Here is a 55,469-nt window from a genome sequence, read left to right on the forward strand (position 1 = left end):
CACGGACTCGGAGACCTCGACGCCCCGCGCCTCGAGAACCCGAAGCACGGCCTTCGCCTCGCCCCTGGCCTCGCCCCTCGCCTCGCCCCTGGCCTCACCCTTCGCCTCGCCGTCGGCGTGGACCTTGCGCCACGCCTCCTCCATCACCGTGCCGCTGCCGGGGAAGACCGGGGTGTACACGTCCATCAGCTTCCTCCAGTGATCACGGGCCGGGCCCTCGCCCAGACCAACCTCGATGATTTCCGCCCAGTCCTTGTGGGGCCCCACCACCGGCCCAACCTCATCCAGTATGGCAAGCAGAGCCGGATCCTTGGCGTGGGCGAGCACGGAGAACGCCGTGGCGGGAACGTCCCTCGCCGCCTCCTCGGGGTCGTTGATCACCGGAAGGTTCTTCGGCCCCAGGACGAGCGGGAACACCTCCATGCTGGTGTGGAAACGACTGCCGATGCGGATGGGTTTGGCCGCCCACGCCGCTGTCACCTTGTCCTGGCAGACCACCAGCAGGATCGGCGGTAGGCGGTATTTGGCGTACATATAGGCCAAGTAGTACGTCCAACTGTTGTGCTTGTCCGGGTCCGGCCTTCCCTGCGACTCGACCGCGAGCAGAAAACCTCCCTCCTCGCCGGCCGTGCGAACCCGGAAGAAGCTGTCCACCCGCCGCTCCAACGGCCTGATCTCGGTGAGGTCGGTGTCCAGGAGCTCGATCGAGGTGTACTCGGGGAACGTGATGCCCACCCGGGGCAGGAGGCGGGCGAACAGATCCGGTTCCTTGCGGAAGATCTGATGCATCGTGTCTTGGGGCGAACTGACCATACGGCGAAACTTAGTTGGACCTCCCGGACCTCTGCGGCGCTACGGCGGCGAGCCAGCCGAACGAGTGAATATGCCGCTGAAATATGACTTGAGCGGTCTACGCGAACCGCTGAAGAAAGGCGCGAACGGCTGGCCGAGTTCGCGCCCCGGACCGTCGCCGGGGCGCGGCGCGCACCGAACCGGGCGCGCCCTGAACTCCGCTGCCCACTCGGCGCGTCCCCGGCGGCCGCCGGGAGCCTGGAGATCGGCGCTCCGTGTGCCCTCGACGTCTCGTGACCCCGGCGGGATCGGACCATCGGCGGACGACTACCCGCCGTCCTCACCTCGCCTTCGCGCGCCTCCCACCTCAGGGCCCGCGTTGCCACCGAGGAGCCCTGTCATGCCGGCCGCGCTCGCCCGCGCCGTCGCTCCGCCCTCATCCCCGTCGGCGTCGGCGGCTCAGGCCGAAGAGGGCGAGCGCGCCGAGGGCGACGACCGCCGCGCCGATCTTGACGCCCGTGCCACCGGAGCCGCCCCCGGAGAGGCCCGAACCGCCGCTGGAGGAGGGCGACTTGGCCGCCGGCTGGTCCGGGGCGTCCTTTGCCTGGACCGAGCTGCCCGCGCCCTCGCTGCCGTACATCAGTTTCGTGCCGTCGATCGAGTAGCTGACGGACTCTCCCTGACCCTGTAACGGCACGTCCAGCGTGCCCTTGCGCCGGATCCGGCCGCCGTTGAAGTCGTAGTAGATCCCGCCGAAGTAGCCGCGCACCGCGAGCTGTCGGCCGCTCGGGGAGAACGCGGCGTCCGTGGCCCACAGGTCGACCGCGGCGATCGGCTTGAAGATGTTCGTGCCGGACGTGGAGAGGGTGGCCGGACCCTCGAACAGGTGCCCGCCCTCCTCCTTCTTGTCGATGATGTAGACGCGCCCGGTCTTGGGGTGGACGAGCAGCGACTCGGCGTTCCGCGGCCCGTTCTCGTACTTCACCACGTACTGGGTGGCCGTCACCGTCTGGTCCCTCAGCACCTTCGGCTCGGGCAGCCGGTAGATCCACACGTACGGCCACTTGCCGCCGAGGTTGTCGCCGATGTCACCGAGGTAGATCTCGTTGTGCGGGCCGATCGAGACGGCCTCGACATCGCGTGGCGCGCCGATGCCGCGCAGGGTGACCCGGGCCACGGTCTTCCCGGTGCGGCTGTCCACGGCGTACACGTACGGCCCGTCGTCGCTGTCGTTGTGCGTCCAGTAGACGCCCGGGTGGAGATGTGAGGCGGCCAGTCCGCTGGACTCGGTGATCCGGGGATCCTTGATGGTGAACCCCTGGTCGCCGGCACCGTCGGCGGCGGAGGCGGGAAGCGCGCAGGCACCGGCGAGCAGCACCCCGGCGAGAACGGCGGACGATCGACGCATAGCCCAAGACTGCCATCCCGCTCGGGCGTTCGGACGACGTGGCGGGCCTCACACCCCATCGGGTCCCGCGGTCGTCCATCATGTGCGGATGCTCAGGATGATGTTCGTAGGTGACTCCATGACGATCGGGAGCGCGGGCGAACACACCTGGCGTCACCGGCTGTGGCGAACCCTGTGCGAGACGTACGGCGGCCCCTTCACCTTCGTCGGCCCGCGCGAGGAGCTGTACGACAAGTCGGCCGAGGCCCCGACCTCCCTCGACTACGCCGAACCCGACTTCCCGCGCGCCCATCTGGCGGGCTGGGGTGAGGGCTGGCTGCACATGGCTCCCCTGATCGGCGACGCCGTACGGGCCCACCGCCCCGACATCCTCCTCGTCTCGCTGGGCCTGATCGACCTGGGCTTCTACACCAACGCCGAGCAGACGGCGGAGAACGTACGGTCCTTCGTCGCCGCCGCCCGTGCGGCGAGCCCCCGCGTCCGCATGGTGCTGCTGCCGGTGATCCCGAACATCCGGGCCACGGGGGACGAGGCGTTCGCCGCCCAGGTGGACCACTTCAACGTCCTGCTCGCCAAGGCCGTCGCCGACCTGGACGAGCCCCGCTCCCCGATCCTGCTCGCCTCGCCGCCGGAGTCGTACGACATCCACACCGACACCTACGACGGCACGCACCCCAACTCCCGCGGCGAACACCTGATCGCGCGGGCGTTCGCCGGGGCCATGCGGGAGGCCTGGGGCATCGGGGAGGCGTAGCGGGGCCCCGACAGGGTGCGGGGTGCGCGCGAGACGGCGTCCGCTCAGCCGCCTTCGGGGCGGGCCAGGGCCTGGAAGTCGTCCCATCGCACCCGCGGGCGGCGCAGCTCGTGCTCGCGCAGATAGCGGGCGGTGGAACGGCGGGCGGTGCGCAGGGTGCGCAGCGCGTCACGCCGTCGGCCCGACCCCGTCGGCTCGACCACACGGCGTGGCACCAGCGTCCACCCGTCACCGTCCGACACGAGGTCCCCGCGGATCAGCGCGTTGTGCATGCCGCCCAGCAGTTCGTCGTGCCGGTGCACGAGGAGACTGGCCCGGCCCGGTGCTGCCCCCTCCAGCGCCGACGCGGGTATGGCGAAGCCGTCGGCGGTGACGCGGGGCCGCACACGCGCCAGCAGCGGTGAGCGGTAGGCGTCGCCGGCGCCGAGGACGGCGGTGGGATAGCGGGCGATGAGCCGCGCACCGGGCAGCTCCGGGACCACCGCCGGTGCCTCCTCGCGGGAAGGCTGGTTCGCCGTACGGGCCAGGGGCGGGCGTACCTCCAGGTGGTCCGGTCTGACGGTGATGAACAGGCGCAGGTAGTACCACTCCATGAACCACCGGCCCGGCGCGTTCACGAACGCCCGGGAGTGCGGCTGGCGCCGGAACAGCGTGCGCCAGTACTCGGCCGCCTCGTCGGGTCCGGTGTGGATCTCCTCGGGGCATTCGGCGGTGCCGCTGACGAAGACCTGGGGCGCCTCGGGGTCGCCGCTGCCGGTGGGGTCCGAGAAGAGCAGCGCCACGCGCCCGTCACGGCGCACGTTGAGCGCCTTCTGCGCGAAGGCGAGGCTGGTGGTGATCAGGAAGGTCCCGTCCGGCCTGCGCCAGGCGGCGGTGGGCCAGGTGAGCGGGGTGCCACCGGCGCCGAGCGTAGTGAACTCGCAGGTGCGGTAGGCGTCGATGGTGGCGCCCAGGCCGGCGCTGATCGGATGCATCGACGGCGGGGACGGCTTCGGCTGGTCGGACTGTGTGGGGTGCATCGGTCGGGAGGCCTCGGGCGGAAGGAAGAGGGCGGGGGGAGGGGCAGGGGCGGGGACGGAGGCGGAGGCGGAGGCGGAGGCGGAGGGCATGGTCAGTCGGACTTCAGCGGAGCGCGCAGGGCGTGACAGCGGGCCGCGTACCGGCGTCGGCCCACCAGGCGCCAGAGCAGTCGGCCGGCCAGTGGCGCACGGCCCAGGAACCAGGCCCGCTCCTCGGGCGTGGCGTCCTCCAGAATGGCGCCCAGCGCCAGCAGCACCTTGTTCTTCGGCAGCGTCTCCAGCCCCCGCCGTCCCACCGCGTCCCACTCGGCGACGGTGAGGTGCTCGGCCACCAACGGCAGGACCAGGCGCTCCTCGTCGTCCAGGTGCTCGCTCAGCGCGTCCCGGTGCGCGTCGAGGACGTCGGCCAGCGCGAGGCCCGTCACCCGGTCGGCGCCGGTCCGCCAGTCGGCGAGCATGGCCGGTATGTGCTCCAACGACGCGTCCAGAGCGAGGTGCTGACGTTCCATCCGGTCCACCAGCTCCTCGCGCGCATCGGCACGCACGCGCAGCAGCGGCCAGATCAGCTCGTCCTCCAGGTGGTGATGGTGAACGAGACCGTGGACGTACTCCCGCGCGTAGTCGGCGACCAGCCGGGCCCGCGCCGCGTCACCGGGCGCCACCGCCCGCACGAGCCGGGGCAGGAGTGTGGCCTCGCGCCGGAACACCCGGTGCACGATGACCATTTCGTGCGTGTACGGCCGGCCGGGGACGACGGCGGGCAGGGCGGAGGTGGCGGGTTCGGTGCTGGGCGGCAAGGTCTTCTCCAAGCGGGATGAACTGTTCCCGCGCAGCGTCACAGGGCGGCTTCTACCGCCGTTCGACGACCGGTCGACGCTCCCCTCGGCCGCCGTGGATCCCCCGTCGATCACCCGTAGACCGGGTGCCGGGACAATGTTGCCGTTCACACCGACCAGCGCACCGGTGCCCGACCGCACCGGAACGCCGCACAGCAAGGGGGACCGGGCCGCCGATGTCCAGACGCAGCATTTTCCGGATCCGCAGGATCCACATGTTCCTCGGGGCGGCGCTGCTGGGCGCCACCGTCCTACTCGTCGCGGCCGGTGCCCTCGCGCAGCCGCACACCTTGACCCGCGCCAACAGCTGGTGGCAGTGGAACAGCATGGGCACGGACCACGACCCCTCGTGAGCGCCCCACGGGCGCCGTTCCGGCCGCCGGCCCAGGTCAGCCGGCCGGTACGGCGTCCAGCAGGGCGCTGATCTCGGCGACCTCGGGCAGACCCAGCCGGGCGCAGCCGTCCCGGGCCCGCTCCAGACAGTCCCGGGCCGCGGCGAAGTCACCGAGGTCCGTCCTTATCCTGCCGAGGACCACCAGGCAGTGCGCCGCGTCCCGGACGGCGCCCGCCTCCTCCAGCGCGGCCAGCGCCCGCCGGGCGTGCTCCAGCGCCGGCCGTGGCGCGCCGAGGGCCCGCAGACTGTCGGCCATCCGGAAGCGTGCCTGCGTCCCGTGCCCGCGCAGCCCCGCCTCCTCGGAGACGGTGAGGCAGGCGGTGAAGCGGGTCACGGCCTCCTCGTAGCGGTGCAGCGCGTGCAGAGCCAGCCCCAGGACGTACAGCGTGAAGGCCCGTACGACGTCGTCGGGGCGGGTGCGCAGCCGCCACAGCACCGACTCGCAGGCGGTGACGGCCTCGTCGGCGCGACCGCTGCGCGCTCGGGCCAGCGCGGCGTTGACCTTGGTCACCAGCTCGCCCGAGCGGTGGCCGAGCCGGCGGGCGAGCGCGAGTGCCTCGTCGTAGTGGCCGACGGCCTCACCGTGCCGGCCCAGATACGAGGTGATGAGCCCCAGGTCGTTGTGGGCCTGGCGCAGGACCACCAGGTCCCCGGTCTCCCGGCAGGCGTCGGCCGCCGCGCGGGTCGGGGCCTCGGCCCGCGCCGGCTGTCCGGCCGCCAGCCCATAGGTGCCGAGCAGGAAGCGCGCCCGGCCCTCGGTACGGCGGTCCTGGAGCCGTACGGCCGCCTCCGCCAGCCGGTGCACGGTGGGCAGCACCTGCCCGAGCCGTGGGTCGGGGCCGAACGGCGACAGCGCGATGAGCAGGTCCACGGCCCGCCGCAGAGCCGTCCCGCCACCGGGCTCGGCGCCGGTGATCTCGGGGTGGCCGGTGCGCAGGACGTCGTCGGCGATCCGGCCGGCGAGCGAGAGCGCCGCCTCGCACTCCTCGACCGCCCACCGCTGGGCCGCCTGGAGACCGGTGAAGGTCAGCCCCGGTACGGCGGTCTCCGCGAGCGCCCCGGTGACCGGGTCGTCGGGCACCGCGTGCCGGAACGCCTCACGGGCCGTGGCCAGCAGGAAGTCGAGCTGGCGGTCCGCCACCAGCGCGGCCTCGCGGGGGTCCTCGGTCTGCGACTTGTGCCGGGCGAACAGCTTGAGCAGGTCGTGGAAACGGTAGCGGTCGGGGCGCGGCGCCTGGAGTACGGCGAGGTCGACGAGGCTCTCCAGCAGGTCTCCGGTCTCGGGCTCCGCCGTGGCGAGCACCGCGGCCGCCGTCGGGACCGTGACGTGGGCGCCCTCCAGGAGAGCCGTCCGCCGGAAGGCCCGCGCCTGGTCGGGCGTCAGCTGCCGGTAGCCCAGCTCGAAGGTGGCCCGCACCGCGAGGTCGCCGGTGCGCAGCTCGTCGATGCGCCGGTGCTCGACCTGGAGCCGTTCGCCGAGGGTGCCGATGCTCCAGCCGGGACGGGCCGACAGCCGGGCGGCCACGATCCGCACGGCCAGCGGGAGGTGTCCGCACGCGTCGAGGACCTCCCGGGCGGCGACGGGCTCGGCGTCCACGCGTCGCGGATCCGTGGTGCGGGCCAGCATCCGCAGCGCCTCGACCGGGGTCAGCACGTCCAGGTCCTGCTGGAGGCAGGCCGACAGCGAGGTGAGCCGGGTCCGGCTGGTGACGAGCACCGCGCAGTCCGGTGTGCCCGGCAGCAGCGGCCGGACCTGGGCGGCGTCCCGCGCGTCGTCCAGGACGAGCAGCAGGCGTCTGCCGTCCACGGCGGAGCGGAAGAGGGCCGAGCGGGCCGCGAGTTCCTCGGGCAGGGCACGCGGGTCGATGCCGAGCGCCGTGAGGAAGTCGGCGAGCACCGCTTCGGGCGCGGCGGGGCGGGTGCCGTTGCCGCGCAGGTCGGCGTGGAGCTGGCCGTCGGGGAAGGCGTGCCGCGCCAAGTGGGCGGTCTGCACGGCGAGCGAGGTCTTGCCCACACCCCCCATCCCGGACAACGCGACGACGGCCGGCGCGGACCGGTCCCGCTCGACAAGCACCGAGGTGAGCCGCGCGAGCAGTTCCTCCCGCCCGGTGAAGTCGTGCAACGCCGGCGGCAGTTGGGCGGGGTCCGGGGGCGGGGGAAGTTGCGCGGACGCGGAGGCAGTCCCTGCGGGGGCGGGCAACGGGTGGGCGGGCGCGGACGGAGACTGCACCGGAGCCGGGGGAAGTTGCGCGGGCGCGGAGGAAGACACCGCCGGGGCGGCCAACGGGTCGAGGGGCACGGACGGAGACCCCGCGGGCTCGGGCAACGACCCGGCGGACACCGACGAGGGCCGCCCGGACACGGACAACGACTCTGCGGGCGCGGACCGAGACTGCACCGGAGCCGGGGGAAGTTGCGCGGACGCGGAGGAAGACACCGCCGGGACGGCCAACGGGACGGCGGGCACGGACGGAGACCCCGCGGGCTCGGGCAACGACCCGGCGGACACCGACGAGGGCCGCCCGGACACGGACAACAACTCGGCGGACGCGGGGAGAGACTCCCCGGACGCGGACAACGACTTTGCGGGCGCGGACGGAGACTGCGCAGGAGTCGGGGGAAGTTGCGCGGACGCGGAGGAAGACACCGCGGGGGCGGGCAACGGGTCGAGGGGCACGGACGGAGACCCCGCGGGCTCGGGCAACGACTCGGCGGACACCGACGAGGGCCGCCCGGACACGGACAACGACTCTGCGGGCGCGGACGGAGACCCCGCGGGCTCGGGCAACGACTCGGCGGACGCCGAAGGACACCCCGCAGACGCAGACAACGACTCGGCGGACGCCGAGGGAGACTGCGCGAGCGCGGACAACGACTCGGCGGACGCGGGGACAGGCCCCCCGGACTCGGGCAACGACCCGGCGGACGCGGAAGGAGACCCCGCGGACGCGGAAGATGCCTGCCCGGCCAGGGACCGAGGCTGCGCGGCAGGAGGCAATGACTCGACGTCGGCCGACGAAGAGCGCCCGGGCGCGGGCGACGGCCGCCCCGGCCCGGAGGAGAGCGACGCGGGCGCGGACGACGGGTGCCCCGCCGCCGAGGCAGCCCGTGCCGGTGTGCCGGGAAGCGGTGCCGGTGGCCGAGGGTCCGGCCCCCGGTCGTCCTCGGTGCGCCCCGGGCCGCCCGCGGTGACGTCCACGGCACCGCGCGCAGAGCCCACGCCCCCACCAGCCGCACGCGCCGCAGGCCTTCCCTCACCGCCGCTCGACGCGACCTGCGCGCCGCCCACCGACCCCACGCCCCCGCCCGCCGAACCGGCACCGGGCGGAGCGGCCGGACCGGGTGCAGCGGAGGTGGTCGCATCGGCCGTGTGGCCGTCGGCCAGGGCGATGCGCAGGGCGCTGCCGACCGGGGCCGCTCGGAGGATGCTCTCGTGCAGTGACGTCAGGGCGGGGCCGGGCTCGATTCCGAGTTCGTCGGCCAGGACCCGGTGCGCCCGGCGGAACGCGGCGAGCGCCTCCGCCCGCTTGCCCGCCTGGTACAGCGCCCCCATCAGCAGGGCGTGCGGGCGCTCGCGCAGCGGATCGGCGGCGATCAGCTCGATCAGCTCGCCGACACAGCCGTCGCCGCGCCCGCCGCGCAGGTCCAGGGCGATGCGCTGCTCCAGGACGTCCAGCCGGAGCGCGCGCAGGCGCCGCCGGTGCCGTTCGGCGAAGGGGCCGGGCATGCCGAGCAGCGGGTCGCCTCGCCAGAGACCCATGGCCCGGCTCAGCAGCGCTCGGGCCCGGTCCGCCTCGGCGGCGCGCAGGGCGGTAGCGGCCTCGGCCGCCAGCCGCTCGGCCGTCGGCGCGTCCACGGCCTCGTCCGCGACGGCCAGCTGGTAGCCGTCGCCGCGCGAGAGCAGTACGGAAGGGGACGCCGGGTCCGCTTCCAGCAGCCGGCGCCAGCGCCAGGCGTAGGTGCGGACGGTGTTCATGGGGCGCCCCGGCGGGCGGTCGCCCCACAGCGCCGCCAGCAGGTCGGTCGCGGACGCCGTCCTGTCCCGGCTCAGCAGGAGCACCGCCAGCATGGCCTGCTGCTGCGGCGGCCCGGGGGCCAGCTCGTCCGTTCCGCGACGCACGCTCAAGGGTCCGAGCAACGAGAACCGATGTATCCCCACGCACGCCTCCGCAAGGCCTCCCGGGCCCTGGACACGGCCCCCCGATCGCGCTGAGCCTACCGATGGCCGGAAACAGCCCCCAAGGCGTCGCGCTCACCGGCGAGTCGGGGCCTCGGCGTCACCGGCGGGGCGTTGGGCGCGCCGGACTCCCGCGCTCCGGACGGCGCTTGCCTAGAGCGCACTCCAAGCCGTTGGCTAGAGGACCATGAAGTACACGCAGCTTGGACGCACGGGACTCAAGGTCGGCAGGCTCGTCCTCGGGACGATGAACTTCGGGCCGGAGACGGACGAGGCCGACAGTCACGCGATCATGGACGCGGCGCTCGACGCCGGCATCAACCTCTTCGACACCGCCAACGTCTACGGCTGGGGCGAGAACAAGGGCCGCACCGAGTCGATCATCGGGAACTGGTTCGCCAAGGGCGGCGAGCGCCGCGACAAGGTCGTGCTGGCCACCAAGGTCTACGGCAACATGGCCGCCGGGGGCGAGGCCTGGCCGAACCACGACAAGCTCTCCGCGCTGAACATCCGACGGGCCGTGGACGCCAGCCTGAAGCGGCTGCGCACCGATCACATCGACCTCTACCAGTTCCACCACGTCGACCGGGACACCCCCTTCGAGGAGATCTGGCAGGCGGTCGACACCCTCGTACAGCAGGGGAAGATCCTGTATGTCGGGTCCTCCAACTTCCCCGGCTACAAGATCGCCCAGGCCAACGAGATCGCGGCCCGCCGCGGCGGCACCATCGGCCTGGTCAGCGAGCAGTGCCTGTACAACCTCGCCGAGCGGCGCGCCGAGATGGAGATCATCCCGGCCGCGCGGGAGTACGGCCTCGGGGTCATCCCGTGGTCGCCGCTGAACGGCGGTGTGCTCGGCGGTGTGATCAGGAAGCAGGTGGAGGGCGGTCGCCGCGCCTCCGGGCGGGCCGCCGACGCCCTCGCCGACGCCGCCACCCGGGCGCGGATCCAGTCGTACGAGGACCTGCTGGACAAGCACGGCCTGGAGCCCGGCGAGGTCGCCCTGGCCTGGCTGCTGACCCGGCCCGGCGTGACCGGTCCGATCGTCGGCCCGCGCACCGCCGGGCAGCTGGAGTCGGCGCTGCGGGCGGTGGAGCTGGAGCTGGGCGAGGAGCTGCTGGCCGAGCTGGACGAGATCTTCCCGGGTCCGGGCCCCTCGCCGGAGGCCTTCGCCTGGTGACACCGGAAGGGACGGCACTGCCCCGGTAGGGGGCGGGGGGGGGGGGGGGGGGGGGGGGGGGGGGGCGCCCCCGCCCCCCCCCCCCCCCCACGGGTCTCGCCGGTCAGGCCGTCGCGTGTGCCGCGGCCCGTCCCGCCGCCCGTCCGGAGAACAGGCAGCCGCCGAGGAAGGTGCCCTCCAAAGCGTTGTAGCCGTGCACTCCGCCACCGCCGAAGCCGGCCACCTCGCCCGCCGCGTAGAGCCCGTCGACCGGCGAGCCGTCCGTGCCGAGGGCGCGGGAGTCGAGGTCGGTCTGGATGCCGCCGAGGGTCTTACGGGTCAGCACGTGCAGCCGGACCCCGATCAGCGGGCCCGCGGCCGGGTCCAGGAGGCGGTGCGGGGCGGCCACCCGGCCGAGCCGGTCGCCGATGTAGCGGCGGGCGTTGCGCATGCCCTGGATCTGGGAGTCCTTGCTGTAGGGGTTGGCGATCTGCAGGTCCCGGGCCTCGATCTGCCGGCGTACCTCGGCCGCGTCCAGCAGCGGCTTGTCGGTCAGCCCGTTCATCTTCGCGACCAGCTCCTCCAGGGTGGTCGCGGTGACGAAGTCCGCTCCGTGGTCCAGGAAGGCCTGCACCGGGGCGGGGGCGCCCTTGCCGAGCAGCCGGTCGCGCAGGACGGCCTTGCGGTCCCTGGCGGTGATGTCGGGGTTCTGCTCGGAGCCGGAGAGCGCGAACTCCTTCTCGATGATCTTCCGGGTGAGGACGAACCAGGAGTGGTCGTACCCGGCGATGTCCTCCGTGGTCCGCAGATACCTGAGCGTGCCGAGGGTGTCGTAGCCGGGCAGGCAGGGGTCGGGCAGCCGGCGGCCGAGCGCGTCGAGCCAGAGGGAGGACGGGCCGGGCAGGATCCGGATGCCGTGGCCGGGCCACACGGGGTTCCAGTTGCCCAGCCCCTCGGTGTAGTGCCACATGCGGTCGCGGTTGACCAGACGTACGCCGGCCTCGGCGCTGATGTCGAGCATGCGGCCGTCGACGTAGGCCGGCACCCCGGTCACCATCCGGGCGGGGGGCGTACCGAGCCGCTCGGGCCAGTGGCGGCGCACGATGTCGTGGTCGGCGCCGATGCCGCCGGTCGTGACGATCACGCACTGGGCGGTGAGTTCGAAGTCGCCGATCCGATCGCGGCCGGAGGCGACACCGCGTGGTGAGTCGTCGGCGGCGAGGACGGTGCCGCGCACCCCGCGTGCCGTGCCGTCCTCGACGACCAGTTCGTCCACCCGGTGACGGTGGTGGAAGGTGAGCAGACCGTCCCGGGCGGCCTGGCGGGCGTAGGCCACGAAGGGTTCGACGACTCCGGTGCCGGTCCCCCAGGCGACGTGGAAGCGGGGCACGGAGTTGCCGTGCCCGTCCGCGCGCAGGTCTCCGCGCTCGGCCCAGCCGACGGTGGGCAGCAGCTCGATGCCGTGCCCCTGGAGCCAGGCCCTCTTCTCCCCGGCCGCGAACTCCACGTAGGCGCGGGCCCAGCGCACCGCCCAGGAGTCCTCGTCCTGGAGCCGGTCGAACCGGGCGCTGCCGCACCAGTCGTTCCAGGCGAGGTCGAAGGAGTCCTTGATGCCGAGGCGGCGCTGTTCCGGGGAGTCGACGAGGAAGAGGCCGCCGAAGGACCAGAACGCCTGGCCGCCCAGGTTGGCGGCGTTCTCCTGGTCGACCAGGGCCACCCGGCGGCCCCGGCTGGTGAGTTCGTGTGCCGCGGTCAGGCCGGCGAGGCCGGCTCCGACGACTATGACGTCCGCGTCCATGGCGGCTGTGTCCTTCCCTGAGGCTGCTCGTGGCCGGACCGCCCCGGTGCCGGCGCGGGGACGGCGCCGTCCGTGAGCAGGGCGGTGAGCAGCTGCTTGAGCCACACCCGGGCGGCTTCCACGTCCCGGTCGAGCAGCAGTTGGGTGGTGACCCCGTCGTACGCGGCGACCACGGCGTGCGCGGCACCCTCGGCGTCGGCGAGCACGGCGGGCAGTTCGGTATGGCCCCGGGCCCGGGAGAGCCGGTCGGCGATGGCCTCCCGGAGCCGGGCGCGATGGTCGAGGAGGGCGCCGGCGACGCCCGGGTCCCGGGCGGCGTGCACCAGGAAGTCGGTCTTGACCAGCAGCCAGTCCACATCGAGCAGGAGCACCTCGGTGACGCGGTCCACCGAGGCGGGCACGTCGAGGTCGGGGCCCTCGCGGGCGAGCGCGTCGGCCACCTGGGAGGCGATGAGGTCGGCGCGTTCCCGGTAGAGCGCGAAGAACAGCTCGTCGAGGGTGGCGAAGTTCGAGTAGAAGGCGCCCCGGCTGAACCCGGCCGCCTCACAGATCTCCTCGATCGAGACCCGGCCGAAGCCCTTGGCGGCGAACACCTCGAACGCGGCGTCCAGCAGTCTGGCCCGGGTGCGGACCCGGCGCCGGGTGACGCGCCCCGGTGACTCCTGCATGGTGGTGCCCCCTCACGTTTGATACGCGAATGTATCCGATACACCGATGTATCGAAAGAGCCGGGCGCACGGCCGGACGGCCCCGGGCGGGCGCCGGTGATCGAATGCGAACGCATTTTCGATTAAGGAGTACGCTGGGCCCATGTCCATGCACCTCCAGGGCTCCCTGTTCGACCAGACCGACGAGCTGCGGCCGGCGCCCCTCGACCGGCTGCAGCGGACCCAGCTGGGCTCCGGCGCCTGGATCGACGTCCTGCCCGGCTGGCTGAGCGGCGCCGACGCGCTGTTCGAACGGCTGGTGGCGGACGTCCCGTGGCGGGCGGAGCGCCGGAAGATGTACGACAACGTGGTGGCCGTACCCCGGCTGCTCGCGTTCTACAAGGCGGACGACCCGCTGCCCCACCCGGTCCTGGACGAGGCGCGCGACGCGCTGTCCCGGCACTACGCCGCCGAGCTGGGCGAGCCGTTCACCACCGCGGGCCTGTGCCTCTACCGCGACGGCCGGGACAGCGTGGCCTGGCACGGGGACCGCATCGGGCGCGGCGCCCGGGTGGACACCATGGTCGCGATCCTCTCGGTCGGCGCACCCCGCGACCTGCTGCTGCGCCCGGCGGGCGGAGGCGGCGCGACGGTACGGCGCTCCCTCGGCCACGGCGACCTCATCGTCATGGGCGGCTCCTGCCAGCGCACCTGGGAACACTGCGTCCCCAAGACCACCCGGGCGACGGGCCCGCGCATCAGCGTCCAGTTCCGGCCTCGCGGAGTGCACTGAGGAGGCCGCGCCCGGGGCGTCGACGGGGCACGGGGTACGGTCCGCCCGCACGCACCGGCGGCGCGTCTGGTTGGCTGTCCGTGACGATCAGCTGTTCCATGACCCGGGGAGATCATGACCGTGGACGTACGCCAAGTGGCCGACGACACCTATCTGGTGCACGGCCACCACACCAACTGGGTCATCCTGAAGGACGGTGACGCCGTCACGCTGGTCGACACCGGCTACCCCGGAGACCGCAAGGGGTTGCTGGAGTCCCTCGCGGCGGTGGGCAGTTCACCCGAGGCGGTCACCGCCGTGCTGATCACCCACGCGCACAACGACCACCTGGGATCGGCCGAGTATCTGCGCGCCGCCCATGGCACCCCGGTCTATCTGCATCCGGCCGAAGTCCCGCACGCCCGCCGCGAGTTCCTCCAGCAGGCCACCATCGGCGACGTGCTGCGCAACGTCTGGCGGCCGGGCGTGCTCCCGTGGGCGGTGCACGCGATCCGCGTGGGCGGCATCGAGAACCACCCCGTGACCGCGCCCGAGCCGTTCCCCGGCGAGGGCCCGCTCGACCTGCCGGGCCGGCCGGTCCCGGTGCACACTCCGGGCCACACGGACGGGCACTGCGTCTACCACCTGCCCGCCGCCGGCATCGTGATCTCCGGGGACGCGCTGGTCAGCGGGCACGCGACCTCGCGGACCCAGGGTCCGCAGCTGCTGCCCGACTTCTTCCACCACGACCGCGCGCGGGCGCTGGCCTCCCTGGACCCGATCGCCGCGCTGGACGGCGACACCCTGCTGCCCGGACACGGGCCGGTCCACCACGGGTCCGTGCGCGCGGCGGCCGAGCAGGCCCGGGAAAGAGCCTCGTAGAACACCGGCGCGGGGCCTTAGGGTGCATGCCATGGCCTTGCGGATCAACGCCACGAACCCGGAGCATCCCGCCCTTCTGCTCGCCCTGCCCTGGCATCTGCCCCTGGAGGAGTGGCCCGAGGAACACCTCGTGCCACTCCCCCGCGGGATCTCCCGGCACGTGGTGCGCTACGCGCGCGCCGGCGACGAGGTGATCGCCGTCAAGGAACTGGCCGAACGGCCCGCGCTGCGCGAGTACCAGCTGCTGCGGGACCTGGACCGGCTCGGCATCCCCGCCGTCGACCCCCTCGCCGTGCTCACCGGCCGCGTCGACGGCCGCGGCGCCCCGCTGGAGCCGGCCCTGGTGACCCGGCATCTGGGCGGTTCGATGCCGTACCGGTCGATGTTCGAGACCACCATGCGCCCGGCCACCATGCACCGCCTGATGGACGCGCTCGCCGTCCTGCTCGTCCGGCTGCATCTGACCGGGTTCGCCTGGGGCGACTGCTCACTGTCCAACACCCTGTTCCGGCGCGACGCCGGCGCGTACGCGGCGTACCTGGTCGACGCCGAGACGGGGGAGCTGCATCCTCGGCTGAGCCCCGGCCAGCGGGAGTACGACCTGGACCTTGCCCGGGTGAACATCAGCGGCGAGCTGCTGGACCTGGAGGCGTCGGGGGCCCTGCACCCGTCCGTCGACCCCGTCGAGTTCGGCCATGAGATCTGCACCCGCTACACCGGGCTGTGGCAGGAGCTGACCCGCACGTCGGTGTACCCGGCGGGCAAGTACCACTACATCGAACGCCGGATCCGCCGGCTCAACGCGCTCGGCTTCGACGTGGCCGAGATGCGGATCGAGCAGTCCGGCGACGGCGACACCGTCACCTTCGTACCGAAGGTCGTGGACGCCGGGCACCACCAGCGCCAGTTGCTGCGGCTGACGGGCCTGGACGCCGAGGAGAACCAGGCGCGGCGGCTGCTGAACGACCTGGAGAGCTGGATGGCCACCCAGGACGACCACGCGCCCGGCGATCCGCTCGCCGCCCGCCCCGAGGTGCTGGCCCACCGCTGGGTGCGGGACGTCTTCCGGCCCGCCGTGCGCTCGGTACCGCCGCGGTTGCGCGGTTCCATGGACCCGGCCGAGATCTACCACGAACTGCTCGAACACCGCTGGTACCTGTCCGAACAGGCGCGGCGTGACATCGGCCTCGACACCGCCGCCGAGGACTACGTCCGCAACGTGCTGCCCCGCGCCCGGGAGACCCTGGAGCCCACGCCACCCGCGTGACCGGCTCCGGGCGCGGCCGCCACGGCTCGCCCGGCCCGGACGCCCGGCCCGCGTGGCGCGGTCAGTCGTGCGGGATCACCGCCACCGGGCAGTCGGCGTGGTGCAGGACGCCGTGCGCGACCGAGCCGATCCTGGCGCCCACGGCCGTACGGTGCGCCCGGCGTCCGACGACCATCAGCTGGGCCCGGCCGGCCAGCGACAACAGCACCTGACCGGCGCTGCCCATCTCGATGTGCTCCGCCACGGGCACGCCGGGGAACCGTTCCCGCCAGGGCTGGAGCGCCTCGGCCAGCGCCTGTCTCTCGTACGGCTCCAGACCGCCCGCGTCGTCCAGCAGCTTGAGCGAGCCGGGGCTGTAGGCGAAGACCGGAGGGAGGGTCCACGCGCGCACCGCCCGGACGACCGCGCCACGGGCCGCCGCCGTCTCGAACGCGAACCGCAGGGCCGCCGCGCTGTCCTCGGGGGCGCCGTGCTGGCCGACCACGACGTCCCGGCCGGCGGCCTCCGCCGCCGCCTGGTCGCCGGCGCGCACCAGGACCACGGGCCGCGACGCCTCAGCGATCACCTGCTGGCCGACCGAGCCCAGCAGGAACCCGACGACCGGGCCGTGCCCACGGGAGCCCAGCACCAGCATCTCGGCCTCCGCCGCCGCCCGGGCCAGCAGGTGCGCGGCACCCCCCTCGACCACGTCGACGCTCACCTCGATACCCGGGTGCCGTTCGGAGACGGTGCGCACGGCCTCGGCCACGCCCTGCGCCACCCAACCGCGCTGGGTGTCCCGGTCGGCCGTGGCGAGCATCTCGGCGTACCGCCACACATGCAGCACGCGAAGGGTCACGCCCCGGCGCACGGCCTCCCGGGCCGCCCAGTCCAGCGCGGCCAGGCTCTCCTCGGTACCGTCCACCCCTGCCGTGATCGGGCGTGCCATGCGCGGGCCTCCTCGTCGTCGCGATCTCCCGGTGCTGGTGCCCACTATCGGGCACCGGCGCGCGGCGGCACGACGACCTCGCCGCTGCGGTGGGTACGGGCCGCCACGCGAGCCCGGGGGCGGCAGGCTCCGGGTGGGCGCGGAGCGTCGGGGCAGGTCACGGCTCCCCGCCGGATGCCGGGGCGAACCCGGTCGATCGAACATACGATGGGGTCGAGCCGGTGCGGTGGTCCTCGCACCACCGACCCGTGCGAACCGACGCTCGGGGTGGGAGACGTATGGCACAGGCCGCCGACGCAGCGCGGACCGTCATCCTGACCGTGGACGACGACCCGGGGGTCTCCCGTGCCGTCGCCCGCGATCTGCGGCGGCGCTACGGCGAGTCGTACCGGATCGTGCGCGCGGAGTCCGGCGAGTCCGCCCTGGAGGCGCTGCGCGAGCTGAAGCTGCGCGGCGATCTGGTGGCGGTGATCCTGGCCGACTACCGCATGCCGCAGATGAACGGCATCGAGTTCCTGGAGCAGGCGCTCGACGTGTACCCGGGGGCGCGGCGGGTGCTGCTGACCGCGTACGCGGACACCAACGCGGCGATCGACGCGATCAACGTCGTCGACCTCGACCACTATCTGCTCAAGCCCTGGGACCCGCCGGAGGAGAAGCTCTATCCGGTGCTGGACGACCTGCTGGACGCGTGGCGCGGCAGCGCCTACAAGCCGGTGCCCAGCACCAAGGTCGTCGGGCACCGCTGGTCGGCGCGCTCCTCCGACGTGCGCGAGTTCCTCGCCCGCAACCAGGTGCCCTACCGCTGGTACTCGGTGGAGGAGCCGGAGGGCGGACGGCTGCTGGCGGCCGCCGGACAGGACGGGCAGCGGCTGCCGCTGGTGATCACCCCGGACGGCACCGTCCTGGTCGAGCCGGAGGCGCCGGAGCTGGCGGCGCGGGTGGGCCTGGCGACGATGCCGACCTCCGACTTCTACGACCTCGTCGTGATCGGCGGTGGACCGGCCGGGCTCGGGGCGGCCGTGTACGGCGCGTCGGAGGGGCTGCGGACCGTGCTGGTGGAGCGGTCGGCGACCGGCGGGCAGGCCGGGCAGAGTTCGCGGATCGAGAACTACCTCGGCTTCCCCGACGGTGTCTCCGGCGCCCAGCTCACCGACCGCGCGCGGCGGCAGGCGACCAAGTTCGGCGCAGAGATCCTCACCGCGCGCGAGGTCTCGGGTCTGGCGGTCAACGGCGCCGCGCGCGTCGTGCGGTTCGCCGACGGCTCGGCCATCGCCGCGCACAGCGTCATCCTCGCGACCGGCGTGCAGTACCGGCAGTTGGAGGCGGACGGCTGCACCGGACTCACCGGCTGCGGCGTGTTCTACGGCTCGGCGCTGACGGAGGCGAGCGCCTGCCAGGGGCAGGACATCTACATCGTCGGCGGCGCCAACTCGGCGGGCCAGGCGGCGATGTACCTGTCGCGGGGCGCGAAGTCGGTGACGCTGCTGGTACGCGGCCCGGACCTGACGGCCTCCATGTCCTACTACCTGGTCCAGCAGATCAACGAGGCGCCGAACATCTCGGTGCGCTCCCACACGGTGGTGGACGCGGCCCACGGCTCGGACCACCTGGAGCAGTTGACGCTGCGTCACACGGTGACCGGGGAGAGCGAACGGGTCGACGCCCAGTGGCTGTTCGTGTTCATCGGGGCCGCCCCGCTCACGGACTGGCTGGGTGAGACGGTGCTGCGCGACGGGCGCGGGTTCATTCTGGCCGGGCCCGATCTGACCGCCGACGGGCGCCCGCCGGACGGCTGGGAGCTGGACCGGCCGCCGTACCACCTGGAGACCAGCATTCCCGGCGTGTTCGTGGCGGGCGACGCGCGCGCGGAGTCCGCCAAGCGGGTCGCGTCCGCCGTCGGAGAGGGAGCCATGGCCGTGATGCTCGTCCACCGGTATCTGGAGCAGTCATGAGCGGGCAGCCGATGCCGTGCAGTCCACACGAGGTCAGCGCGCTGTTCCTCTTCGAGAAGCTGAGCCCCGAGCAGCTCGGGCGGCTGTGCCGCGAGGGGCGGGTGGAGCTGTTCCAGCCCGGGCCGGTGTACACCGAGGGTGACCCGGCCACCTGCTTCTTCGTGATGATCGAGGGGACGGTCGTGCTCTCCCGCCGGGTCGGCGGTGACGACGTCGAGGTCTCGCGCACCTCCCAGCGCGGGGTGTACGCGGGCGCGATGCAGGCCTACCTCGGCGACCGGGTGCGCCAGGTCTACAACAACTCCATGCGGGTCACCGAGCCGACGCGGTTCTTCGTGCTGCCGGCGGACATCTTCGCGGACGTCATGCGCGAGTGGTTCCCGATGGCCGTGCACCTGCTGGAGGGCCTGTTCTTCGGGGCGAAGAGCACCCAGGCCGCGGTCGGCCAGCGGGAACGGCTGCTCGCGCTCGGTTCGTTGTCGGCCGGGCTCACCCATGAACTCAACAACCCGGCGGCCGCGGCGGTCCGGGCCACCGCCACGCTGCGGGAGCGCGTGGCGAAGATGCGGCGCAAGCTCGCCCTGATCGCGGAGGGCCCCTTCTCCCGGGACTCGCTGGCGGGCCTGATGGAGATCCAGGAGCGCACCGCCGACCGGGTCGCGAAGGCTCCCGCGCTCAGCCCGCTGGAGGCCTCCGACCGGGAGGACACGCTCAGCGACTGGCTGGAGGAACACGGGATCGACAACGGCTGGCAGCTCTCCCCCACCTTCGTGCAGGCCGGACTCGACGTCGACTGGCTGGAGCAGGTCGCGGCGGGGGTGGACGAGGAAATCCTGCCCGGTGCGATCGGCTGGCTCAACTACACGGTCGAGACCGAGCTGTTGATGAACGAGATCGAGGACTCCACCACCCGGATCTCCCATCTCGTCGACGCGGCCAAGCAGTACTCGCAGCTGGACCGGGCGCCGTTTCGCGAGGTGGACGTGCACGAACTCCTCGACAGCACGCTGTTGATGCTGTCCGGCAAGCGGGGACCCGGCATCCGGCTGGTCAAGGAGTACGACCGTACGATCCCGCCGGTGCCCGCCTATCCGGCGGAGCTGAACCAGGTGTGGACCAACCTCATCGACAACGCGGTCTCCGCCATCGACAGCGCGGGCGGCGAGGGCACCCTGACCGTGCGGACGGCGCTCGACCACGACCTGGTGCTGGTGGAGTTCCGGGACACCGGCCCCGGTGTACCGCCGGAGATCAAGGGCCGGATCTTCGATCCGTTCTTCACCACCAAGCCGGTCGGCGAGGGCACCGGGCTGGGCCTGGACATCTCCTGGCGCATCGTCGTCAACAAGCACCATGGCACGCTGCGGGTCGAGTCGGTCCCCGGCGACACCCGCTTCCAGGTGCTGCTGCCCCTGACCGCCGAGACGCCGGCGGAGGAAACGGAGGAACCGGTATGAGCACCGTCAGCGGAATCGACCCGAGCGTCCCGCCGAGCGGCACGGGCTGCGTGGAGTGCGAGGAGGCGGGCGGCTGGTGGTTCCATCTGCGCCGCTGCGCGCAGTGCGGGCACATCGGCTGTTGCGACGACTCCCTCGCCAAACACGCCACCGCCCACTACCGCGCGACGGGGCATCCGGTCATCCGCAGCTTCGAGCCGGGCGAGGGCTGGTACTGGGACTACGCCCGCGACGAACTGTACGAGTCCGGCCCCCCACTCGCCCCGCCCACTGCCCATCCCGAGGACCAGCCGGTGCCGGGTCCGGCGGGCCGGGTACCGGCGAACTGGCCGGAGATACTGCGCTGAGGCGGCCGCTTTTCCACGCGGGACCGCGGCGGTCCGGCGGATCGGCCGGCAGCGCCTGTCGGCCGGCGCGGCTTCAGCGCCGGCAGCTCAGGGTGGCCGGGTCGACGGCGTCGGCCATGGCCCGCATGCCCCGGTCGCCGGGGTGGATGTGGTCGCCGCTGTCGAAGGAGGGCCGCAGTCGCGCGTGGTCACGGGGGTCGCGCAGGATGCGGTCGAAGTCGGCGACGGCGTCGAAGTCGCGGCCGGCACGCAGGAACCGGTTGACCTCCCGGCGTACGGCCTCGGCGGCCGGCTGCCATTCGTACCAGCCCTTGAAGGGGCCGACGGTGGCGACGGTCACGCACTTGCCCGCCGCGTGCGCCCGTCGTGCGATGTCCCGGTAGCCGGCGATCAGTTCGGCCGCCGTGGTGCCGGTGTGCGCCTTGATGTCGTTGACGCCCTCGAACACGAGGACCGTGCGTACTCCCGGCTGGGAGAGGACGTCCCGGTCGAGCCGGTGCAGGGCGCTCGGCCCGTAGCCGTCCGCGAGGAGCATGTTGCCGGAGATGCCCTCGTTGGCGACGCCCGCGACCGGCGTCCGGGCGGCGTGCAGGCGCCGGGCGAGGTAGTCGGGCCAGCGGCGGTTCCGGCCGGTGGCGGACTCCAGGCCGTCGGTGATGGAGTCGCCGAGTACGGCCACCGCACCGGTGGTCCGGGGGGCGGGCCGCACGGCGACGGCGTCCAGGTACCACCAGGACCGGGTGGTCCCCGTCCAGTCCGTGCCGCTCTCCCGGGCGGTGCGGTCGCCGGGGCCGAGATAGGAGGTCTGCAACGCCGTCCGGTGGCCCGAGGCCGGTCCGGCCGCGTCCGGGGTGCGCAGGCTGACGACGAGGTCGGCGCCGGCGGGCACCGTGCCGGGCAGCGGATCGCTCCAGGCGACGGCGCCGGCCGGGACGGTGACCGCGGACGCTCCGCCGAAGGTCAGCCGCCGGTTGCTGCCCGGCCGCAGTGCCGCTCCCTGGCCGCGCAGCCCGGCGTAGACACCGTCCAGGGTCAGCGGGTGGTCGCCGAAGGCGTTCGTGAAGCGGACCCGCAGGGCGCTGCCGCCGATGCTGGTGTGGACGACCAGCCGGTAGCCCCGGCCCGTCGCGCCCTCGCCCAGGCGGTCGGCGCCGGCCGCCCAGGTGACCACGCCGGTGGCCCGGGTGGCGGGACTTGGGAGCGCGTCGGCCGCCCGCGCGGGCCCGGCCTGGCAGGCGAGGGCCGTCAGCAGTGCGGCGGCGACGCGGCAGCCGGGGCCGTACCGGGCGCTCACCGGGCGGGGCTCCGGTCCGTGACGGACGCGCCGGGCGGCATCCGGACCGTCCGGGACGTGCCTGCGTATCCCACGGACGACATGGTCCCGCCGATGCCGCGGGGCCGCACCTCGATGGGCTCCGCGCCCGGCCGGCGGGGCCCACGCCGGACAGGCGGATGCCCCGCGCGGGGGCGGGGCATCCGGTGGTGCGGTGTGCGCTGGTCGTCCGTCAGTGACGGGCGGCCGGCGTGTTGGCGGCGGTGACGTTGACCGCCGACCACGCCCTGTCCACCGTCTTGTACACGGTGCTGTTCGCGCCGTACAGGTCCTTGGCCGCCTTCAGGGTCGCGATGCGCGCCCCGTGGAAGTCGGTGGTGGAGACCATGTAGCGGGTGAGCGCGCGGTAGAAGATGGCGGTGGCCTTGGTACGGCCGATGCCCTTCACCGCGATGTTGTGGTACGTCGGCGAGTTGTAGCTGACGCCGTTGATCTTCTTCTTGCCGCTGCCCTCCGCGAGGAGGTAGTAGGCGTGCGAGGAGACGCCGGAACCGGCGTGCACCTCGGTGTAGTACGCGTCCGGCGACCAGTAGTCGATGGTGCCCTCGAGCTTGTCCAGCGACGGGTGGTCCAGGCGGCGCAGGAACTTCTGCGCGAGGCCCAGCTTCTCGCCGATGAGGTAGTCCGGGGTGTCCTTGGCGTTCTTGGCGTAGAACTCGACGTTCGAGCCGAAGACGTCGGCGAGCGACTCGTTCAGCGCGCCGGGCTCGCCGTACTGGTTGCCGTCGGAGTCGACGAAGGTCGGCTGCAGGTTGGCGGTCGCCTCCACCACGCCGTGGGTCAGCTCGTGACCGGTGACGTCGAGGACGACGAGCGGCTTCTTGAACGTCTGGCCGTCACCGTCGCCGTAGAGCATGCAGTTGCAGGTCGGGTCCCAGAAGGCGTTGGCCACCTTCTTGCCCCAGTGCACCATGCCCTGGGCGGCCTTGCTGTTGTTCGCGATGCCCTTGCGCTTGAAGGTGTTCTTGTAGAAGTCGAGCGTCTTGGTGATGCCGTACTGCGCGTCGGCGGCGGCGCTGGCCCGGCTGGTGGTCTTGCCGTTGCCCCACACGTTGCTCGTGCCGGTGAACTTCGTGCCGGCGCTGAACTTCTCCGTGTACGAGCCCTTGGCGTCCCGCGTCTCGGTGCCGTACCGGTTCGGGTCCTTGAGCTGGTAGTGGCCGCGCGAGGTCTGCGTCGTGGTGAGGCCCACGTTGCCGACGAAGAGCGTCTTGCCGGTGCCCTTGGCGGGCGACGGGTAGCGCGTGGCGCCGGAGACACCCGAGCCCAGCAGGCCCGCCGGGCCGGGAGCGGTGGCGGCACCGGTCTGCGGGTCGGCGGACTCGCCGCGCTCGCGCAGGGTGTCGAGCACCTTCGGCGACAGGAACTGGTCGCTGTCGGGGGTGTTGCTGCGCACCTTGCCGGTGACGGCGTCGACGACGACGGTGTGGGAGCCGTCCTGGCCGGTCACGGTCACCTGGTAGGCGAGGGCGGAGGCTCCGCCGCGGGCGTCGACGACCAGCTGGGCGCCGCTCGCGTCGCCCTGGGCGGCCTTGGCGGCCTTGGCGGCGGCCTGGTCGGCGGTCAGCTTGGCCTGCGACGAGGCCGGCTTGACGGCGTGGTCGGCCGCGCGGGTCACGCCCGTGTAGGCCAGCTTGTGGTCCAGGTGGACGATGAGGTCACCGCCGAGCACCGGAAGGTCGCCGTGCGTCCGGACGAAACGGACGTGACGGGCGCCCTCGGGGTCGATCAGAACGTCCTGGGCCTGGAGTTCGTCGCCCTGGGAGACGCCGGTCGCCGTGCCGTGGGCGAAGGCCGCGGCACGTGCCGCCGCCACCACCGCCTCGGAGTTCGTGGTGGCGGAGGACGCGGTGGTGCGCTCCGCTCCTGTCGTTGAGGTACCCGCGAAGGCCGTGCCGGCCAGGCCTGTGGCAGCCGTCGTCACCGCGACGGCGACCGCCACGGAACGTATGTGCGGTCTACGCAATCTGATCAGGGTTCCTTCGTACGAAGGCGGCCGGAATCACCAACCGCCTTGAGACATGGCGCGGTTGACGCGCCACGGAGGCTGGTAGGGCCCCGCCGATCACCCTTTCGGATGAGTCATGTCCGCGTAAAGCCGGAATGATCCATTTCGCGAACTCCTAGAGGAATTCTTTACGAAAGGGCGCCACCGGGTGATCGCTCACGAGGCCACTGTGTGTCGCCTGTGGAGACGCTGCCCTGATCCCTTAGGTTCCGAGGCCGGATTGTGATCGATATCGCATCGGCACGGGTGCGGGCGGGAGTGGATGCCGGATGGTCTCAGCAACGGCGGCGACGGTCGGACGGGGCGCGGTCCTCGCGGTGATGACGCTGTCGCTCCTCGCGGTCCCGGCGCGAGCGGCGACCGGGGTGCCCGACTCCCCTTCCACGGTGGGGCTTCCGGCTCCCGACACCACGGGTCTGGCGGCGGTGCTGCACAGGGCCGTCAGCCAGGGCGCGCCGGGAGCGCTGGCCCGCATCGACGACGGCGCCGCCACCTACCGGGTCACGGACGGCGTCGCCGACCGCGTCACCCGGCGGTCCATGGCCACCGACGACCGGTTCCGCGTCGGCAGTGTCACCAAGACCTTCTCGGCCGTGGTCCTGCTCCAGCTCGTCGACGAACACCTGCTGACGCTCGACGCGCCGGTCAACCGCTATCTGCCGGGGCTGCTGCCCGACGACCGGATCACGGTCCGTCAGGTACTGGGCCACCGCAGCGGCCTGTACGACTACACCAACGACATGTTCGCCAGGACCGTGCCCGGCTTCGAGGCGGTGCGCGACAAGGTCTTCACCTACCGGCAGCTGATCGCGCTGTCCCTGGACAAGCCCCGCACCAACGCGCCCGGCGCCGCCTACTCCTACTCCAACACCAACTTCGTCGTCGCCGGCCTGCTCATCGAGAAGCTCACCGGCCAGTCGGTGCGGACCGCCTACGAGCGGCGCATCTTCGAGCCGCTGAAGCTGCGTGACACGTTCTACGTCCATCCGGACACGGCGATCCCCGGCCGGTACGCCCGCGGCTATCTCACCCCGGACGCAGCGGGCGACGAACTGGTCGACGCCACCGCCCAGACGGTGTCCTGGGCCCAGAGCGCGGGTGCCGTCATCTCCAGCGCCGAGGACCTGAACACCTTCTACTCCGCGCTCCTGGGCGGCCGGCTGCTCTCCCCGGCGGCGCTCGCCGAGATGGAGCGCTTCCAGCGGGTGGACGGCACGACGGCCTACGGACTCGGCCTGCGCCGCCGCGACCTGTCCTGCGGGGTCTCGGTCTACGGCCACACGGGCACGGTGCAGGGCTACTACACGTACGCCTTCGCGACGAAGGACGGCAAGCGCGCGCTCACGGCGGTCGCCACCACCTCCAACAACGCCAAGGTGCTCGGCACCCTGGCCGGGGCCCTGGACTCGGCGTTCTGCGGCAAGCCGAGGCCACCGCGCGGCACGCGGCCCGCGGGTGACTGAACGAGTACGTGCCGTGATCTTGGCGGAATGACATCCTCCGGGACACCATGCCCGCATGAAGGGTGATCTTTTTTCCAGTCAGCACGTGGTGCAGCCGGCCGTGGCGCCGGGCATGTCCGTGGAGAACGCCAAGTGCCTCAAGTACGCGGTCGACGGCGAGATGTACGCCCGGCAGGGCGCGATGGTCGCCTATCGGGGCGGTCTGAAGTTCGAGCGCAAGGGCCAGGGCGTCGGCGGCATGCTCAAGCGCGCGGTCACCGGTGAGGGCCTGCCCCTCATGACGGTGAGCGGGCGGGGCGAGGCCTGGTTCGCGCACGAGGCCCAGAACTGTTTCATCGTCGAGGTCGAGGCCGGTGACCAGTTCACCGTCAACGGCCGCAACGTGCTGTGCTTCGACGCCTCGCTGGCGTACGAGATCAAGACCGTGAAGGGGTCGGGCATCGCCGGCGGCGGCCTGTTCAACAGCGTCTTCAGCGGACAGGGCCGGCTCGGTCTGGTCTGCGAGGGCAACCCGCTGGTGATCCCGGTCTCGGCGCAGGCGCCGGTGTACGTCGACACCGACGCGGTGGTGGGCTGGACCGCGCATCTGCAGACCTCGCTGCACCGCTCGCAGTCCATCGGCTCGATGCTGCGCGGTGGTTCCGGTGAGGCCGTGCAGCTGATGCTCCAGGGCGAGGGGTACGTCGTGGTCCGGCCGAGCGAGCAGACGCCGCAGAAGGCGCAGCAGCACTGATCCCGGCGGTAGGCGCGAACCCCGTCGCCGCGCCGGCGTCCGACGCGTCACCGGCCGATCGGAAACGGCGTTGACCTCGACCGTCCCGGCGGGACAAGGTGCGTCCGGCGCGGTTTCGACCCCCGCGCCGGGAAGGGTGAACCTCCTTGATCGGCATCTCGGACATCGAAGCCGCCGCCCACCGGATCGCCGGGCACATCGTGCGCACGCCGACCGTGGCGAGTCCCGGTCTGACCGCGCTGCTCGGTGTCCCGGTCACCGCCAAACTCGAACTCTTCCAGCACACCGGCTCGTTCAAGGCGCGCGGAGCCCTCGCGAAGCTGCTGTCGCTCAGCGAGGCGGAGCGGGCGGCGGGCGTGGTCGCGGTCAGCGGCGGCAACCACGGCATCGCCCTCGCGACGACGGCGGCGGCGCTGGATGTGAAGGCCACCGTGGTGATGCCCCGGACGGCGCCCGCGCGTTCGCTGGAGATCGTGGCGCAGGCGGGGGCGTCGGTGCGGCTGACCGACGACATGGACGGCGCGTTCCGTCTGGTGACCCGGCTGCGGGACGAGGGACTGACCCTGGTCCACCCGTTCGACGACCCGGTGGTGATCGCCGGACAGGGCACGGTGGGGCTGGAGTTGGCCGAGGACGCCGGGGAACTGACCGACGTCGTGGTCAGCGTCGGTGGCGGCGGACTGATCGCCGGGATCGCGACGGCCCTGCGCGCCCGGCGGCCGGGGTTGCGCGTGTGGGGGGTGGAGACCGAGGGCGCTGAGTCGATGTCCGCCGCGCTCCGGGCGGGCGGCCCGGTGCCGGTGCCCCTGTCGTCGCTGGTCACCACGCTCAGCCCGCCGGCGGTGACGCGGCTGACGTACGACCATGTGGCCGCCCTGGTGGAGGAGGTCCTGGTGGTCCCGGACCGCGACGCCGTCCAGGGCTGCCTGGATCTCGCGAACCACGCCAAGGTGTGGGCCGAGCCGGCCGCCGGCTGTCTGCTGCCCGCGGCCCGGCAGGTGATCGCACGCGTGGGAGGGGGCGCCCGGTTGGGACTCGTGGTATGCGGGGGCAACACGACACCCGGCGAACTCACCGGATGGGCGGACCGGTTCTCCCTGCTGCGGGACTGACGGCCGCTTCGCGCGAGGCTAGCGTGAGCCGTCTGCGCACCCACCGCTTTACCCTCGGTTACCCCCAGGTGGAGGGCTTTCCAGGACCAGACTTCCGCAACCCGTGGGACGCACGCGGCGATGGAATGGAAGGCGGCAAGCCGCTCGGGGCGAGGATCCTTTGAACGCATCCCCCCACGCGCCGCGTACCTCTGGGAAACACCGGGCCGGGGTTGCAGCGAGGATGATCATGGGCAAGGGGCACGTCTCCGCGGACGATTGGGTCGCCGGGCGGTACCGGCTCCGGGAGGTGTTCGCCCGGGAGACGAACCGCCTGTGGTGGTACGCCGAGGAGGTGGCGGCCCGGCGGCCCCTGCTGGTGACGCAGACCGCCCTGCCCCACCCGGGCTCCGACGACGACGCCCGCCGCGTCACCGCCCGGATCATCCGGACCGCGGAGACCATGGGGCTGCTGAGCCCCGGCCGGGTCGGCACCGTCGTCGACGCCGTGGTGGAGGCCGGCACCCTGTGGACGGTCACCGAGTGGATCGACGGCACCCCACTGAGCGAACTCCTCGCCCGCGAGGGCTCGTTCGACACCTCGCGGGCGGCGCGGATCGGTCTCGAACTGCTCGACGTGCTGCGGGCCGCGCACGACGAGGGCATCACCCACGGCGAGCTGAGCCCCGCCCAGCTCTTCGTGCCGGAGGACGGCCCCGTCGTCGTCACCGGGTTCGGGCTGGCGGGGGCCACCTTGGTCCCGCGGCTCACGGCGCCGTCGTACGCCTCGCCGGAGCAGGCCCGCGACGAGCGCATCGGCCCGGCCGCCGACCTGTGGGCGCTGGGCGCGCTGCTCTACACGATGGTCGAGGGCCGGCCGCCCTTCCGCGACCGGGGCCGGCCGGACGCCACGCTCCGGGCCGTGGACCGGCTGCCGTTGCGCAGCCCGCTGCGGGCGGGTCCGCTGACCCTGACCATCCAGGGGCTGCTACGCAAGAACACCCTGGAGCGGCTGCCCCGGCCGGTGGTCCACGAGTCCCTGGTCCGGGCCCTGGCAGAGGGGCCGGACACGAACGAGGTGGCCGCCGCCGCGCCCCCCGAGCGCGGGGCGTCCCGACCCCCGCGTCCCGGCACGCGGCGGCGCGGCACCCGGGTTCTGGCGGTGGGCGCCGTCCTGGCCGCGGTCGCCGTCGCGGCCGTGGTCCTCGCGGTGACGCGGCACCCGCCCGGCACGGACACGGCGGGCGCGCCCCCGAAACCGGCCGCCCCGGCCACCCGGTCCCCCGGTGGCACCCACCCCGCCACCCCCGGCACGACCGCCGCTCCCACGGCTCCTCCCGCCGCCCCGTCGCCCTCCTCCGGTCTGCCGGACGGCTACCGGAACCAGACCGCCCCGGAGGGCTTCTCGGTGGCGCTGCCGGACGGCTGGAAGCGCCTGACCACCTCGCGCGCGCCCGACGACGCCTACCGGGTCACCTTCGGCAGGGGCGGCGCCTCCCCGACGCTCGCCGTCACCTACAGCGAACGCGTCGGCGCGGACCCGGTCGCCGTCTGGCGGCAGGACGTCGAGCCGGAGTTGGCGAAGCTGCCCGGCTACCGCCGTGTCGGAGCGATCCGGGCCACCACCTACCGGGGCCACGCGGCCGCCGACATCGAGTGGCTGGCGGGGACCGGGGCCGCGCGCACGCACACGTTCGGGCGGGGCTTCCTGCTCGGCGGCCGGCGCGGCTTCTCCCTGCGCTTCACCACCCCGGCGGCGACCTGGGACGATTCGGGCAACCGGGTGGCGTTGAGCACGTTCCTTCGGACGTTCCGCGAGCCGGGCGGCTGACTCCGCTCGGGTGGGCCGTTTTCCCGCGGCTTACCAGGGGACTCGCTGGTTATGGTGCAAATCGGATACACGATGATGACCGAGCAGGCCGGCCCCCGGGACCTGGTGGATCACCTGGTACGCGCCGAGGACGCCGGCTTCGACTTCTCGGTGACCTCGGACCACTACTTCCCGTGGCTGCGCTCCCAGGGGCACTCCTCGTACGCCTGGAGCGTGCTGGGAGCCGCCGCCCAGGCCACCTCGCGGATCCCCCTGATGACGTATGTCACCTGTCCCATCCTGCGCTACCACCCGGCGATCGTGGCGCAGAAGGCGGCGACGGTGCAGTTGCTCTCGGAGGGCAGGTTCCGGCTCGGCCTCGGGGCCGGGGAGAACCTGAACGAGCATGTCGTGGGCGGCGGCTGGCCGCCGGCGGACGTCCGGCACGAGATGCTGGAAGAGGCGGTGGGCATCATCCGGGCGCTGTTCGAGGGCGGCCATGTCACCCACCACGGACAGCACTACGACGTGGAGTCGGCCCGGCTGTGGGACCTCCCGGACGAGGCCCCGCCGATCGGTATCGCCGTCTCGGGCGAGCAGTCCTGCGAACTCGCCGGGCACCTCGCCGACCTGGTGATCGCGACCGAGCCCAAGGCGGGTCTGCTGGAGGCCTTCGACCGGCACGGCGGCACGGGCAAGCCCCGGGTCGGCCAGCTGCCGGTGTGCTACGACCGCGACCGGGACGCGGCGATCAAGCGGGCCCACTCCCAGTTCCGGTGGTTCGGGCTCGGCTGGAAGGTGAACGCCGAACTGCCGCACCCGGACTCCTTCGAGGCCGCGACCCAGTTCGTGACGGAGGACGACGTCGCCTCCGCCATCCCCTGCGGCGACGACCCGGACGCCTTCGTGGAGGCCGTACGGCCCTACGCCGAGGCCGGGTTCGGTGAGATCGCCCTCGTGCAGATCGGCGGCGAGTCGCAGCCGGAGTACCTGGACTGGTCGGCGAAGACCCTTTTGCCCGCGCTGCGCGAGGCGTTCGGCTGACCGGATCGTCCCCCGGCGGCCCGTACGGGGACGGCCCTCGCCGCCCCCGTACGGGGAAGCCGCCGCGGAAACAATCGACCAGGTGAGCATTGCGGGCGGGACGGGGGTACTAGAAGGCTCTACGCCGACTGCTCCCGGAGGCCCCCGATTGAACTCGTCCGTGCAAAAGACGCTGGTCGTACAGCTCCGTGCCGGAGGCACCGAACGGTGTCCCGTGCTCGCCCACCTGAGCTACGACGCGCGGGACCCGTTCGCCGTGACCGCCGTGTTCGGCCACGACGGCCACGTCCTGGCCCGCTGGCGGCTGGACCGCGAGATGCTCTCCGAGGGCCTGCGCGGGCCGGTCGGGATCGGGGACGTGCGACTGCGGCCGGCCGCCACCGGGATGTGGCACGAACTGCGTCTGGAGTTCCTCGGCGACCACCGGCCCGACGGCAGCCGGCATCACGCGGTGGTGTTCGCCTGGGCCCCCGCGATCGAGGCGTTCCTGCGCGAGACCCACCGGATCGTCCCGCCCGGGCGGGAGAGCGTACCGGTCGACGAGTTCCTCGCGGAGATCCTCTCCGGGGCCGAATAGCCGTACCGCTGCCCGCTCCACGGCGGGCTGCACGCGGCGCGCACCGTCGCGTGCAGCCCGCCGCCGTCTCGTCTTCGCCGGGTCGGGTGGTCGCGGTCGGCCTCGCTGTGTGGGCGTGGCGGTGCGGGTCCGGACGACCCGGTGGTCCCCGGTTCCGCCGGATCCCGCCTCGCTAGGACCGGTGGCCGTCGTCGGAGCGGGTGGTGTGCCGGCGCCGGGCCCACAGGGGCAGCCCGAACCAGCAGACGAGGTACCAGGCGACGACGGCCGCGACCAGGAAGGGCACATAGCTGTCGTGCGTGGCCACCCGCAGGATCAGCAGCAGGGCCGACGTCATCGTGGCGAGCAGCAGGACCAGTCCGACGAAGGTCAGCCGCGACGCCAACCGCACCGCCTGCGGCTTGACCCGGCGGCCGGAGACCAGCCGGTGCAGGGACACCGGGCCGATGAGAGCGCCGGTCGCGCACGCGCCGAGGACGACGGTCACGATGTAGATGACCTGGTCGACGGTGGCGAGCTGGACGTACTTGGGCTGGAAGACGACCGTCAGCAGGAAGCCGAACAGGATCTGCACGCCCGTCTGGGCCACGCGGACCTCCTGGATGAGTTCACCCCACATCCGGTCGGCCCGCTCCTCCTCGGTCTCGTCGCGCCCCCGGCGCGTTGCTCCCTGCGTCATGCGGTTGCGTGTAACCGTCGGGTGCTTTGTTCAAACGGCAAGCGACAGCGAGCCACCGGCGGTGTCTACCAGCGGTTCTCGACCTGGTCCTTGATCCGGCGGTCGTACAACTCGCGGATCGCCGCGGACGTCTGCGGGGGCAGCGGCGGCAGCTTGGCCGCGGCCGCGTTGGCCCGGGCCTGCCCGGTGTGCCGCGCGCCGGGGATCACCGTGGTCACACCGTCCTGGTCGATGATCCAACGCAGCGCCAGCTGGGCGGGCGTCCAGCCCTCCGGGGCGAGCGCGGCGAACTCGGCGGCCGCCTCGACTCCGGTCGCGAAGTCGACGCCGGAGAAGGTCTCACCCTGGTCGAAGGCCTCGCCGTGCCGGTTGTAGGTGCGGTGGTCGTCCGCCGCGAACACCGTGTCCTTCGTGTACTTGCCGGACAGCAGGCCGGAGGCGAGCGGCACGCGCGCGATGATGCCGACGCCGGCCTCGCGGGCCGCGGGCAGCACCTCGCGCAGCGGCTTCATCCGGAACGGGTTGAGGATGATCTGGACGCTCGCCACGTTCGGCCGGGCGATCGCCGTCAGCGCCTCGGCGCAGGTCTCCACGCTCACCCCGTACGCCGCGACGCGCTCCTCGGCCACCAGGGTGTCCAGGGCGTCGAAGACCTCGTCCGAGGAGTAGACCGCGGTGGGCGGACAGTGCAGCTGCACCAGGTCGATGCGGTCGACGCCGAGATTGCGGCGCGAACGGTCGTTCCAGGCACGGAAGTTGTCCAGGACGTAGTTCTCCGGGAGCTGCTCGGCCCGGCGGCCCATCTTGGTGGCCACCAGCACGTGCAGATCGGGCCGACCGCGCAGGAAGGACGCGATGGTCTCCTCGCTGCGTCCGTCGCCGTACACGTCGGCCGTGTCGAAGAAGGTGACTCCGGCCTCGGCCGCCGACTCGAGGACGGACAGGGCCTCCTTGTCGTCCACGTCGCCCCAGTCGGCACCCAGCTGCCATGTGCCGAGGCCGACCACCGATGCCCACTGACCCGACCTGCCGATTACGCGTTCGTCCATGGCGTCAGTGTGCCATCCGGCGCACGAACACCGGAACGGACCGCTCCGCTGGGCGAACCGCGTGTGGTTCATCCCGCGCGGGCGACAAGCGGCGTCCGAAGGGAAGGCCCCTAGTCCTCGAAGTAGTGCCCCTCGTCGAGGTCCGCGAGGAGTCCGGGTTCGCGCGGCTCCCAACCGAGCAGCTCACGGGTGAGGGCGCTCGATGTCGGGTTGTCGATCCCGGCGAACCGGCCGAGGAAGCCGAAGTGCTCCTCGGCGCGTTGGGCGGGCACACTCGAGACGGGCACGCCCAGGTGCCGGCCGATGACCCCGGCGATGTCCCGGAAGGGCACTCCCTCCTCGTCGGTGCCGTGCAGCCGGGAGCCGGCCGGCGCGCTCTCCAGGGCCAGCCGGTACAGGCGGGCCGCGTCGAACCGGTGGACGCCGGGCCAGCGGTTGGCGCCGTCGCCGATGTGAGCCGCCACGCCCTTCTCCCGGGCGATCCGGATCAACAGGGGGACGAAGCCGTGGTCGCCACGGCCGTGCACGGACGGGGCGAGCCGGACCAGGCTGGTGCGCACGCCGCGCTCGGCCAGCGCGAGCGTGGCCTCCTCGGACGCGGTGCGGTGGGTTCCGGCTGCGGCCGCGTCCTCCTCGGTGGCGAGGCGGCCCACGGGGGCGATCGCGCTCCCGGAGGTGACCACGAAGGGCCGGCCGGACCCGGCCAGCGCGGCGCCGATCGCCTCGACGACCCGCAGGTCGGTGGCGCCGGCCGCGTCGAAGTCGGTGAAGTCGTGCCGGAAGGCCAGATGGACGACCCCGTCGGCGGCGTCCGCCGCGCGCGCCAGGTCGCCCGGGTCGTCGAGGCCGCCGCGGTGCACCTTCGCCCCGGCGGCTCGCAAAGCGGCGGCGCCGTCGTCCGAGCGGGCGAGGCCGACGACCTCGTGTCCCGCGCCGATGAGTTCGGGAACGACGGCCGATCCGATGAAACCGGTGGCACCGGTGACGAACACACGCATGATGAAGGGCTCCTCGGCCGTTGGGTGGTGGTGATCCCATCGTTCGCCCCGAGGTGCGCCGCGGTCCAAGGCCTCTTCCGCATGGCGCAATGCGTTTCGGGCATCACCGCTGTTCGGCGGCGCCCTGCGCGGGGAGGGGGCGGCCGGGCGGCGGTACGCTCGGGACATGAGCGAACCGGTCACCGTCGCGGATCTCGACCTGAGGCTGGTGCGGTACTTCACCGTCGTCGCCGAGCACCAGCACTTCGGGCGGGCCGCCGTCGCCCTGCACATCGCCCAGCCGTCCCTGAGCCGTCAGGTGCGGCGGCTGGAGCAGCAGTTGGGCGCCCGGCTGCTGGACCGCACCCCGCGAGGCACCCGGCTCACCGAGGCGGGCGAGGCCTTCCTGCCGCGGGCCGGGGCCCTGCTGCGCGCCGCGGCGCGGGCCGCGGCCGTCACCCGGGCCGCGGCCGAACCCGGCCGGATCACCGTCGGGTACACCACCGGCGTCTTCGTCACCCCCGCCGTGCGCGAGATGCGGCGCAGGTTCCCGGACGCCGACGTGCGGACCGCGCACCTGCGCTGGCACGAGACGCGGGCGGCGCTGCTCGACCACCGCGTGGACGCGCTGGTGGCCCGGCTGCCGTTCTCCATGGAGGGCCTGCGGGTGACGGTCCTCTACGACGAACCACGCGTCCTGATCGTGCCGCTCGACCACCGGCTGGCCGGGAAGGAGTCGGTCACGCTGGACGACATCGCCGACGAGCCCCTCCCCCGCGTCCCCGACCCGCTGTGGGACGCGTTCTGGCGCGTCGACCCGCGTCCCGACGGCCGCCCGGCGCCCGACGGACCGTATGTGGACGACATGGAGGACAAGTTCGAACTCGTCGCCTCCGGGCAGGCCTTGGCGATCGCGGCGGGTACCGTCGGCACCCGGGTCCGCCCCGACCTCACCGCGATCCCGCTGCACGGCGTCGAGCCCAGCCATGTCGGGCTGGCGACCCGCGCCGGCGACAACGGCCGCCTGCTCACGGCCTTCCGCAAGTGCGCCGAGGCGCTGCTGACCGGCCCCGACGGCGGCTGACTCAGCCGGCGGGCGTCAACTGCGCCTGTACGAGCGGGCCGTAGCGGTCGGTGATGCCATCGAGGTCGGTCGCGCGCAGGTGGGGGCCGCGGGCGATGCCGTACATCACTCCGAGGCCGACGAGTGCGGCGACGGCGAGTTCGGCGCGCAGCCCCGCGTCGGCACCGGTCAGCCGGGCGGCGAGGCGCTCGGTCACCTGGGCGCGGAAGTTGGTGCGCAGGATGTCGCCGTGGTCGCCGTGCAGCGGGGCGAACGCGATCCGCAGCAGCGGGTCGGCGCCGCGCCGCCGCTGGCTGGAGAGGACGTGGCCGACCATGTGCCGGCCGAGTTCGGGCAGCGGGGCGTCGAGCAGGGCGTCCGCGTCGGTGTCGAAGGACATCACCCGGGCGAACAGGGCGTCCTTGTTGCCGAAGTACTTCAGGATCAACGGCGCGCTGACGCCGGCCCGTTCGGCGACGGCCTTGAGCGTGATGTCGGCGTGCGCGTGCCGGGCCAGGAGGTGGCGGGCCGCCCTGAGGATGCCGGCCTTGGTGGCCTCGGCGTCCCGGCGCGCGGGGGCGGGGGGCGACGGCGGGGAGGGCGTCGCCGCGGCGGTGTCTTCGGGGCCGGATGCGGTGTTCATGATGTTCAGGCTCCCTCCATCGCCTCGTCGCGGGCACCCGGGGTGGCGCCCCGGGTCCGCCGGGTGGCGCCGGAGGGGGCGTCGCTCGGGATGGACAGCGCCGCCGCGCACGCCGCGAGGGCGATCGCGCCGGCCATCGCGAAGGCCAGCAGATAGCCGTGCAGGGTGGGTACGGGGATCCCGTCCAGCGGGCCGGCGTGGTGGACCAGGACGGCGGCGACGGCGGCGCTGGAGACGGCCTGGCCGATGGTGCGCATGAGGACGTTGACGCCGTTGGCGGAGGCGGTCTGGGCGGCCGGGACGGCGCGCAGGATCAGGGTCGGCAGCGCGGAGTAGGCCAGCGTGGTGCCGGTGGCGACGACGGTGGCGCCCAGGATGATCATCCACAGGTCGCGGCTGTCGGCGATGCGGACGGCGTAGCCGCAGGCGATGACGGCGGCGCCGAGGGCGAGGGTGATCCGGGGGCCGCGGGCGGCGGAGATACGGGCCGAAAGAGGGGAGAACAGCAGCATGGTGACGCCGCCGGGGAGCAGACACAGACCGGTGGCGACGATGGACAGTCCGAGGCCGTAGCCGGTGGCCTTCGGAGCCTGCACCAGCTGGGCGGTGACCAGGGAGTTGGCGTAGAAGGCGAAACCGGTCAGCAGGGCCGCGACATGGGACAGCCCGACGCGCGGCCGGGAGACCAGCCGCAGATCGACCAGGGGCCGTTCGGCGTGCAGTTGCTGGAGGCACCACAGGGTGAGGACCACGACGGCCGCGCCGAACAGCCCGAGCACCCGTGCGCTGTCCCAGCCCCAGGTGCCGCCCTGGGAGACGCCCAGCAGCAGGCACACCAGCCCGGCGGCAATCCCCAGTGAGCCGAGCGTGTCGAACCGGCCGGGCTCCCGTACCGGCGACTCCTTGACCGCCCACCAGGTGGCCGCGACGCCCAGCGCGCCCAGGGCGCTGGTCAGCCAGAACATGGTGTGCCAGTCGGCGTACTGCACGACCAGCGCGGCGAGCGGCAGTCCGAGGGCGGCGCCGATGCCCACGGTGGAGCTCATCAGCGCCACCGCCGATCCCCGCCGCTGCGGCGGGAGTTCGTCGCGCAGGATGCTGATGGACAGCGGGACGACGGAGGCGGCCGCGCCCTGCAGCGCGCGGGCGGCGATGAGCACGCGGATGTCGGACGACAGGGCGCACAGCACCGAGCCGACGGTCATGAGGACGAGTGCGGCGACGAGGACCCGGCGCTTGCCGTACATGTCGCCGGCCCGGCCGAGCACGGGCGTGAGGACGGCGCCGGCGAGCAGGGTCGCGGTGACCATCCACGAGACGGTGGCGGCGGAGGCGCCGGTGAGCCTGGGCAGGTCCGGCAGGAGGGGGACGACCACGGTCTGCATGACCGCCATGAGGATGCCGCCCGACGCCAGCACCGGGATGGTGAGCCGGTCCCGCAGCGGGCGGGCGGCGTCCGGGGCGCCGGGCGGCGGGGATATCGGGGTGGCGGGGTCCATCGGGGCTCCTGCGGACGACATGACGGCGAGGTGAATAAGAATTCACCCTATCGAGTGAATGGCTGTTCACCAACGCCGTCGACGGCGGCCACCCGCCCCCCTGCCGGCCGGGGCCGACCCGCCTGGGCCGGCCCGGGCGGGCACGGGGTGGGCGCGGGGCTGGCCCGGGGGGGTGGGTCCGGGCAGGTCAGTTCCGGCGGGCGGCCGAGCGGGCGTGCAGGGCCCGTGCGGCCCTCGGCCCGAGCCAGCGCTTGAACCTGCGCAGCGGCTCCAGTTGCCCGGCCGCCTTGTCCAGGCCGTAGTACAGCTGGGGCGGGACGTACGGCAGCAGCGGGGAGTGGCGCTGGCCGAGCAGGGCGAACATCCGGTGCGGGGGCAGCTGGATGTAGCGGGGCAGGTTCTCGTACCACTGGGCGCTGTAGCGGGCCGCGCTCTGCACGGACAGCAGCTCGGTCTTGCGCCGGCGTTCGTAGGCGGCGAGGGCGTCGGGCAGGGCGGCGTGCTCGCGCAGGGCGCCGGCGAGGCACAGGGCGTCCTCCAGGGCGAGGGTGGTGCCGGCGCCGACGGAGTAGTGGGTGGTGTGGGCCGCGTCACCGAGCAGCACCAGATTGCCGTGGTGCCAGGAGCGGTTGGTGAGGGTGCGGAAGTTGAGCCAGGCGGCGCCGTCGCGGCCGACGAGGGGATGGCCGTCGAGGACGTCCGCGAAGAGCTTCTCCAGCAGGGCGAGCCCCTCGCCCTCGTCCGTCCGGTCCAGGCCGAGGCCGGCGAAGGTCTCCGGGGAGCACTCGACGACGCAGGTGCTGTGGCCGTCGTCGTAGCCGTAGCCGTAGGCCCAGATCCAGCCGTGCCGGGTCTCGGTGAAGGCGAAGGTGAAGGCGTCGAAGACCTTCGTCGTGCCGAGCCAGATGTAGTGGTTGCGGCCGGTGGTGACGTGGGGGCCGAAGTGCTCGGGGTGCCGGCCGCGCAGGGCGCTGTGCACGCCGTCGGCCGCGACGACGAGGTCGGCGCCGGCGGGCGGTTCGGCGACCTCGCTCTCGTACTCCAGGCGTACACCGAGGGCGCGGGCGCGGTCGGCGAGCAGCTCCAGCAGCCGGTGACGGCCGATACCGAAGCCCTCGTCGCCGTGATGACGGGTCGTCAGTCCCCCTACGTGCGCGACACCTTCGCTCCAGCGTACGGAATGCTCCTCGATCGCCCGCGCCGAGACGGGGTCGTGCTCCCCGAGCTTGTCGAGGAGGCCGCGCCAGTACGTCACGCCCCAGCCGTAGGTCGAGCCCCGCGGATTGCGCTCGTGGACGGTGATGTCGTGGGCGGGGTCCTGCCGCTTGAGCAGGATGGCGAGATACAGGCCCGCGGGCCCTCCACCGACACAGACGACCTTCACCGCACGCACCCCTGACAGTCACCGGACGTGATCGAACGGGACCGCAGGGTAGCAGGCCGCCAACACCCGATCACGTCAGTCTGCCGGGGTGAGCCGCGCCACTCGGATGGGTGGCCGTCGAGAAAGATCACCGCGATCGCGGGTCGCGCGGCAAGGAATTCCCCCTTCCGGAGCGTATGGACCCGGCGCCACGACAAGATCATCCTGGTTCAACTCTGCACGACATGTTGTCAATTGTCCGGATCACGGCCAACCGGTCCGGGGGGATTCCCTCCTTTTCCCGACTGCCCGATAGGCATATGCCGTCACCACCGGACCACCCTCCAGGAGGACCCTCATGCCCGACATCTCCCGGCGCCGCGCGCTGACCGCGGGGGCCGCGCTCGCCGCCGCGGGCGCGGCCGCCGCACTCGTCGCACCCGCCGCCTCGGCCGCCGGTCACGACCACGGCGGCGACCCGTCCACGCAGGACACCTTCGACGAGGTCTACAAGGGCCGCCGGATACAGGGCCGTCCGTCGAGCGGCAGCGGCCACCACCATGAACACGGCGGTGGCTACGCGGTGTTCGTGGACGGCGTCCAGCTGCACCTGATGCGCAACGCCGACGGCAGCTGGATCAGCGTCGTCAGCCACTACGCCCCGGTACCCACCCCGCGCGCCGCGGCCCGGGCCGCGGTGGACGAGCTGCAGGGCGCAGCACTGCTGCCGTTCCCGGCCAACTGACCGCCCCCCGCGAGGATTTACGGAGCACCACGCACCATGACCGTACGCAAGAACCAGGCCACCCTGACCGCCGACGAGAAGAAGCGGTTCACCGGCGCCGTCATCGAGCTCAAGCGCAGCGGACGCTACGACGACTTCGTCCGCACGCACAACGCCTTCATCATGTCCGACACCGACAGCGGCGAACGCACCGGCCACCGCTCCCCCTCCTTCCTGCCGTGGCACCGCAGATTCCTCCTCGACTTCGAGGCGGCCCTGCAGTCGGTGGACTCCTCGGTGGCGCTGCCGTACTGGGACTGGAGCGGCGACCGCACGGTCCGCGCCGCGCTGTGGGCGGCGGACTTCCTCGGCGGCACCGGGCGCGGCACGGACGGCCGGGTGATGGACGGCCCGTTCGCCGCGTCCACCGGCGACTGGCCGATCGACGTACGGGTGGACGGCCGTACCTTCCTGCGCCGCTCGCTGGGCACGGGCGTGCGCGAACTGCCGACGCGGGCCGAGGTGGAGTCGGTGCTGGCGATGGCCGTGTACGACATGGCGCCGTACAACAGCGCCTCGGACGGCTTCCGCAACCACTTGGAGGGCTGGCGCGGGGTCAATCTGCACAACCGGGTCCATGTGTGGGTCGGCGGCCAGATGGCCACCGGTGTCTCCCCCAACGACCCGGTGTTCTGGCTGCACCACGCCTACGTCGACAAGCTGTGGGCCGAGTGGCAGCGCAGGCACCCGGACGCCGGGTATGTGCCGACGGCCGGCACACCGAACGTCGTCGACCTGGACGAGACGATGAAGCCGTGGAACGACGTGCGCCCGGCGGACCTGCTGGACCACACCAAGCACTACACCTTCGACGTCTGATCAGGCGTCGGCGGTACGGCACTCCGGGTGGCCCCAGCCCTGCGCGTTCTTGGCGATGGACTCACCGGCCGCGTAGGAGCGGCCGCACGGGCAGCGGCCGGGGAACTTCGCCTTGATGGTGCGCGAGGACGCTCCGCCGCCGGTGCGGCGGGGCGTCTTGCCCCGCGCGGGGCGCGAGGCACCGGCCGCCGGGACGTCGGGCGACGGCGGCGGCTCGGCGGAACCGAGGGTGGTGCCGGCCGCCTCCTGGGCGGAGGCCGCCTGGCTGGCGGCGCGGTCGGCGAAGTCGTTCAGCGGGTCGCCGTCGACCTGGTGGGCCGGGACATAGCGGAACTCCACGCTGCGGCCGGTGAGCAGTTCGTCGATGCGGACGACCAGGTCCTGGTTGGCGACCGGCTTGCCGGCGGACGTCTTCCAGCCGTTGCGCTTCCAGCCGGGCAGCCAGGTGGTGACGGCCTTCATCGCGTACTGGGAGTCCATCCGGATCTCCAGTGGCACGTCCGGGTCGACGGACGCCAGCAGCCGTTCCAGCGCGGTCAGTTCGGCGACGTTATTGGTGGCCCGGCCCAGCGGGCCCGCCTCCCAGCGGGCGGGGGTCCGCTCGTCGTCGCCGGAGACCACCCATGCCCATCCGGCCGGCCCGGGGTTTCCCTTCGAAGCCCCGTCGCACGCGGCCACCACACGTTCACGCATGCGCACGATCATGCCATGGCCGCGTCGGCCGGTGTCCCGGGCCCGGTCAGACCTCCTTGACCGGGGGCATCTCGCCCTCGGTCGTGGTGACGTCGAGCACCGAGAGGTTGGCGCCCTGCGGGTCGCTCAGCGCCGCGAACCGGCCGAAGGGGCTGCTCATCGGGCCGAAGCGGAGGATGCCGCCGAGTTCGACGGCCCGCTCGACGGCCGCGTCGCAGTCGTCCACCGTGAAGTAGACGTTGACGTAGGAAGGCACCTCGGGCGGGAAGTCGTCCGTCATCCGCATCCGGCCGAGCACCGCGTCCCCACCGACGTCGAACACGCGGAAGTCGATCGCGTGGTCCTCGATCTGCTTCATCCGGTACGGGAAGACGGCGGTGAGGAAGGCGTCGGTCTGCTCCGGCTCGCGGGTGAAGACCTCGGCCCAGCAGTAGGCGCCCGGGGTCCCCGTCGCGCCGAAGCCCTCGTGGGTGCCGGCCTGCCACACCCCGAACACCGCTCCACTGGGCTCACGGGCCAGACACATGGTGCCGAACTCGCCGACCCGCATCGGCTCCATCAGCACCTCGCCGCCGTTGTCCCGGATCTTGGCGGCGCTGGCGGCGGCGTCCGGCGAGGCGAGGTACAGACACCACTGCGACTGGCCCTCCTGGCCGGGCATGGGCGGGACGACGGCGGCCACCGCCTTGTCGTTCACGAAGGCCTGCGTGTAGTTGCCGTACTCCGACGACGTCTCACCGAAGGTCCAGCCGAGGACCTCACCGTAGAACCTCTTCGCTCCCTCCAGGTCGGTGAACATCGCGTCGGCCCAGCAGGGCGTTCCCTCGGGTTGCACAGCCATGGTGGGCCCTCTCGGTCGGCCGGTCTGCCCCGGTTCCTCACGCTAGCCACCCCCCGGTCGGCCCGCTCGCCGAGCGGTACGGACCGAGATCGAAACCCCGGGCCCCCAGGGTGCGGGGGCGGAGGGCGGGCGCGCGATCACCCCAACCGTCACAGAACGCTCTCGAAGCGGGGTTTACACCACGCAATGATCACAACCGCCCCTTTCACGCGGTACCCGCGCGACACGGCTCCTGTTTGGCTGGAGCGCAGCCCCGGCGCACCGGCGTCCGGCGCGCCGCCCCGCCCCGATCCGCCTTCGCCTCCCGCTTCCACCCGTCCGCCCCACCCGTGTCCGCCTCTCCGCAGGAGGGAATGTGTCCACTCCGGACATCGCCACCGGCCCCGCAGTCGACGAACCAGAGCCGGTGAACCCGGCCGACGGGCAGCTCACCGCCCTCGGCACGCATGCGGCCCGCCGGCTCACCACCACCACCAAGTCCGAACCGCAGATGCAGGCCATCACCTCGCGATGGCTGCTGAAGACGCTGCCGTGGGTGGACGTCAAGGGCGGCACCTACCGCGTCAACCGCCGCCTGCAACTGCGTACCGGCCGCGGGCGCGTGTACTTCGAGCAGAACGGCGCCGACGACATCCGGGTCATCCCCGAGTCGCTCACCGAGCTGACGGTCCTGCGCGGCTACGACGACGCGGACGTGCTGCGGGAGATCGCGGGCCGCTTCCGGCCCCGGGAGGTGCGCGCCGGCCAGGTGCTGTTCGAGGCCGGGCAGCCGGTCACCGAGACCTATCTCGTCGTCCACGGCCGGTTCACCCGCTACACCGCGGGCAAGTACGGCGACGAGGAGATCATCGGCGTCGTCACCGGTGGCGACCAGATGGGTGACGAGGTGGTCGGCCGGTCCGATCCGCTGTGGCCGGTCTCGGTACGCGCCGAGACCGCCGGTGTGGTGCTGGCGCTGCCCTGGGCCGTCGTGCGCGAGATCACCGAGCGGGCGCCGTCCCTCGCCGCCCACCTCCAGGCCTACGCCGAGCGGCAGCGCAAGCCGGTGAACCGCAAGGGCGAGGCGGAGGTCCCCGTCCAGGCCGGCCATGTGGGCGAGCCGACGCTGCCGGGCGGGTACGTCGACTACGACCTCTCGCCGCGCGAGTACGAGCTGTCCCTCACCCAGACCGTGGTGCGGGTGCACACCCGGGTCGCCGACCTCTACAACGACCCGATGGACCAGACCGCCCAGCAGCTCCGGCTCACGGTGGAGGAGATCCGCGAGCGGCAGGAGTGGGAGCTGGTCAACAACCGCGAGTTCGGGCTGCTGCACAACGTCGACTACGGCCAGCGGATCAGCACCTTCACGGGGCCGCCGACGCCGGACGACATGGACGAGCTGCTGGCGATGCGGCGCAAGACCAAGGTGTTCCTCGCCCATCCGAAGGCGATCGCGGCGTTCTTCCGGCAGTGCAACAAGCGGGGCCTGGTGCCGGGGACCGCGAGCGTCGACGGGCACGAGGTGCCGGCCTGGCGGGGTGTGCCGATCTTCCCGTGCGGCAAGATCCCGGTCAGCGGCCACAACACCAGCAGCATCATCGCGCTGCGCACCGGCGAGGCCGACCAGGGCGTCGTCGGCCTGTACCAGACCGGCATCCCGGAGGAGTACCAGCCGGGGCTGAACGTCCGTTTCATGGGCATCGACCGCGCCGCCATCGTCAACTACCTCGTCACGGCCTACTACTCGCTGGCGATCCTGGTCCCCGACGCGGCGGGGATCCTGGAGAACGTCCAGGTCGGCCGGACCGCCGAGTGAGGGCCCGGAGCACATCATGAGCACACCCACCGCCTCCTACACCCTGCCCGGTCCGCCGAACATCGCCCGCACCCTGCGCGGCGGCCGGCGCACCGGGGCGATCCCCGGACTGCACTACCGGCCGGCCGCACCCGCCGACCCGGAGAAGGCCGCCGAGGTCGACCGGCGGCTGGAGGTCTGGGCCCGCGGCCTGGACCTGTTCCCCGAGGCGTGGAAGGGGGACTTCGCCGGCTTCCAGTTCGGCCGGGCCGTCGCCCTGCAGCATCCCGGCGCCCTCGACCTGGACCGGCTGACGGTCGCCGGCCAGCTGCTCCTCGCCGAGAACGTCGTCGACTCCTGCTACTGCGAGGAGGACGAGGGCCGGGGCGCGGCACGCCGGGGCCTCGGCGGCCGGCTGGTCCTCGCCCAGTCGGCGATCGACCCCTACCACGGCATCCCGGAGCTGGAGGAGGAGTGGCGGCAGGGCATGCGGGCCGACGGTCCGCTGCGCTCGTACCACTTCGCTCTCACCGACTACGCCGCGTTCGCCACCCCCGGTCAGACCAACCGGTTCGTGCACGACATCGCCCGGCTCCACCTCGGCTATCTGGCGGAGGCCGCCTGGGCCGAGACCCGGTACGCGCCGCGGGTGTGGGAGTACCTGGTGATGCGGCAGTTCAACAACTTCCGGCCCTGTCTGTCGATCGTCGACGCGGTGGACGGATACGAGCTGCCCGAGCAGGTCTACGCACGCCCGGAGATCCAGCGCATCACCGCTCTGGCCTGCAACGCGACCACCATCGTCAACGACCTGTACTCCTTCACCAAGGAGCTGGCCGGGGACCCGACGCATCTGAACCTGCCGCAGGTCGTCGCGGCCAACGAGCGCAACGGGCTGAAGTCCGCCTATCTGAAGTCCGTCGAGATCCACAACAGGATCATGGAGGCCTTCGAGGAGGAGTCGGCGCTGCTGTCGGCCACCTCGCCCCTCGTGGAGCGCTACGCCCGGGGGCTCGCCGCCTGGGTGTCCGGCAACCACGAGTGGCACGCCACCAACACCCACCGCTACCACCTGCCCGACTACTGGTGAGAAGCCACGTGTCAGCCGAACACCGTCAGCACCACGAGGAGACACCTTTGACCAGCGCCCCCGTCGCCCCGGCCACGACCGCGTCGGTACCGGCCCAGTCCACGTACCAGAGCCGCGTCGCGGACTACTGGAACGCCGAGGAGAACCCGGTCAACCTCGAACTCGGAAGGATCGACGACCTCTACCACCATCACTACGGCGTCGGCGCGGCGGACGTGTCGGTGCTCGACGAGCCCGACCCGCGGCTGCGCCGGGAGCGGATCACGGCGGAACTGCACCGGCTGGAGCACGCCCAGGCCGAGCTGCTCGCCGCCCGGCTCGGTCCGCTCTCCGCCGACGACCGGGTCTTCGACGCCGGCTGCGGCCGGGGCGGCGGCAGCGTCGTGGCGCACCTGCTCTACGGCTGCCACGCCGACGGTGTGACGCTCTCCGCCAAGCAGGCCGCCTTCGCCAACGAGCAGGCGCGTGCGCGGGGCATCGACGGCAAGGTGCGCTACCACCACCGCAACATGCTCGACACCGGCTTCCCCTCGGGGGCGTACGCGGCGTCGTGGAACAACGAGTCCACCATGTACGTCGAACTGGACCTGCTGTTCGCCGAGCACGCCCGGCTGCTGCGCCGCGGCGGGCGCTATGTGGTGATCACGGGCTGCTACAACGACACCTACGGGCAGGCCTCCCGCGAGGTGTCACTCATCAACGCGCACTACATCTGCGACATCCACCCGCGCTCGGAGTACTTCCGGGCGATGGCCCGCAACCGGCTGGTGCCGGTGCACGTCGAGGACCTCACCGAGGCCACCATCCCCTACTGGGAACTGCGCAAGGAGGCCGACCACCTGGTCACGGGCATCGAGGACACCTTCCTGTCCGCGTACCGCAACGGCAGCTTCCAGTACCTGCTCATCGTGGCGGACCGGGTCTGAGCGAGGCGTAATCGCGTGGACGGCGAGGGCGTCGAGGCGCTGGGATGAGCTGCGATGAACACCATCGACACCCCGGGGCCGCGCAGGATGCACGCGGACGAACCCGACCTCGACGTCCCGCTGGTCCGCCGTCTGATCGCCCGCCGGTTCCCCCGGTGGGCCGGGCTGCCCGTGCGGCGCCTGGCGTCCTCCGGGACCGAGAACGCCATGTTCCGTCTGGGCGCCGACCTGGTGGTACGGCTCCCCCGGCGGCCCGGTGCCGTGGCGGACGTGGCGCGGGAGCTGCACTGGCTGCCTCGCCTCGGTCCACAGCTGCCGGTGGCGGTGCCCGAGCCGCTGGGGCTGGGCGAACCGGACGAGGACTTCCCGTGGCCCTGGTCCGTCTACCGCTGGCTGGAGGGCCGCAACCCGGTGGCGGGGGCGGTCGCCGAGCCCGAGGGGCTGGCCGGGGATCTGGCGGCGTTCGTGCGCGCGCTGCGCCGGATCGCCCCGCGGGGCGGGCCGCCCGGTTACCGGGGCGGCCCCCTGGCGGACCGTGACGGGCCCACCCGCGCGGCCATCGCCGAGCTGGGCGGCCGCGTCGACGCCGGCGCGGTCACCGACCTGTGGCGGCGGGCCCTCGGCGCCCCGGCCCACACCGGGCCGCCGGTGTGGGCCCACGGGGATCTGACGCCCGGGAACGTGCTGGTGGACGGCGGCCGGCTGACCGCCGTGATCGACTTCGGCACCGCGGGCGTGGGCGATCCCGCCGTCGATCTCGTCGTGGCGTGGAACCTGTTGCCGGCGGCCGCCCGGCAGACCTTCCGGAAGGCCGTCGGCGCCGACGACGCGCAGTGGGCGCGCGGACGGGGCTGGGCGTTGTCGATCGCGCTGGTCGCGCTGCCGTACTACTGGGACACCAACCCCGCGCTGGCGGAGAACTCCCGGCACGTGATCGCCGAGATCCTGGCCGAGCCGGGCTGAGCGTTCCCGCACGGTCTCACGCGCCCGCGTACGCCTTCTCCAGCGCGGCGATGTCGAGCTTGCCCATGCCCAGCATGGCGGTCATGGCGCGGGCGGCCTTCTCCGGGTCCGGGTCGGCGGCCATGGCGGCCATGCGCTCCGGCACGACCTGCCAGGAGACGCCGTACCTGTCCTTGAGCCAGCCGCAGGGGCCGGGTTCGCCGCCGTCCTCGGTGAGCCGCTTCCAGTAGTGGTCGACCTCCTCCTGGTTCGCGCACGGGATCTGGAAGGAGATCGCCTCGTTGAACCGGAACCGGGGGCCGCCGTTGAGCGCGACGAACCGGTGGCCGTTGGCCGTGAACTCGACGGTCAGGACGGTGCCGGGGGTGCCGTGGGACCCCTCGCTGTAATGGGCGACCCGGCCGATGCCGGAGTTCTCGAAGACGGACACGTAGTAGTGCGCGGCCTCCTCGGCCTGGCCGTCGAACCAGAGACAGGTGGTGAATCCGTCGGTGGTCATGCGTTCCTCCCGGGGCGTGCGACGTGGTCATCCCTGTCGACCGGTTGCGGACGGAAAACTCATCGGCCGACGCCGTGCCCACACCGCCCGGATAATGCCGGGCGCGGCTGCGCGAAGGCCGCCTAGCATCCGGTCATGACCTCTTCGCCCGAGAGCATCCGGCCCTTCCGTCTGGCGGTCCCGCAGAGCGACCTCGACGACCTGTACGACCGCCTCGACCGCACCCGGTGGCCCGCCGAGCTGCCGGGCGCCGGCTGGGAGTACGGGGTCCCGGCCGGCTATCTGCGGGAGCTGGTCCGGTACTGGCGGCACTCCTACGACTGGCGCGCCGCCGAGGCGGAGCTGAACCAGTGGCCTCAGTTCACCACCGTCATCGACGGGGCGAACGTCCACTTCGCCCATGTCCGCTCCCCGGAGCCGAACGCCACGCCGCTGGTGCTGACCCACGGCTGGCCGGGGTCGATCGTGGAGTTCCTGGACGTCGTCGGTCCGCTCACCGACCCGGTGGCGCACGGTGGTGAGGCGGCGGACGCCTTCCATGTGGTGGTGCCGGGCATCCCGGGCTTCGGGCTGTCGGGGCCCACCACCGAAGCGGGCTGGGAGGCGGGCCGGGTCGCCGACGCCTGGGTGGAGCTGATGCGTCGGCTCGGCTACGAGCGGTTCGGGGCACAGGGCGGCGACTGGGGGGCGGCGATCTCGCGCGAGCTGGGCCGCGCCCACCCGGAGCGTGTGCTCGGCGTCCACCTCAACCTGCTGCCCGGGGCCCAGGCGACCGCCGAACCGACGCGGGAGGAGCTGGCCGGGCTCGATCCCGAGGAGCGGGAGCGGACGCTGCTGTCCTGGGACCGTTGGGCGAAGTGGTCGCGTGAGGGCACCGGCTACGCGGTGCTGCAGTCCTCCCGGCCGCACACCCTGGCCTATGCCCTGACGGACTCCCCCGTAGGCCAGCTCGCCTGGATCGTGGAGAAGTTCCGGGAGTGGACGGACTCGCGGGAGCTTCCGGAGGAGGCCGTGGCCCGGGACCGGCTGCTCACCAACGTGATGCTGTACTGGCTGACCGGCACGGCCGGCTCCTCGGCCCGTATCTACTACGAGCGGGCGCACGCCACCGGCCGCGGTGCCCGGCCGGCCGAGCCGTCGACGGCGCCCACCGCGCTCGCCCTGTTCCCCGCTGAACCGCAGATCCCGCTGCGGCACAAGGCGCGGCGGACCGAGAACCTCGTGCGCTGGACGGAGTTCGACCGGGGCGGCCACTTCGCTGCCATGGAGGAGCCGGATCTGCTGGTCGGTGACGTGCGGGCGTTCTTCCGCGAGGTGCGGCGGAAGTGACCGAGGGACCGGCGGCCCCGGAAGCCGTGGCTTCCGGGGCCGCCGGTCTCGGGGGCTGGGTCAGGCGGCCAGGCAGAGGCCGCCGTAGGGGCGGTGCGGGGCCGCGGCCGGCCGGCGTGTCGCGCGGACGGTGCGTCGTGTGGAGGCCGTGGGCGCGCTGCGGCGGGCCAGTTCGCCGTGCGCCAGTGACAGCAGGTCCCCGAGTCCCAGGCCGAGCGCGTGGGCGGCGGCCGCGAGGACCTCCGAGGAGGCCTCCTTGCGACCGCGCTCGACCTCGGACAGATACGGCAGGGAGATCCGCGCCTCGTCGGCCACCTCCCGGATCGTACGGCCCTGTGCCCTGCGCTCCCGGCGCAGCACCTCACCGACGAGATCGCGCCACAGTGGCTCCCGGGGCTCGGGTTCGGGGCCGTCCCGGCGGACGGGCGCCGGCCGGAGGGGGACCACTCGGGCTTCGTTGCTCACCTGATTGTTCACGTGGTCAGCCTAGGAGTCGCGGTGCGCACGACAAGGGGGCGGTGTTGCGCCCTGAGGGAACGGCCCGGCGGGCCGACCGGCCACGCGGCGGCCGGCCCGTGCGGCGGGTCACCGGGGGTGTCCCGTGAGTGAAAGGCCGCGCGGAGACGCATGAAGTCTCCCGTACGGGGTACCCGACCCGGCGCTGTCGCCGTTCAGGGGCGGCAGGCGAAGGGCGCGGGGACAGCCGTCGAGCCATGACATGGGTGGGAGAGGCAATGACAACCGCCGGGATCCGGCCGAAGGCAGAGGTCACCGTGACGACCGAGTGGGACGGGACGGGCCGGGTGGCACTGCCCGGCATCACCGACCCGGCGTCCGTCGCACCGCGCGACGCGCGGGAGCTGTCCCGCCAGTTCTTCCGCCGGCTGGCGGAGCTGGAGGAGGGCACATACGCGCACCAGTACGCGCGCAACACCCTCATCGAGATGAACATGTCACTGGTGCGGTTCGCGGCGGGCCGGTTCCGGGGCCGGGGCGACGACATGGAGGACGTCGTCCAGACCGGCATGATCGGCCTGATCAAGGCCATCGACCGGTTCGAGCTGTCCCGAGAGGTCGAGTTCACCTCCTTCGCGCTGCCGTACATCCTCGGTGAGATCAAGCGGTTCTTCCGTGACACCACCTGGGCGGTGCACGTGCCGCGCCGGCTCCAGGAACTGCGGGTGGAGCTGGCGAAGGCGCGGGAGGAGCTGTCGAGCCGGCTGGACCGGGATCCGACCGTCGCCGAGCTGGCCACTTTGCTGAACATCTCCATCGGCGAGGTGACCGAGGCGCAGCTCGCCGCCAACGGCTACAACTCCTCCTCCCTGGACGCCGCGCTCACCGGGGACGGCCCCGAGGGCGGCGAGGCCGTGCTCGCGGACTTCATCGGGGTGGAGGAGGAGGGGCTGCGACTCGTCGAGGACTTCCACACCCTCGCCCCGCTGATGGCGGAACTGAGCGAGCGCGACCGGCGGATCATCCACATGCGGTTCGTCGAGGAGGCCACCCAGGCGGAGATCGGGGAACGGCTCGGCTGCTCCCAGATGCACGTCTCCCGGCTGATCAAGCGGATCATCACACGGCTGCGCCAGGGCATGCTTGGCGAACTGGGCTGCGCCTGATTTCCGGAGCCCGCGCAGCGCCCGAGCCGGGTGCGGGTCGGATCAGCGTGCGAGCCGGAAGAGGGCGCGCACCCGCTTGCCCACGGGTACCCGCTCGACGGTGACCTCGGTGGCCAGGGCGTGCACGATCTCCAGACCATGGCGTCCGACGCGCTGGGGGTCCTTGGGGTAGCGGCGTGGAAGCGCGGGGCTGCTGTCGTACACGCACACCGTGACGGAGCTGTCGGTGCCCTCCAGTTCCAGAATGTACGGGCCGGTGCTGTGCTGGTCGGCGTTGGTGACCAGCTCGCTCACCACGAGCAGCAGCTCGCCGTCGGTACGGCTGTCCGCGGTGGCGCACCACTCGGTCCTGAGCTGCTGGAGGAACTGGGAGGCGAAGGAGCGGGCCTCCGCGATGCATCCGGGTTCGCCGGTGTAGTGAGCGGCGCGTCTGAGCGGCTCCACGGGGACATCGAAACCAGTCGGTATCACTGCCCCGCCCAGGTGTTCGGTCATACTGTCTCTCTCGAAGGCCAGGACCGGCCGGTTGCTGTTGCACCAGTCCTCGTACCCCGAGTCGTCCGAGACAGTCCACCGGATTCGTTCGCCCAGCGCGCACAGGGGCGCGAGGTACGGCGCGAGGCTCCCGACAAGCGCGTGCCGACCCCACTGACCAGGCGGTTTCGTTCTGGCGCGGCGCCATGCCGATCCGGGCTCCCGTCCGCTCCGCCCGGCGGCGCCGGCGCCCGTCCGTGGACACGTGTCAGGCGACGGGCACGACGAGCGGCGGGACGGTGCGCTGCATGCGCAGGGCGTCGACGGACTCGGCGAGCAGTTCGTACTCGGTGGTGTCGTCGTGGGCGGCGATCCGCACCAGCCGGCCGCCCGCGAGTTCGTCGGCGATCAGCTCCTGCTGGGTGTCGTCGGCGCACCAGGTGCGCAGCAGCGCGGGCACGTCGGCCACCGAGTTCGCGACGGGCACCAGCGCGCCCGCAGGGAAGGAGGCGTTCTCGGGGCTCGGATCGAGCCGTTCGGCGATCCAGGAGGCGCGGTCCCGCAGCCACCACAGCGCCAGTGCCAGGGTCGGCGCGCGGTAGGTACCGAGCGGTACGCCGATACGCCTGCCGTCGCACATGCCGTACGCCGTGACATGGCACAGGAATTCGTCGTGCACGTCTCACTCCCCCGTCGCCTCGCTGATGGCCGGCCCGGCCCTCGCTTGTCTGCGGCTCCTGTGCGGTGAAGTGCCCCTGGCGTTCGAGTATCGCCACTACAGAAACAGAGTCACCACGACTTTCCGGCCACTCTGCTGGCATATTCAACCGTCCGTTCTGGCCGGAATGCCCCGCGCTGTACGGCCCCGGCGGCGCATGACCTCGGAGGTAATCGACCCGGTCCACCCCGCCCAGGCATGGTGGTCACACCGGCTCGGCAACCTTCCGAACCCGGTCCGACCAGCGAAGACGATCCGATGGAGGCTGATTCACCATGTCCGCGAACACGAACCGTCACGAGAACGCCGCCGCCCGTTACTTCGAGGCCTGGAACGCCACCGAGCCGGCGGCCCTCGCGAAGGCCGTCGCCACCGCGTGGACCGCCGACGGCGGCTACACCGACCCGCTCGCCGAGGTCCGCGGGCACGCGGAGATCGCGGCCCTGATCACGGCGGCGCACGAGCAGTTCCCGGGTTTCGTGTTCCGTCCGCTCGGCGCGGTCGACGGGCACCACGACACCGCACGCTTCGGCTGGGAGCTGGTGAACGAGGCGGACGGCTCGGCGCCGGTGGCCGGGTTCGACGTGGTCACACTGGACGAGGAAGGCCGCATCACGCAGGTGCTGGGCTTCCTGGACCGGGTGCCGACGGGCGCCTGAGGGCGCGGGGCGGGCGAGCGCCCGTTCCGGCCGCCGTGGTCGCGCGGTGACCGTCCGCTGTCACGGGGGGGTTTCCGGCCGCCGCCCGGTAGCGGCGGGGCGCGACGCGGACGTTGCGCTTGTAGGCGTTGCCGAAGGCGCTCCCGGAGGTGTAGCCCACCGACCGGGCCAGTGCGGCCACGGGGATGGAGTCCCGACGGAGGGCGCGGGCGGCCAGGCTCATCCGCCGGTTCTGCGGATAGGTGAGGGGCGGCTCGCCGGCGGTCGCGCGGAAGCGGACCGCGAAGGTGGTCCGGGACATCGAGGCGGCCGTGGCGGGTTCCTCCGGCCGCGTGCGGTCCTGGGCGATCACGAAGGTGACGCGTGTCGTGGGGGCGAGGGAGAAGCCCCGCCCGACGCCGAACCGCTCGTGGACGCCGCCGTCGGCGCCGGAGAGCAGGGGGATGCCGAGGGTATGGCGCCCGGCGAATCACGGCCGCCCGGGGTCGGCGTGCGTCAGGCGCAGGGCGAGGGCCGGCCGCTCGTCCGCCACCGCCCGCAACCAGCCGGGCGGCAACCTCAGCCCCCAGGCCCTCAGCCCCCAGGCCTCAGCCCTCGCCCTCGCCCTCGCCCTCGCCCTCGCCCTTCAGGATCGCGTCGATCCGGGTCAGTTCCTCGGCGTCGAAGTCGAGGTTGCGGATGGTGCCGACGCTGTCCTCGATCTGGCGGGCGCTGCTCGCGCCGACCAGGGCCGAGGTGACGCGGCCGCCGCGCAGTACCCAGGCCAGGGCCAGCTGGGCCAGGGTCTGGCCCCGGGACGCGGCGATCTCGTTCAGCGCGCGCAGCCGGCCGACCAGGTCCTCGGTGACCGCGTCCGAGTTGAGGAAGGGGCTGTCGCTCGCGGCCCGGGAGTCCTCCGGGATGCCGTCGAGGTAGCGGCCGGTGAGCAGGCCCTGCTCCAGCGGGGAGTAGACGATGGAGCCGACCTGGAGTTCGTCCAGGGCGTCGAGCGCTCCCTCCTCCTCCGGGCGCCGGTCGAGCATCGAGTAGCGCGGCTGGTGGATGAGGAGAGGTGTGCCGAGGTCGGCGAGGATGCGGGCGGCCTCCCGGGTCTCCTCGGCGGAGTAGTTGGAGACGCCGACGTAGAGCGCCTTGCCCTGGCGCACCGCCGAGTGCAGCGCGCCCATCGTCTCCTGGAGCGGGGTGTCCGGGTCGGGGCGGTGCGAGTAGAAGATGTCCACGTAGTCCACGCCCAGCCGGGCCAGGCTCTGGTCCAGCGAGGACAGCAGGTACTTGCGCGAGCCCCACTCGCCGTACGGGCCGGGCCACATCAGGTGGCCCGCCTTGGTGGATATGACCAGCTCGTCGCGGTACGGCGCGAAGTCGGCCCGCAGGGCGTCACCGAGCGCGGACTCGGCGGCGCCGGGCGGCGGGCCGTAGTTGTTGGCCAGGTCGAAGTGGGTGATGCCGAGGTCGAAGGCGCGGCGCAGGATGGCACGCTGCGTCTCGACGGACCGGTCGGGTCCGAAGTTGTGCCACAGACCGAGGGACAGCGCGGGAAGCTTCAGGCCGCTGCGTCCGGTGCGCCGGTAGGGCATGTCGGCGTAGCGGTCGGGGTGTGCGGTGTACAACGCGACTCCAGAGGGGTTGGCACACGGTCTACCGGTTCCACTCTTCCCCCGACGGAGTGCAGCGGTCCAACAGAAGAATCCGATGGAATTGTGCGGCTAGGCTGCTCAATCATGGAACTGCGCCACCTCCAGCACTTCGTCGCCGTCGCCGAGGACCAGCACTTCACCCGGGCCGCCGAGCGCCTGATGGTGTCCCAGTCGGGTCTGTCGGCGTCCATCCGGGCGCTGGAGCGTGAGCTGCGGGCGCCCCTGTTCGTGCGCACCACGCGCCGGGTGACGCTCACCGAGGCGGGGCGCGCGCTGTTGGTGGAGGCCGAACGGATCCTGGCGCAGGTGCGCTCCGCGCACGAGGCGGTGGCGGCGGTCCAGGGTGTGCTGCGCGGCACGCTGGCGCTGGGAACCGAGCAGTGCATCGCCGGTGTGCACGTGGCCCGGCTGCTGGCGGCGTTCCGGGGCAGGCATCCGGACGTGGAGATCCGGCTGCGGCAGGCGGGCTCGGGCGCGCTGGCCGAGGAGGTGGCGGCCGGGCGCCTCGACCTGGCCTTCGCCTACCGCACGCAGGCGGACACCGACCAGTTGCGCTCGGTGTCGCTGACCAGCGAGCCGATGATCGTGCTGTGCCATCCCGGTCACCGGCTCGCCGCGGCCACCCCCGTCCTCGCCCCGGACGATCTCTCCGGCGAGGTCTTCGTCGACTTCCACCCGGACTGGGGCCCGCGCCGCACCACGGACGCCGTCTTCACCGCGGCCGGCACGCGGCGCACGGTCGCGCTGGAGGTCAACGACGTGCACAGTCTGCTGGACCTCGTCGACGAGAACCTGGGGATCGCGGTCGTACCGCGGCACTTCCGGCACAAGCGGCCCTCGCTGGCCGCGCTGCCGCTGAAGGACACGGGCGAGGCGCGGTACGAGACCGTCGCCCTGCTGCCGTCCGAGGGGGCCACCAGCCCCGCCGCCCGGGCACTCGTGACGCTCCTGGGGAGCCGGATCCCGGACGCGTGAGCGCGAGCTCTTTGGGATGGTGGGGGGTATGCACGCGAAGGACATCCTCATCGACGGCCACGGCCGCATCCGGGAAGAAGTCCATGCCGTCCTCGACGGCCTCGGAGCGGACGAGCTGAACCGTCGTCCGGCTCCCGAGGCCAACTCCATCGCCTGGCTCGTCTGGCACCTCACCCGGGTGCAGGACGACCATGTCGCCGACGCCTTTGGCCTCGACCAGGTGTGGCTCGCTCGGGACTGGGTGAAACGCTTCGGCCTGGACCTGCCCCGCCAGGACACCGGGTACGGGCACACCCCGGCCAAGGTGGCGAAGGTGCGTGTGGCGTCGGCGGACCTGCTGACCGGGTACTACGACGCCGTGCACGAGCAGACGCTGGGGGCGCTGCGGGCACTGGCCGCCAAGGATCTCGAACGGGTCGTCGACGAGGAGTGGGACCCGCCGGTGACCCTGGGGGTCCGCCTGGTGAGCGCCCTGTCCGACGATCTTCAGCACGTCGGACAGGCCGCCTACGTCAGGGGACTGCTTCAGAGAGCGGCCGCGTAACCCGGCAGGACCACGTCCTCGATGAGGGCCTTGCGCTCGTCGTAGGGGAGGAACGCGCTCTTGAGGGCGTTCACCGTGACCGTGCGCAGATCCTCGACCGTCCAGCCGGCCTCCTCGACCAGCAGGGACATCTCCCGGGTCATCGTCGTGCCCGACACCAGACGGTTGTCGGTGTTGAGGGTGACCCGGAAGCCGAGGTCCTTCAGCGCGGTGATCGGGTGCTCGGCGATCGAGGTGGCGCAGCCGGTCTGCAGGTTGGAGGTGGGGCACATCTCCAGCGCGATACGGCGGTCGCGGACCCAGGAGGCGAGGCGGCCGAGCTTGCCGTCCACGATGTCCTCGGTGATGCGGACGCCGTGCCCGATGCGCTGGGCGCCGCACACCTGGAGGGCCTGGTGGATGCTGGGCAGACCGTGGGCCTCTCCGGCGTGGATGGTGAAGGGCACGCTCTCGCGGCGCAGGTGCTCGAAGGCGGCCAGGTGGTCGGCGGGCGGGAAGCCGTCCTCGGCGCCGGCGATGTCGAAGCCGACGACACCCGCGTCACGGTAGGCGACGGCCAGCTCGGCGGCCTCGCCGACGCGGTCGAACATCCGCATGCCGCACAGCAGGGTGCCGACCCGGACCGGGGTGCCCGCGGCGGCCGCCTTGGCCATACCGGCGGCGAGGCCCTCCTGCACGGCCTCCACGACCTCGTTCAGCGTCAGTCCACCGCGCACGTTCAGCTCGGGGGCGTAGCGCACCTCGGCGTAGACGACACCGTCGGCGGCGAGGTCGAGGACGTACTCCTCGGCGGTGCGCAGCAGGCCCTCGCGGGTCTGCATGACGGCGAGGGTGTGCTCGAAGGTGGCGATGTAGCGGACCAGGTCGCCGGAGTTGGCGGCCTCGAAGTACCAGGCGGCCAGCGCGTCGGGGTCGGTGGTGGGCAGCGTGTGACCGACCGCGGCCGCGAGTTCGACGACGGTGGCGGGGCGCAGGCCGCCGTCGAGGTGGTCGTGCAGGACGGCCTTGGGGAGCCGGCGGAGGGTCTCGGTGTCGATGCGGGGCGCGGTCATGGCAGGGGCTTTCCTCGGCGATGGTTCACGGGATGGTGGGGCGGGGTCGTCAGACGGCGGGCTGGAGCAGGTCCCAGCGGTTGCCGTACAGGTCCTGGAAGACGGCGACGGTGCCGTACGCCTCGTGGCGCGGCTCCTCCAGG

At 72.7% G+C, this 55,469-nt stretch carries 52 protein-coding genes and 1 pseudogene (1 of these 53 running past the window's edge); 27 read left to right on the forward strand and 26 right to left on the reverse strand.

Annotated features, from left to right (window positions below; all coding sequences use genetic code 11):
* Positions 1-735, reverse strand: a 735-nt coding sequence (locus ACIBA9_RS06770) for a hypothetical protein (protein ID WP_399360311.1), incomplete at its 3' end; no start/stop codon positions are given.
* Between the two features lie 493 nt (positions 736-1,228).
* Positions 1,229-2,200 (reverse strand): WD40 repeat domain-containing protein, encoded by a 972-nt coding sequence (locus tag ACIBA9_RS06775; protein ID WP_399360313.1) that lies wholly within the window; start codon positions 2,198-2,200, stop codon positions 1,229-1,231.
* Between the two features lie 88 nt (positions 2,201-2,288).
* On the opposite strand from ACIBA9_RS06775, the gene ACIBA9_RS06780 reads away from it, so the two are divergent.
* Positions 2,289-2,954 (forward strand): SGNH/GDSL hydrolase family protein, encoded by a 666-nt coding sequence (locus ACIBA9_RS06780; RefSeq protein ID WP_393900772.1) that lies wholly within the window; start codon positions 2,289-2,291, stop codon positions 2,952-2,954.
* A gap of 44 nt (positions 2,955-2,998) precedes the next feature.
* On the opposite strand, the gene ACIBA9_RS06785 is transcribed toward ACIBA9_RS06780, so the two are convergent.
* Entirely contained in the window at positions 2,999-3,973 is a 975-nt protein-coding gene (locus tag ACIBA9_RS06785) for a pyridoxamine 5'-phosphate oxidase family protein (RefSeq protein WP_399360315.1), read from the reverse strand.
* A gap of 92 nt (positions 3,974-4,065) precedes the next feature.
* Positions 4,066-4,770 carry a hemerythrin domain-containing protein gene (locus tag ACIBA9_RS06790; RefSeq protein ID WP_399360317.1) on the reverse strand — a complete coding sequence of 235 codons (705 nt, stop codon included), beginning with the start codon at positions 4,768-4,770 and terminating at the stop codon, positions 4,066-4,068.
* Between the two features lie 215 nt (positions 4,771-4,985).
* On the opposite strand from ACIBA9_RS06790, the gene ACIBA9_RS06795 reads away from it, so the two are divergent.
* Positions 4,986-5,162: a hypothetical protein gene (locus ACIBA9_RS06795; protein WP_399360319.1), complete on the forward strand. Its 177-nt coding sequence runs from the start codon at positions 4,986-4,988 to the stop codon at positions 5,160-5,162.
* Between the two features lie 36 nt (positions 5,163-5,198).
* Here the strand turns inward: ACIBA9_RS06795 and ACIBA9_RS06800 are convergent, their stop codons facing one another.
* A complete protein-coding gene (locus tag ACIBA9_RS06800; protein WP_399360321.1) occupies positions 5,199-9,323 on the reverse strand; it encodes a BTAD domain-containing putative transcriptional regulator in 4,125 nt (1,374 codons plus the stop codon).
* A gap of 244 nt (positions 9,324-9,567) precedes the next feature.
* On the opposite strand from ACIBA9_RS06800, the gene ACIBA9_RS06805 reads away from it, so the two are divergent.
* Positions 9,568-10,560, forward strand: coding sequence for an aldo/keto reductase (locus ACIBA9_RS06805; RefSeq protein WP_399360323.1), 993 nt, complete (start codon positions 9,568-9,570; stop codon positions 10,558-10,560).
* A 103-nt stretch (positions 10,561-10,663) separates the two neighbouring features.
* On the opposite strand, the gene ACIBA9_RS06810 is transcribed toward ACIBA9_RS06805, so the two are convergent.
* On the reverse strand, positions 10,664-12,337 hold the full coding sequence (locus ACIBA9_RS06810; protein ID WP_399360325.1) for an FAD-binding dehydrogenase: 1,674 nt from the start codon (positions 12,335-12,337) through the stop codon (positions 10,664-10,666).
* The gene (locus tag ACIBA9_RS06815) at positions 12,319-13,005 is read right to left on the reverse strand and encodes a TetR/AcrR family transcriptional regulator (protein ID WP_399360327.1); all 687 of its coding nucleotides are present in this window, start codon (positions 13,003-13,005) and stop codon (positions 12,319-12,321) included. The genes ACIBA9_RS06810 and ACIBA9_RS06815 overlap by 19 nt, the downstream gene beginning before the upstream one ends.
* Before the next feature lie 142 nt (positions 13,006-13,147).
* On the opposite strand from ACIBA9_RS06815, the gene ACIBA9_RS06820 reads away from it, so the two are divergent.
* From ACIBA9_RS06820 to ACIBA9_RS06830, 3 genes are all read left to right on the forward strand, one after another.
* The gene (locus ACIBA9_RS06820; RefSeq protein ID WP_399360329.1) at positions 13,148-13,777 is read left to right on the forward strand and encodes an alpha-ketoglutarate-dependent dioxygenase AlkB; all 630 of its coding nucleotides are present in this window, start codon (positions 13,148-13,150) and stop codon (positions 13,775-13,777) included.
* A 114-nt stretch (positions 13,778-13,891) separates the two neighbouring features.
* Positions 13,892-14,638, forward strand: a complete 747-nt coding sequence (locus ACIBA9_RS06825; RefSeq protein ID WP_399360331.1) for an MBL fold metallo-hydrolase — start codon at positions 13,892-13,894, stop codon at positions 14,636-14,638.
* A 31-nt stretch (positions 14,639-14,669) separates the two neighbouring features.
* Complete coding sequence (locus ACIBA9_RS06830) at positions 14,670-15,905, forward strand: DUF4032 domain-containing protein (protein WP_399360333.1); 1,236 nt, start codon at positions 14,670-14,672, stop codon at positions 15,903-15,905.
* 61 nt (positions 15,906-15,966) lie between these two features.
* Here ACIBA9_RS06830 and ACIBA9_RS06835 read toward each other — a convergent pair whose 3' ends face one another.
* The gene (locus tag ACIBA9_RS06835; protein ID WP_399360335.1) at positions 15,967-16,833 is read right to left on the reverse strand and encodes a universal stress protein; all 867 of its coding nucleotides are present in this window, start codon (positions 16,831-16,833) and stop codon (positions 15,967-15,969) included.
* Between the two features lie 278 nt (positions 16,834-17,111).
* Between ACIBA9_RS06835 and ACIBA9_RS06840 the strand changes: the two genes are divergently transcribed.
* Genes ACIBA9_RS06840 through ACIBA9_RS06850 form a run of 3 tightly spaced genes read left to right on the forward strand, consistent with a single transcriptional unit; the run spans position 17,112 to position 20,592 of the window.
* A complete protein-coding gene (locus ACIBA9_RS06840) occupies positions 17,112-18,788 on the forward strand; it encodes an FAD-dependent oxidoreductase (protein WP_399360337.1) in 1,677 nt (558 codons plus the stop codon).
* Positions 18,785-20,245, forward strand: coding sequence for an ATP-binding protein (locus ACIBA9_RS06845; protein ID WP_399360339.1), 1,461 nt, complete (start codon positions 18,785-18,787; stop codon positions 20,243-20,245). The genes ACIBA9_RS06840 and ACIBA9_RS06845 overlap by 4 nt, the downstream gene beginning before the upstream one ends.
* Complete coding sequence (locus ACIBA9_RS06850) at positions 20,242-20,592, forward strand: UBP-type zinc finger domain-containing protein (RefSeq protein ID WP_399360341.1); 351 nt, start codon at positions 20,242-20,244, stop codon at positions 20,590-20,592. The genes ACIBA9_RS06845 and ACIBA9_RS06850 overlap by 4 nt, the downstream gene beginning before the upstream one ends.
* A gap of 73 nt (positions 20,593-20,665) precedes the next feature.
* Here the strand turns inward: ACIBA9_RS06850 and ACIBA9_RS06855 are convergent, their stop codons facing one another.
* Both ACIBA9_RS06855 and ACIBA9_RS06860 read right to left on the reverse strand, forming a co-directional pair.
* Positions 20,666-21,886: an SGNH/GDSL hydrolase family protein gene (locus ACIBA9_RS06855; RefSeq protein WP_399360343.1), complete on the reverse strand. Its 1,221-nt coding sequence runs from the start codon at positions 21,884-21,886 to the stop codon at positions 20,666-20,668.
* A 211-nt stretch (positions 21,887-22,097) separates the two neighbouring features.
* Positions 22,098-23,867 (reverse strand): M4 family metallopeptidase, encoded by a 1,770-nt coding sequence (locus tag ACIBA9_RS06860; RefSeq protein ID WP_362158918.1) that lies wholly within the window; start codon positions 23,865-23,867, stop codon positions 22,098-22,100.
* A gap of 335 nt (positions 23,868-24,202) precedes the next feature.
* Here ACIBA9_RS06860 and ACIBA9_RS06865 point away from each other — a divergent pair, with 335 nt between their 5' ends.
* The 6 genes from ACIBA9_RS06865 to ACIBA9_RS06890 all read left to right on the forward strand — a co-directional run bounded on the left by ACIBA9_RS06865 (position 24,203) and on the right by ACIBA9_RS06890 (position 30,651).
* Positions 24,203-25,396, forward strand: coding sequence for a serine hydrolase domain-containing protein (locus ACIBA9_RS06865; RefSeq protein WP_399360345.1), 1,194 nt, complete (start codon positions 24,203-24,205; stop codon positions 25,394-25,396).
* Positions 25,397-25,451: 55 nt separating this feature from the next.
* Positions 25,452-26,129, forward strand: a complete 678-nt coding sequence (locus ACIBA9_RS06870) for an AIM24 family protein (RefSeq protein WP_362158923.1) — start codon at positions 25,452-25,454, stop codon at positions 26,127-26,129.
* A 146-nt stretch (positions 26,130-26,275) separates the two neighbouring features.
* Entirely contained in the window at positions 26,276-27,241 is a 966-nt protein-coding gene (locus ACIBA9_RS06875; RefSeq protein WP_399360347.1) for a pyridoxal-phosphate dependent enzyme, read from the forward strand.
* Positions 27,242-27,464: 223 nt separating this feature from the next.
* Positions 27,465-29,051, forward strand: a complete 1,587-nt coding sequence (locus tag ACIBA9_RS06880; RefSeq protein WP_399360349.1) for a protein kinase — start codon at positions 27,465-27,467, stop codon at positions 29,049-29,051.
* Positions 29,052-29,102: 51 nt separating this feature from the next.
* The gene (locus ACIBA9_RS06885; RefSeq protein WP_399360351.1) at positions 29,103-30,074 is read left to right on the forward strand and encodes an LLM class F420-dependent oxidoreductase; all 972 of its coding nucleotides are present in this window, start codon (positions 29,103-29,105) and stop codon (positions 30,072-30,074) included.
* 148 nt (positions 30,075-30,222) lie between these two features.
* A complete protein-coding gene (locus ACIBA9_RS06890; RefSeq protein ID WP_362158934.1) occupies positions 30,223-30,651 on the forward strand; it encodes an SsgA family sporulation/cell division regulator in 429 nt (142 codons plus the stop codon).
* A gap of 172 nt (positions 30,652-30,823) precedes the next feature.
* Here the strand turns inward: ACIBA9_RS06890 and ACIBA9_RS06895 are convergent, their stop codons facing one another.
* The 3 genes from ACIBA9_RS06895 to ACIBA9_RS06905 form a co-directional block, all read right to left on the reverse strand.
* Entirely contained in the window at positions 30,824-31,330 is a 507-nt protein-coding gene (locus tag ACIBA9_RS06895; protein WP_399360353.1) for a DUF6328 family protein, read from the reverse strand.
* A 65-nt stretch (positions 31,331-31,395) separates the two neighbouring features.
* Complete coding sequence (locus ACIBA9_RS06900; protein ID WP_362158938.1) at positions 31,396-32,379, reverse strand: aldo/keto reductase; 984 nt, start codon at positions 32,377-32,379, stop codon at positions 31,396-31,398.
* A 110-nt stretch (positions 32,380-32,489) separates the two neighbouring features.
* Positions 32,490-33,377 carry an SDR family oxidoreductase gene (locus ACIBA9_RS06905; protein ID WP_399360355.1) on the reverse strand — a complete coding sequence of 296 codons (888 nt, stop codon included), beginning with the start codon at positions 33,375-33,377 and terminating at the stop codon, positions 32,490-32,492.
* Between the two features lie 166 nt (positions 33,378-33,543).
* On the opposite strand from ACIBA9_RS06905, the gene ACIBA9_RS06910 reads away from it, so the two are divergent.
* Complete coding sequence (locus ACIBA9_RS06910) at positions 33,544-34,440, forward strand: LysR substrate-binding domain-containing protein (RefSeq protein WP_399360357.1); 897 nt, start codon at positions 33,544-33,546, stop codon at positions 34,438-34,440.
* Position 34,441: 1 nt separating this feature from the next.
* Here ACIBA9_RS06910 and ACIBA9_RS06915 read toward each other — a convergent pair whose 3' ends face one another.
* The 3 genes from ACIBA9_RS06915 to ACIBA9_RS06925 form a co-directional block, all read right to left on the reverse strand.
* Positions 34,442-35,062 carry a TetR family transcriptional regulator gene (locus ACIBA9_RS06915; protein WP_399360359.1) on the reverse strand — a complete coding sequence of 207 codons (621 nt, stop codon included), beginning with the start codon at positions 35,060-35,062 and terminating at the stop codon, positions 34,442-34,444.
* 5 nt (positions 35,063-35,067) lie between these two features.
* Positions 35,068-36,561, reverse strand: a complete 1,494-nt coding sequence (locus ACIBA9_RS06920) for an MFS transporter (RefSeq protein ID WP_399360361.1) — start codon at positions 36,559-36,561, stop codon at positions 35,068-35,070.
* Between the two features lie 187 nt (positions 36,562-36,748).
* Positions 36,749-37,945, reverse strand: a complete 1,197-nt coding sequence (locus tag ACIBA9_RS06925) for an FAD-dependent monooxygenase (protein ID WP_399360363.1) — start codon at positions 37,943-37,945, stop codon at positions 36,749-36,751.
* A 337-nt stretch (positions 37,946-38,282) separates the two neighbouring features.
* Between ACIBA9_RS06925 and ACIBA9_RS06930 the strand changes: the two genes are divergently transcribed.
* Positions 38,283-38,669: a tyrosinase cofactor gene (locus ACIBA9_RS06930; protein WP_399360365.1), complete on the forward strand. Its 387-nt coding sequence runs from the start codon at positions 38,283-38,285 to the stop codon at positions 38,667-38,669.
* Between the two features lie 36 nt (positions 38,670-38,705).
* On the forward strand, positions 38,706-39,527 hold the full coding sequence (locus ACIBA9_RS06935) for a tyrosinase family protein (RefSeq protein WP_399360367.1): 822 nt from the start codon (positions 38,706-38,708) through the stop codon (positions 39,525-39,527).
* Here ACIBA9_RS06935 and ACIBA9_RS06940 read toward each other — a convergent pair whose 3' ends face one another.
* Entirely contained in the window at positions 39,528-40,232 is a 705-nt protein-coding gene (locus ACIBA9_RS06940; RefSeq protein ID WP_393901185.1) for a ribonuclease H, read from the reverse strand.
* A 34-nt stretch (positions 40,233-40,266) separates the two neighbouring features.
* Complete coding sequence (locus ACIBA9_RS06945; RefSeq protein WP_399360370.1) at positions 40,267-41,061, reverse strand: VOC family protein; 795 nt, start codon at positions 41,059-41,061, stop codon at positions 40,267-40,269.
* 355 nt (positions 41,062-41,416) lie between these two features.
* On the opposite strand from ACIBA9_RS06945, the gene ACIBA9_RS06950 reads away from it, so the two are divergent.
* From ACIBA9_RS06950 to ACIBA9_RS06965, 4 genes are read left to right on the forward strand one after another with little or no spacing between them, the layout of a single operon-like run.
* Positions 41,417-42,859: a family 2B encapsulin nanocompartment shell protein gene (locus ACIBA9_RS06950; RefSeq protein WP_399360372.1), complete on the forward strand. Its 1,443-nt coding sequence runs from the start codon at positions 41,417-41,419 to the stop codon at positions 42,857-42,859.
* A 16-nt stretch (positions 42,860-42,875) separates the two neighbouring features.
* Positions 42,876-43,928: a family 2 encapsulin nanocompartment cargo protein terpene cyclase gene (locus tag ACIBA9_RS06955; RefSeq protein ID WP_393901182.1), complete on the forward strand. Its 1,053-nt coding sequence runs from the start codon at positions 42,876-42,878 to the stop codon at positions 43,926-43,928.
* A 47-nt stretch (positions 43,929-43,975) separates the two neighbouring features.
* Positions 43,976-44,854 (forward strand): geranyl diphosphate 2-C-methyltransferase, encoded by an 879-nt coding sequence (locus tag ACIBA9_RS06960; protein ID WP_399360374.1) that lies wholly within the window; start codon positions 43,976-43,978, stop codon positions 44,852-44,854.
* Positions 44,855-44,908: 54 nt separating this feature from the next.
* Positions 44,909-45,817, forward strand: coding sequence for an aminoglycoside phosphotransferase family protein (locus ACIBA9_RS06965; protein WP_399360377.1), 909 nt, complete (start codon positions 44,909-44,911; stop codon positions 45,815-45,817).
* A 16-nt stretch (positions 45,818-45,833) separates the two neighbouring features.
* Here the strand turns inward: ACIBA9_RS06965 and ACIBA9_RS06970 are convergent, their stop codons facing one another.
* Entirely contained in the window at positions 45,834-46,316 is a 483-nt protein-coding gene (locus tag ACIBA9_RS06970) for a VOC family protein (RefSeq protein WP_399360379.1), read from the reverse strand.
* A gap of 135 nt (positions 46,317-46,451) precedes the next feature.
* Here ACIBA9_RS06970 and ACIBA9_RS06975 point away from each other — a divergent pair, with 135 nt between their 5' ends.
* Positions 46,452-47,645: an epoxide hydrolase family protein gene (locus tag ACIBA9_RS06975; protein ID WP_399360381.1), complete on the forward strand. Its 1,194-nt coding sequence runs from the start codon at positions 46,452-46,454 to the stop codon at positions 47,643-47,645.
* A gap of 60 nt (positions 47,646-47,705) precedes the next feature.
* Here ACIBA9_RS06975 and ACIBA9_RS06980 read toward each other — a convergent pair whose 3' ends face one another.
* Positions 47,706-48,122: a helix-turn-helix domain-containing protein gene (locus tag ACIBA9_RS06980; RefSeq protein WP_399360383.1), complete on the reverse strand. Its 417-nt coding sequence runs from the start codon at positions 48,120-48,122 to the stop codon at positions 47,706-47,708.
* A gap of 257 nt (positions 48,123-48,379) precedes the next feature.
* Here ACIBA9_RS06980 and ACIBA9_RS06985 point away from each other — a divergent pair, with 257 nt between their 5' ends.
* Positions 48,380-49,267, forward strand: coding sequence for an RNA polymerase sigma factor SigF (locus ACIBA9_RS06985; protein ID WP_399360385.1), 888 nt, complete (start codon positions 48,380-48,382; stop codon positions 49,265-49,267).
* A gap of 42 nt (positions 49,268-49,309) precedes the next feature.
* On the opposite strand, the gene ACIBA9_RS06990 is transcribed toward ACIBA9_RS06985, so the two are convergent.
* Together ACIBA9_RS06990 and ACIBA9_RS06995 are read right to left on the reverse strand one after the other, a co-directional pair.
* Positions 49,310-49,762 (reverse strand): ATP-binding protein, encoded by a 453-nt coding sequence (locus tag ACIBA9_RS06990; RefSeq protein ID WP_399360387.1) that lies wholly within the window; start codon positions 49,760-49,762, stop codon positions 49,310-49,312.
* Positions 49,763-50,009: 247 nt separating this feature from the next.
* On the reverse strand, positions 50,010-50,420 hold the full coding sequence (locus tag ACIBA9_RS06995; protein WP_362158984.1) for a hypothetical protein: 411 nt from the start codon (positions 50,418-50,420) through the stop codon (positions 50,010-50,012).
* 314 nt (positions 50,421-50,734) lie between these two features.
* Between ACIBA9_RS06995 and ACIBA9_RS07000 the strand changes: the two genes are divergently transcribed.
* On the forward strand, positions 50,735-51,118 hold the full coding sequence (locus ACIBA9_RS07000) for a nuclear transport factor 2 family protein (protein ID WP_399360389.1): 384 nt from the start codon (positions 50,735-50,737) through the stop codon (positions 51,116-51,118).
* Here ACIBA9_RS07000 and ACIBA9_RS07005 read toward each other — a convergent pair.
* Together ACIBA9_RS07005 and mgrA are read right to left on the reverse strand one after the other, a co-directional pair.
* A pseudogene (locus ACIBA9_RS07005) lies at positions 51,072-51,587 on the reverse strand (helix-turn-helix domain-containing protein); the annotation flags it as partial. The gene ACIBA9_RS07000 and the pseudogene ACIBA9_RS07005 sit on opposite strands and share 47 nt — an antisense overlap.
* Before the next feature lie 118 nt (positions 51,588-51,705).
* Positions 51,706-52,728 (reverse strand): L-glyceraldehyde 3-phosphate reductase, encoded by a 1,023-nt coding sequence (gene mgrA / locus ACIBA9_RS07010; protein WP_399360391.1) that lies wholly within the window; start codon positions 52,726-52,728, stop codon positions 51,706-51,708.
* 111 nt (positions 52,729-52,839) lie between these two features.
* Here mgrA and ACIBA9_RS07015 point away from each other — a divergent pair, with 111 nt between their 5' ends.
* Both ACIBA9_RS07015 and ACIBA9_RS07020 read left to right on the forward strand, forming a co-directional pair.
* Entirely contained in the window at positions 52,840-53,730 is an 891-nt protein-coding gene (locus ACIBA9_RS07015; RefSeq protein ID WP_362158993.1) for a LysR substrate-binding domain-containing protein, read from the forward strand.
* Between the two features lie 28 nt (positions 53,731-53,758).
* Complete coding sequence (locus tag ACIBA9_RS07020) at positions 53,759-54,274, forward strand: DinB family protein (protein WP_399360393.1); 516 nt, start codon at positions 53,759-53,761, stop codon at positions 54,272-54,274.
* Here ACIBA9_RS07020 and ACIBA9_RS07025 read toward each other — a convergent pair.
* Both ACIBA9_RS07025 and ACIBA9_RS07030 read right to left on the reverse strand, forming a co-directional pair.
* A complete protein-coding gene (locus tag ACIBA9_RS07025; RefSeq protein WP_399360395.1) occupies positions 54,256-55,326 on the reverse strand; it encodes an adenosine deaminase in 1,071 nt (356 codons plus the stop codon). The two genes, ACIBA9_RS07020 and ACIBA9_RS07025, sit on opposite strands and share 19 nt — an antisense overlap.
* A 49-nt stretch (positions 55,327-55,375) precedes the next feature.
* Positions 55,376-55,469: the final stretch of a VOC family protein gene (locus ACIBA9_RS07030; RefSeq protein WP_362159000.1), read on the reverse strand. The gene runs 299 nt beyond the window's last position; 94 of the gene's 393 nt are visible here — the last part of the coding sequence; the start codon falls outside the window, past its right edge; it ends in the stop codon at positions 55,376-55,378.

Source organism: Streptomyces sp. NPDC051452, from assembly GCF_044454765.1.
GTDB lineage: Bacteria > Actinomycetota > Actinomycetes > Streptomycetales > Streptomycetaceae > Streptomyces.

Excerpts from the sequence above, each read along its gene's own strand:
- ACIBA9_RS06775 (WP_399360313.1), bottom strand. The coding sequence starts at position 2,200 with ATGCGTCGATCGTCCGCCGTTCTCGCCGGGGTGCTGCTCGCCGGTGCC.
- ACIBA9_RS06780 (WP_393900772.1), top strand. The coding sequence starts at position 2,289 with ATGCTCAGGATGATGTTCGTAGGTGACTCCATGACGATCGGGAGCGCG.
- ACIBA9_RS06785 (WP_399360315.1), bottom strand. The coding sequence starts at position 3,973 with ATGCACCCCACACAGTCCGACCAGCCGAAGCCGTCCCCGCCGTCGATG.
- ACIBA9_RS06795 (WP_399360319.1), top strand. The coding sequence starts at position 4,986 with ATGTCCAGACGCAGCATTTTCCGGATCCGCAGGATCCACATGTTCCTC.
- ACIBA9_RS06805 (WP_399360323.1), top strand. The coding sequence starts at position 9,568 with ATGAAGTACACGCAGCTTGGACGCACGGGACTCAAGGTCGGCAGGCTC.
- ACIBA9_RS06810 (WP_399360325.1), bottom strand. The coding sequence starts at position 12,337 with ATGGACGCGGACGTCATAGTCGTCGGAGCCGGCCTCGCCGGCCTGACC.
- ACIBA9_RS06815 (WP_399360327.1), bottom strand. The coding sequence starts at position 13,005 with ATGCAGGAGTCACCGGGGCGCGTCACCCGGCGCCGGGTCCGCACCCGG.
- ACIBA9_RS06820 (WP_399360329.1), top strand. The coding sequence starts at position 13,148 with ATGTCCATGCACCTCCAGGGCTCCCTGTTCGACCAGACCGACGAGCTG.
- ACIBA9_RS06825 (WP_399360331.1), top strand. The coding sequence starts at position 13,892 with ATGACCGTGGACGTACGCCAAGTGGCCGACGACACCTATCTGGTGCAC.
- ACIBA9_RS06830 (WP_399360333.1), top strand. The coding sequence starts at position 14,670 with ATGGCCTTGCGGATCAACGCCACGAACCCGGAGCATCCCGCCCTTCTG.
- ACIBA9_RS06835 (WP_399360335.1), bottom strand. The coding sequence starts at position 16,833 with ATGGCACGCCCGATCACGGCAGGGGTGGACGGTACCGAGGAGAGCCTG.
- ACIBA9_RS06840 (WP_399360337.1), top strand. The coding sequence starts at position 17,112 with ATGGCACAGGCCGCCGACGCAGCGCGGACCGTCATCCTGACCGTGGAC.
- ACIBA9_RS06845 (WP_399360339.1), top strand. The coding sequence starts at position 18,785 with ATGAGCGGGCAGCCGATGCCGTGCAGTCCACACGAGGTCAGCGCGCTG.
- ACIBA9_RS06850 (WP_399360341.1), top strand. The coding sequence starts at position 20,242 with ATGAGCACCGTCAGCGGAATCGACCCGAGCGTCCCGCCGAGCGGCACG.
- ACIBA9_RS06865 (WP_399360345.1), top strand. The coding sequence starts at position 24,203 with ATGGTCTCAGCAACGGCGGCGACGGTCGGACGGGGCGCGGTCCTCGCG.
- ACIBA9_RS06870 (WP_362158923.1), top strand. The coding sequence starts at position 25,452 with ATGAAGGGTGATCTTTTTTCCAGTCAGCACGTGGTGCAGCCGGCCGTG.
- ACIBA9_RS06880 (WP_399360349.1), top strand. The coding sequence starts at position 27,465 with ATGATCATGGGCAAGGGGCACGTCTCCGCGGACGATTGGGTCGCCGGG.
- ACIBA9_RS06885 (WP_399360351.1), top strand. The coding sequence starts at position 29,103 with ATGGTGCAAATCGGATACACGATGATGACCGAGCAGGCCGGCCCCCGG.
- ACIBA9_RS06895 (WP_399360353.1), bottom strand. The coding sequence starts at position 31,330 with ATGACGCAGGGAGCAACGCGCCGGGGGCGCGACGAGACCGAGGAGGAG.
- ACIBA9_RS06900 (WP_362158938.1), bottom strand. The coding sequence starts at position 32,379 with ATGGACGAACGCGTAATCGGCAGGTCGGGTCAGTGGGCATCGGTGGTC.
- ACIBA9_RS06905 (WP_399360355.1), bottom strand. The coding sequence starts at position 33,377 with ATGCGTGTGTTCGTCACCGGTGCCACCGGTTTCATCGGATCGGCCGTC.
- ACIBA9_RS06910 (WP_399360357.1), top strand. The coding sequence starts at position 33,544 with ATGAGCGAACCGGTCACCGTCGCGGATCTCGACCTGAGGCTGGTGCGG.
- ACIBA9_RS06915 (WP_399360359.1), bottom strand. The coding sequence starts at position 35,062 with ATGAACACCGCATCCGGCCCCGAAGACACCGCCGCGGCGACGCCCTCC.
- ACIBA9_RS06920 (WP_399360361.1), bottom strand. The coding sequence starts at position 36,561 with ATGGACCCCGCCACCCCGATATCCCCGCCGCCCGGCGCCCCGGACGCC.
- ACIBA9_RS06930 (WP_399360365.1), top strand. The coding sequence starts at position 38,283 with ATGCCCGACATCTCCCGGCGCCGCGCGCTGACCGCGGGGGCCGCGCTC.
- ACIBA9_RS06935 (WP_399360367.1), top strand. The coding sequence starts at position 38,706 with ATGACCGTACGCAAGAACCAGGCCACCCTGACCGCCGACGAGAAGAAG.
- ACIBA9_RS06940 (WP_393901185.1), bottom strand. The coding sequence starts at position 40,232 with ATGATCGTGCGCATGCGTGAACGTGTGGTGGCCGCGTGCGACGGGGCT.
- ACIBA9_RS06945 (WP_399360370.1), bottom strand. The coding sequence starts at position 41,061 with ATGGCTGTGCAACCCGAGGGAACGCCCTGCTGGGCCGACGCGATGTTC.
- ACIBA9_RS06955 (WP_393901182.1), top strand. The coding sequence starts at position 42,876 with ATGAGCACACCCACCGCCTCCTACACCCTGCCCGGTCCGCCGAACATC.
- ACIBA9_RS06965 (WP_399360377.1), top strand. The coding sequence starts at position 44,909 with ATGAACACCATCGACACCCCGGGGCCGCGCAGGATGCACGCGGACGAA.
- ACIBA9_RS06970 (WP_399360379.1), bottom strand. The coding sequence starts at position 46,316 with ATGACCACCGACGGATTCACCACCTGTCTCTGGTTCGACGGCCAGGCC.
- ACIBA9_RS06975 (WP_399360381.1), top strand. The coding sequence starts at position 46,452 with ATGACCTCTTCGCCCGAGAGCATCCGGCCCTTCCGTCTGGCGGTCCCG.
- ACIBA9_RS06985 (WP_399360385.1), top strand. The coding sequence starts at position 48,380 with ATGACAACCGCCGGGATCCGGCCGAAGGCAGAGGTCACCGTGACGACC.
- ACIBA9_RS06990 (WP_399360387.1), bottom strand. The coding sequence starts at position 49,762 with ATGACCGAACACCTGGGCGGGGCAGTGATACCGACTGGTTTCGATGTC.
- ACIBA9_RS07000 (WP_399360389.1), top strand. The coding sequence starts at position 50,735 with ATGTCCGCGAACACGAACCGTCACGAGAACGCCGCCGCCCGTTACTTC.
- ACIBA9_RS07015 (WP_362158993.1), top strand. The coding sequence starts at position 52,840 with ATGGAACTGCGCCACCTCCAGCACTTCGTCGCCGTCGCCGAGGACCAG.
- ACIBA9_RS07020 (WP_399360393.1), top strand. The coding sequence starts at position 53,759 with ATGCACGCGAAGGACATCCTCATCGACGGCCACGGCCGCATCCGGGAA.
- ACIBA9_RS07025 (WP_399360395.1), bottom strand. The coding sequence starts at position 55,326 with ATGACCGCGCCCCGCATCGACACCGAGACCCTCCGCCGGCTCCCCAAG.